Here is a 57,671-nt window from a genome sequence, read left to right as displayed (position 1 = left end):
TGCCAACACCTTCACGATCGTGATCGCCCAGCGGACCCGCGAGATGGCGTTGCTGCGCTGCGTCGGGGCGTCCCGCAAGCAGGTGTTCTCGTCCGTGCTCGCCGAGGCGACTGTGGTCGGGGTGGTCGCGTCGACGATCGGTGTGGTGTTCGGCGTCGCGCTGTCCGCGCTCGGTCTGGCACTGTCCCGCGAGTTCGACTGGGGCATCCCGCCGCTACCGCTGCACCTGGACCTGCTGTCGATCTTCGCCCCGCTGCTGCTCGGCGCGGTGGCCACGATCGTCGCCGCGATCGTCCCCGCCCGCCGCGCGACGAAGGTCGCGCCGCTGGCCGCGCTACGCCCGGAGGTCGCTCCGGCGGCCGCATCCAAGGCCGGGGTACTGCGGTTGGTCCTCGGCTTCCTGCTCCTCGCGGGTGGCGGGCTGCTGCTCGCGGCCGGCGCGTCCTCGCACCAGGTGATCCTGGGTGTCGCGGGCGGGGCGGTGTCGTTCCTCGGCATCCTCGCGGTCGGGTCCCTCCTGGTACCGGCGCTGATCCGGGTGATCGGTGCACTACCGGCCCGCAATGGCGGAGTACCCGCCCGGATCGCCGTCGCGAACGCGGTCCGGAACCCAAAGCGGACCGCCGCCACCACGTCGGCGCTGCTGATCGGCGTCACGCTGATCAGCCTGACCTGCGTCGGCATCGCCTCGGTCCGGAAGACGTTCGACGTCTCGATGGACGGCCAGTACCCGGTCGACCTGATGGTCACGGCGTACAACGAGAAGATGCCGGCCAGCGCTGAGCAGCAGTTACGCGACATCAAGGGCATCACCCAGGTCGTCCCCGTCAGCAAGGTGAACGTGAAGGCGGGCGGTCAGGAGATCCCGGTGACGGGAGTCAACCAGAGCGACGCCGGCAAGGTCATCCACAACTCCGAGCTGGCCGGCAAGCTCCAGCCGGGTACGGCGCTGCTCGACTACCAGACGCTGCAGATGCTCAACGTGAAGGACGGCGCTCCGCTGACGATCGTGTCCGGCGGGCACAAGCTGGTGCTCACCGCCAAGCTGGTGGTGGGGCTCGACCCGATCACGGTCACGTCGACCGACCTTGCCAAGCTGGCGCCGAACGCGGCGCTGAGCGGGTTCTGGCTGGCGTCCGACCCGAAGGCGGACGGTTCGGACGTGATCGACGCGGTCGAGCAGTCGATCCCGTCGGTCAAGGAGCTGGCGGTGACGGGCGGGCTGGCCGAGCGGACCAGCTACACGAAGGTCTTCGACGTGCTGCTGATCGTCGGCGTCGGCCTGCTCGGGGTCTCGGTCTTGATTGCGCTGGTCGGGGTCGGCAACACGCTCAGCCTGTCGGTCCTGGAACGCACCCGGGAGAACGCATTGCTGCGCGCGATGGGGCTGTCCCGCCGCCAGCTGCGCCGGATGCTCGCGGTCGAGTCGTTGCTGATGGCGCTGGTCGCGGCCGGCCTCGGCATCGTCCTCGGCCTGATCTACGGCTGGACGGGCACCAGCGCCCTGATGGGCGGCCAGACGGTCGACGGCGGCGTGGAGTACGCCGTACCCGTGAAGCTGCTGGTGGTGATCACCGCCGTGGCCGCAGTCGCCGGCCTGCTCGCCTCGGTCCTCCCGGCCCGCCGGGCCGCCAAGGTCGCGCCCGCCGGCGCCCTGGCGACCGAATGAACCAGCGGCTCGCCCGGGTTGAGGGGCCCGGGCGAGCCGCCGCTCAGACGACCTCCACGCGATTCCCATGGCCGTCGGTCGTATGGAAGCGGCGGCGGCCCGGGATGGTGTCGTTGTCCCAGGTGACCGGGTAGCCGAGATCGGCAAGGCGCGCCGCCAAGCCATCGAGGTCGTCGACCGCCAAAGCAGGGTGCGCTTTCTTCGCCGGGGTGAACCCCTCCTCCACACCGACGTGGATCTCCGCGTCGCCCGCCTTGAACCAGCACCCGCCGCGCGCCTTCAGCAGCGCCGGCTTCTCCACCTCGGACATCCCCAGCGCCTCGGCGTAGAACGCCCGCGCCACGTCCTCGCCACCCGGCGGGCACGACACCTGCACATGATCGAGCCTCATCGTCATCCCTTCCGTGCCACCGCGAAGATCCGCCGGAACGGCAGCAGCGTCCCGTAGTCCCGCTGCGGGTAAGCCTCCGCGAGCCGCGCGCCGTACTCCGCCTCGAACCGCACACGCAGGTCGTCCGGCAGTGACTGCAGCACCGGCCGCGCGCCCGTCCCCTTCACCCACTCCAGTACGGCGTTGTCGCCCTGGAGCACGTGGAAGTACGTCGTCTCCCACGCGTCCACCGCGCACCCGAGAGCCGCGAGCGCGTCGACGTACTCCGCAGGCCCCGGAACGTCCGGCCGGAGCGACGCGTCCTTCGCGTACTCGGCGTACGGCTCGGTCTCGGCGAGCTCGCGCAGGATCGCGTGCGACGGCGCGTTGCCGTTGCCCGGGATCTGGATCGCGAGCCAGCCGCCCGGCCGCAGCGCCGCGACGAAGCCGGGCAGGAGGTCGAGCTGTTCGGGGACCCACTGCAGTGTCGCGTTGGTGACGATCACGTCGAGGTCGGCGCCGGTCCACTCCCGGACGTCACCGAGCTCGAAGGTCAGGTGGTCGTCGGCGTACTCCGCGGCTGCGTCGAGCATCTGCTGCGAACTGTCGATGCCGCGGATCGTCGCGTCCGGCCAGACCTGCCGCAGCGACGCGGTCAGCGCGCCGGGTCCGCAGCCGAGGTCGACGACGGTCCGCACGTCGTCGGCGCGCACCCGCTCGACCAGGTCGCGGAACGGGCGAGCCCGCTCGTCGGCGAACGTTCCGTACTGCTCGGGACTCCAGACCGGGGACGTACGCACCGGGCACCTCCATCACGACGATTTATCTTGACATCGAGATACTCTAGCTCCGCGAGGTGTCTTGATGTCAAGAGTCTTGATCGGTAATCTCGACCCCATGGAGGACGAGGTCGACCGGTTGCTCGAGGCCTGGCGCCGCGAGCGCCCCGATCTTGACGTAGCCCCGATGGAGGTGCTGTCCCGGGTCAGCCGGCTGGCGCGGCACCTGGACCGCGCCCGGAGCCAGGCTTTCTCGACGCACGGGCTCGAGTCGTGGGAGTTCGACGTACTCGCGGCGCTGCGGCGCGCGGGAGCGCCGTACCAACTCTCCCCTGGCCGGCTGCTCAAGGAGACGCTGGTGACGTCGGGCACGATGACGAACCGGGTCGACCGGCTGACAGCCCGCGGCCTGGTCGAGCGATTACCCGACCCGGCCGACCGGCGCGGGGTGCTGGTGCAGCTGACCAGCGCCGGACGGGACGCGGTCGACGCCGCGATGGCCGACCTGCTCACTCACGAGCGCGACCTGCTGAGCACGATCAGCGAGCGGGACCAGCAGAAGATCGCCCGGGTACTGCGCGACCTGGTCCGGCCGTTCGACCTGGAAAAGAACTGACCGGCTGGCTTTGTATACGGTTTTTCCGGGCCGCCGGGAATTGCGCCGGAATTATCCGAAAAGACTACCCGTCACTTCGTACCGGTTCCGATCGTTGCTAGTTGCAACGAGATCGAGAGGCTGTTGTAGCCGATCACTGTCGACACCAGGTGAGCGGCCCTACTAGGGTCATTACCGTCGGTGGTTAGGCGACTACACAACGTACGGAAACGCTGGCTTCGGCGGCAAGAGGTGGTCCGCCGAAACTGGTCGCGCGGTGTCCGGGGCTCGGGGCCCGAACAACGCCGGCCGGCCGGGCCCGCTCACCCGCGACCCGCGGTGCGCCCTCCGGATCAACAGGGGACCGGAGGGTGCACCGCGGCTCAGAACCTCGAGTGGTTAACCCCTCGAGTTGAGTCTTATCCCCTTGTGTACCAAGGGAGAACCCTCCAGCCGAGGGGCTATCCCCTCGTGTGGGGACGGGGGCTGCCAGAGGGGTTCTCTGGTGGCGTGGGGGGCGGGTTATTCGGCGCGTTCGGCGGCTTCGAACCAGGCGGTTTCCAGCTCGCCGCGTTCGTCGGTGAGCTTGCGGAGCTCGGTGTCCAGCTCGGCCAGCCGTTCGTAGTCGCTGGCGTGGGTGGCGATCTGGTCGTGCAGCTTCGCCTCGGCCTCGGTGAGCTTGGCGAGCTGGCGCTCGATCCGGTTCAGTTCTTTCTTCGCGGCGCGGGCCGCTGCCGCGTCAACCACCGCGTTGTTTTCCGCCGCCGAATCGATCGGCCCCGGCGCGGCCGGTGACAACGCATTTGCCGTGGTGCGCCGCGGAATTCCGGACTCGAGTTCGTCGAGATACTGCTCGACGCCGCGCGGCAGGTGCCGGACGTGGGCGTCACCCATGATCGCGTAGACCATGTCGCTGACGCGTTCCAGGAAGTACCGGTCGTGGGTGACGGTGACGACCACGCCCGGCCAGCTGTCCAGGAAGTCCTCGAGCACGGTCAGCGTCTCGACGTCCAGGTCGTTCGTCGGCTCGTCCAGGATCAGCACGTTCGGCTCGTCGAGCAGGACGCGGAGCAGCTGCAGCCGGCGGCGTTCGCCACCGGAGAGGTCCGAGATCCGGGTGGTCAGCTTGTCGCCGGTGAACCCGAACCGCTCGAGCAGCTGCGACGACGTCAGCTCACCACCGCGCCCGGCGAGTGCCGCCGTACGCCGGATCGCGGTGATGTGGTCCAGCACCGTCACCGAACCGTCGATCTCCTCGAGGGTCTGGGACAGGTTGGCGATCCGGACCGTCTTGCCCTGCTTGACCACACCGCGGTCCGGGGGCAGCTGCCCGGTGAGGACCTTGAGGAACGTCGTCTTGCCGGCGCCGTTCGGACCGAGCAGGCCGATCCGGTCGGCCGGGCCAAGGCGGAACGTGACGTGGTCGAGCATCTTCCGCTCGCCGAAGCTCAGGCTGACATCCTCGACGTCGAACACGTCCTTGCCGAGACGCGAGGTCGCGAGCTGGGACAGCGCGAGCTTGTCGCGCGGGGGCGGCTCGTTCTCGATCAGGGCGTTCGCGGCGTCGATGCGGAACTTGGGCTTGCTGGTCCGGGCAGGGGCGCCGCGGCGCAGCCACGCCAGCTCCTTGCGCAGCAGGTTCTGGCGCTTCTCCTCGCTGACCTGCGCGGAGCGGGTCCGCTCGGCCTTGGCCAGCACGTAGGCGGCGTACCCACCGTCGTACGACGTGACGCTGCCGCCTTGGACCTCCCACGTCTCCGTGCAGACCGCGTCGAGGAACCAGCGGTCGTGAGTGACCACGATGAGCGCACCGGCCCGGTCGACCACGTGCGCGGCCAGCCAGCTGACCGCCTCGATGTCGAGGTGGTTGGTGGGCTCGTCGAGGATGAGCAGGTCGACCTCGATGAGCAGCAGCCGGGCCAGCGAAGCGCGGCGGCGTTCACCACCGCTCAGGCTGCCGACGAGCGCCTGGTGGTCGACCTCGCCGAGCAAGTGCTCCATCACGGAGCGCGCTCGGGGGTCAGCCGCCCAGGTGTACGTCTCGACGTCGCCGAGGACCGCGTGCAGGACGGTCTGGTCTGGATCCAGATCGTCGCTCTGCCCGAGGTAGCCGAGCCGCAGGTCGCGGTTGTGGGTGATCCGCCCGCTGTCCGGCTCGGCCTGACGAGCCAGGAGCTGCAGGAGGGTGGATTTGCCGTCGCCGTTGCGTCCGACCACACCGACCCGCTCGCCGCGCCCGATACCGAGGCTGACCGAGTCGAGAAGGACGCGTGTGCCGAAGCCTTTGGAAACGGCCTCTAGATTGACCAAGTTAGCTGCCGCCATAACGCGCCCCAGGGTATCCGACCGCACCCGTGTGCCAAGATCGTCCGCGTGCTGGATCCTTCCTGGCTGACCGGCCTCGCGCTCGGTGACCCCATCGCGGCCAATCCGTTGGACGGCGGGTACGCGAGCAAGACCTACCGCGTCCGTACGACGCTGGGACGCAGCGTGGTCGTGAAGACACAGGACTCGCTGCCTCCAGACCTGTACTACCTGGAGGCCGACGGCCTGAACGCGCTCCGGTCCACCGGCGGGTTCGCCGTACCCGAGGTGCTGCGGATGACGCCGTCGTTCATCGTCCTGTCGGACCTGGGTACGTCGGAACCGTCGCCGACGTACTGGGAGGACGCCGGGCGGGCGCTCGCGGCGCAGCATGGGCAGACCGCGGCCGAGTTCGGGTATCACCAGGACAACTACCTGGGTCTCCTCCCGCAGCGAAACCCGTGGACTGCCGACGGCCACGCCTTCTACGCCGAGCATCGTCTGCTCCGCTTCCTGGAGCTGCCGACCTGCCACGACCAGTTGCCTCCAGAAGACCGTCGCCGGCTCGAACGCGTCGCGGGCAGGCTCACGGACCTCATCCCGGACCAGCCGCCGTCGCTGCTGCACGGTGACCTCTGGCACGGCAACCTCCTGCCGAGCCCGACCGGCTCCCCGGCAGTGATCGACCCAGCCGTGTACTACGGCTGGCCGGAGGCTGACCTGGCCACGCTGCTCATCTACGGCCAGCTCTCCGACTCCTTCTTCGAGGCCTACGAGGAGGTCCATCCGCTGACCCCGGGCTGGCGGGACCGGCTCCCGCTCCTGCATCTCCGCGAGCTCCTGAGCATCACCGCACAGACTCCGGAGGCCGCGGAGACGGTCGGCGAGATCCACACCATCCTCAAGAACTTCGATTGAGGTGCATCAGGTACTGCTTCTGGTTGAGCGGGTTGCCGTCGGTGCGGGTGCGGGTCGGCGGTGGGCCGGCGACCGGTTGATGGGTGCGGAAACTGGTGGTGAGGAGCGCCTCGCCGCGAGTGAGGGTCGGCAGGTAAGACTCGAAGGGGTGGGTGGTGGCGGCCGGGATGGTGCCTTCGAGGTGGGCCTGGGTCTCGGAGAGCGTGGTGGCCGTCACCAGGCCGCGGTGTTCGGCGATGTGGGCGAGGACGCGGGAGAGCGTCTCGGAGGGGACGTCCAGCTCGAACTCGTTCACCGGTTCCATCACCGTCGTACCTGCCGCAGCGACAGCCTCCAGCAGGACGAGCGGGACGAGCCGGCGGAAGTCGCCGGCGGTCGTGACCGGGCTGAAGTACGCCGTGTAGGTGAGGTCGATCCGGCAGTTCGGGACCTCCCAGCCGTACAGGCCTTGATGCAGCGTGAGCCGGACGGTCTCCTCGATGGCGGTGTGGAAGGCGCGCGGCAGGCCGCCGAGCTCCACCTCGAGGTGATAATCGATGCCCTCGGCAACCGGTGAGACCCGGAAGCCGACGCCGGCCGGCCACGGGCCGGTGCCGATCTCGCGGAACGCGGTGCCGACGCCGTCGACCCGCTCGACGTAGATCGGTGTGGTTTCGCTGAAGGCGACGTCCACGCCGTACTCCGTCTCGAGCAGTGAGGCGATCACCTCCTTCTGCACCTCGCCGTACAGGCTGACGGTGATCTCGTCACCCTTTCGCACCCGGATGAGCGGATCCTGCTCGGCGAGCTGGGTCAACGCCTGGAACAGCTTCACCCGGTCGCGCGCTCCGACGACCGTTTCCAGCGTCGGTCGCGCAAACAGCCGATCCACTGCCGCCGTTGGTACGCCGAGCTGATCGCCGATCTGGATCGCCTTCAGCCCTTTGAGCGCGACGATCTGACCCGCTTCGGCTCGCTCCACCACCTGCCGTCCGCCGTTGGCAAACACCTCCACCGCACTGGGCCGAACCTGATACGCAACACCGTCTGTTGGCAATACATCCAGGGGAGTCCGGGGCGTGATCGTACCCGTGAGGATTCGTGCCGACGCCACCTTCTGCCCCGCCGCACCACGCTCCACCTTGAACACCCTTGCCCGCAGCTCGTCCGTCGGCGATCCGGTTGCTCGTGGCAACCAGGTGCGGATGCCTTCGATCACCTCGGGGATGCCGACTCCGGTCATCGCGGAGCCGAAGTACACGGGATGCACCCTCGTCTGCGCGATCTGGTGGCGGAGCTCGTCGGCGTAGTCGAGCTCCGCGCCGTCAAGGTACGACGCGAGGAACGAATCGTTGTACTCGGCAAGAATCTCCGCGATGTCCCTGGACTGCACCGCAAGAGGTGTCACTCCGGCCGTGCGGGTTCCCAGGTCGGTGACTGTTTGGAGGGGGATGGCGGCGGGGGTGAGGAGGCGGTGGAGGTCGGCGAGGAGGTCGTCGTACCTCGCGCCGACCCGGTCGATCTTGTTGACGAAGAGCAGGGTGGGGATGCGGAGGCGGGTCAGGGTGCGCATCAGTAGGCGGGTCTGGGGCTGGACGCCTTCGACGGCCGAGATGACCAGGACGGCGCCGTCCAGGACGGAGAGGGCGCGCTCGACCTCGGCGATGAAGTCGGAGTGGCCGGGGGTGTCGATCAGGTTGACCGGGAGGTCGCCCAGCTCGAAGGAGACCACGGCGGAGCGGATCGTGATCCCGCGCTTCCGCTCGAGGTCCATCGAGTCGGTCTGGGTGTTCCCGTCGTCGACCCGGCCGACCCGGTCGATCACACCGGCGGCGTACAGCAGCCGCTCGGTCAGGCTGGTCTTACCGGCATCGACATGCGCCACGATGCCCATCGTCAGAGAGTTCAAGAGTCCTCGCGGATGCGTAGAAGCGATCAGTACCCATGGGGTGGATCGTTCCTCGGCGCATCCCAGTTCTCCTGCCTGTCTGCGGTGGCTCTCAGTTTCGGACGGTAACATCTTCGCCCCGGGGCGACGACCTATTTTCGGGTGAGGACGGCATGGCGCACACCTTCGCGGACCTGCTGACGACGTACCGCCGCGCAGCCGGCCTGACCCAGGAGCAGCTGGCCGACCGCGCCTACCTGAGCCTGGCCGCCGTCAGCGCCCTCGAACGCGGAGTACGCCGGCGGCCGCACCACAACACCGTCACAGCCCTCGCCAAGGCACTCGCACTGACGGCAGAACAGCAGGCGACCTTCACCACGGCCTCCCGGGCTCACGTCAAGCAAGACGGCCCCGCAGCACAAGTGGACGGGCGGGTCGACGTCATTGTGCCGCGGCAGCTGCCGGCGGTTCCCGGCGACTTCACCGGGCGGGAGGTGGAGCTTGCTGCGCTGGATGGCGTGCTGAGCGGGGCCGCGGTGGTTGCCATTACTGGGATGGCCGGCGCCGGGAAGACGACGCTCGCGCTTCAGGCGGCGCATGCCGCGGACTACCCCGACGGACAGATCTACCTGGATCTGCGGGGGTTCGGGGACACCGAGCCGGTCAGACCGCTCGATGCCCTGACCACGATCCTGGGCGCGTTCGGCGTCGCCGACGTACCGCTCGAGACCGACCAGGCCTCGGCTCAGCTTCGGACCGTCCTGGCCGGGCGACGAGCGCTCCTGCTGCTCGACAATGCGCGGGACGCCCAGCAGGTGGAGCCGCTGCTGCCTGGCGTGGGTTCGTCGGCGGCGATCGTGACCAGTCGGGGTGACCTGTCGATGTTGCCTACGACCTACGTCGTCCGGCTCGGGCTGTGGAGTGAGCAGGACGGGCTCGACTACCTCCGCAAGACCGTCGGCGACCGCGTCACCCAGGACCCGCGAGCCGCCCGCGACGTGGTCAAAGCCTGCGGGTTCCTCCCCCTCGCCGTCCGCATCGCGGCGGCTCGGCTCAACAGCCGACCAACCTGGACCGTCGCCCATCTCCACGATCTGCTCCACGACGAGCGCCTCGACCAGCTGCAGAGTCAGGACCTCGGCGTCCGCGCGAGCTTCGCCGTCTCGCTCAGTCAGCTCGACCCGAAGGCCCTCGAAGCCTTCCAACGGATCGGCCTTTTCGTAGGCCCCGATCTGACCCTCGATGTAGCGGCCTGCCTCTTCGACTGGTCCGAGCAGGACACCAGACGCGCGCTGGAAGAACTCTGCGACCTCCATCTCGCCGAGTCCCCCGCTCCCGGCCGCTACCGCCTCCACGACCTCCTCCGCTCCTACGCTCGCGAGCTCGCTCCCACCGCCGAACGCACCGAAGCCCTGACCAGAGTCACCGACCTGTACGCCGCCGTCGCATGGCGTGCGATCGAGGCCAACACCCCGAACGCGACCCGCCTCCCCTGGTACACGGCACAGACCGCCGACGTCGACAACCCCCTGACCTGGCTCGACGGTCAGCGTCCATACCTCGTCGCACTGATGACAGAGCCGGTGCGGCCGCAATCCCTGATCAGGCTCGCGGTCGGCCTGCACAGCTTCTATGTCACCCGCGGCTACTGGCTGGACTGGCAGCGCGTCCTCACCACTGCCTTGGAGCTGCCCAACGACGACCCCGCCGCCGAGGGCTTCCTCCGCAACGATCTCGGCCTCGTCATCTACGACCTGGTCCTCGCCGGCGCCCAGGACACCGGAGACGCAGTTCGCCAGCTCCGGCTGAGTCTCGAAGCGTTCGAGAAGCTGGGGGAGGACGCTCCGACCGCGATGAGCCTGACCAACCTCAGTCACGTCTTCTCGCACTCCGGCCGGCACGCGGACGCCGTCGAGACCGCGCTCCGGGCGGTCGAGCTCTACCGGCGGATCGACGACGCCCACGGCGAGGCGCTCGCCCAGATCAACCTTGCCCAGTCGTACGGCGGACTCGGCCGCCCCGACGACCAACGCCAGAGCTACAACCGCAGCATCGGGCTCGCGACCGCCGACGGCGACGACCGCGTCCTCGCGGAGGCGCTCCTCGGCTCGGGTACGGCGTACCGTCAAGCAGGCGACCTCGAGCTCGCGATCGACGAGCTGACCAGGTCGGCCGAGGTCAATCGCGTCGTCGACGACCAGGTCCAACTCGCGCAGGCGCTCGACGAGCTCGGCGTCGCGCTACGCCAAGCCGGCCGGCGCACCGAAGCGATCGCCCGGCACGAGGAGGCCCTGCAGATCGCCGAGCAGTTCCACGACGGCTTCCGCCAGGACCTCATCCGCGCGCACCTGGCCGACGCCCGCGACTGAACTCAAACGACCGCTTGCCACGCCGGTCCGAGAAACCCTTGTTTTCAAGGGTTTTCAGGCTGGTGAGGTGCCGGTCGGCGGAGTAACGTCGCGGACTGCGACCGCTCGAGTGAGGAGGGTCGCCGTCTTTGCCGCCCATGCGCTGGGGAGCTGCCGCATGTCCAGATCCGGTGTGACCGTGGTCGTCGTACCGCCCGCGACGGCCAACGGCCCGCTGCACGTGGGGCACCTCTCCGGGCCTTACCTGGCCGCGGACCTCGCGGCCCGGGCGGCACGGGCGCGCGGTGAACGGGTGGTGGCGACCGCCGGCTTCGACGTCCATCAGAACTGGGTGCTGACCCGCGCCGAGTCCGAGGGCGTCCCGGTCGAGAAGCTGGCCGCCGCGTTCCGGGACGAGATCATCGGCGCACTGGATGCCGCCAGAATCCGGTACGACGTGTTCCTCGACCCGCAGAGCGCGGCGTACCGGCGCGGCGTCACCACTCTCGCCGCCGACCTCACCGAGGCCGGCCGGTTCCCGATGCGCAAGATCACCCTGCTGGCCTGCGAGGACTGTGAGCGGACGCTGCACCAGTCGTACGTCGTCGGCACGTGCAGCTGGTGCGGATCCGGCGCGGCCGGCGGCGGGTGCGAGGGCTGTGGCGGGTACACCGCGGCCGACAACCTGACCGACGCCGTCTGCAACCGCTGCGGCGGCAGGCCGAGGCCGTTCCAGGCGACCGTGCCGGTGCTGTCGCTGGAGGACTACCGCCAGGAGCTGATCGAGGTCTGGCTGCGCGCCGAGCTCAACGACCGGGCCCGGCAGATCGTCACCCACTACCTCGAGCGGCGGCTGCCCGACATCCCGCTCGCGTACCCGACCAACTGGGGTCTCGAAGGCACCGGTCCGCACGAGGGCCTCCGGCTCGAGGTGTACGCCGAGGTCGGCCTCTCGACCGTGTACGGCGTCGCGCAGGGCGTGCAGCCCGGTGCGGTCGGGCTCGAGGCGACGTCGCGGGCGATGGCGGAGGTCGGGTCCTGGTGGCACTTCAACGGGATCGACAACGGGTTCTACTTCACGATGTTCTGGCCCGCGCTCTACGTGGCGTGCGGCGTACCGGTCGACGCGATCGGCGGGGCGCAGGTGAACGAGTTCTACACCCTCGACGGCGCGAAGTTCTCGACCAGCCGGAACCACGCGATCTGGGCGAACGACTTCCTCGCCGACGAGGACGTCGACATCGTCCGGCTCTACCTGGCCTGGGACCGCCCGGACCGGTACGCCAGCGACTTCACCGAGTCGTCGTACCGCGAGTTCGAGGCCTGGGTCCGGCCGCTGCTCGACGGCGCGGTCCGGGTCCCGGCGCTGCCGGCCGCCCTGGCCGAGGCCGACGTCCAACGCGGTACGGCGGCCCTCCGGCTGCGTGGTTTCGACCCCGCGCTGGCGGCCCGCTCGGTCCTGAACGGCCTCGCCGCGGGCGCGCCAGGCGCCCGGGAGCTCCTCGCGATCCTGACCGGACGGTGACCCGATGGACGTGCCCAACTACGACGGCCGCATCTTCCGGCCGCTCGGTAACCCACCCAACTCCCCCACCGGCCGCTACCACCAGAACGGCAACCTGATCTGGGCCGACTTCGGCGGTGGCCGCCTGCACTTCGGCCGCCTGGTCGGCACCTGCGACGCCAACGGCGTCATCACCGCCACCTACTGCCAACTGGCGACCGACGGCACCGTCACCGCCGGCCAGGTCACCAGCACCCCCCACTGGACCCCCGAAGGCACCCTGACCCTCTCCGAGTCCTACCACCGCCTCGACGGCGCCCAGGGCATCTCCATCATCGAAGAGGTAGACAAATCCCTGGCCCCACCAACCCCAGAGTCAATCAGGCCTTGACCGTCTGGACGTCGTAGCGCTGGACGAACCGATCTCTGGTGACCAGGGCCAGATCTTCGACCAGTGCCTGGGCGACCAGCATGCGATCGAACGGGTCTCGATGGATGGCCGGCAACCGACCGGCCACCGGCCCGTGTACACGGCGGACCGGCAACTCGATCAGGCCGCTGTGCTCGAGCGCCTCGGCAAAGTCGCCCGGCACCTCCAGCTTGCCCGCGGCCTCCTTGATCGACAGCTCCCAGACGCTCGCCGCACTGAAGCAGACCACAAGCTCCGTGTCGATCCGCTCCTTCAACTCAGCGGACAGGTCATCGGCGTCGGAGAGCCACCACAGCAGCACGTGACTGTCCAGCAGCAATCCCGTATCGGCCGACTCGGTCACGGCATTCCGAACAGATCGGCGATCTCCTGGTTGACCTCCGGTGAGTCCCAGTCCTCGCTGTAACTGATCCGGCCGGCCAGCGAGCCTCGGCCGCTGCGCCGACGGACCTCGGTCAGCGGCACCACTTTCGCGACCGGACGCCCGGCCCGGCTGATGATCACGGTCTCGCCGTGCTCCACCCGTTCGACGATGCGCGACAGCTGCGTCTTCGCCTCATGGATGTTGTACATGAGCTCGCTCATCGAAGACCTCCTTAGTCCACTTAGCTAAGGCTACTACCTACTCACGATGGCCGGGAGGATGCGCGCCCCGGGGACGGGGGCTTCGGCTTGGCGGACCATGCGGCAGAGGCCGGATTCGGCCAGTTCTACGGCCAGGTCGACGGCGCTGCGGCTGTCGGCGGCGAGGAAGAGGCAGGTGGGGCCGGAGCCGGAGATCTGGGCGGCCAGGGCGCCTTGTTCGAGGCCGAAGCGCAGAGTGTCGCTGAGCTCGGGGCGGAGCGAGAGTGCGGCGTCCTGGAGGTCGTTGCTGAGGGCAACCGCGAGCGCGCCGGGCTGGCCGGACAGCAGCGCGGAGAGCAGCTCGGCGCGGACCTTCGGCGCCTCGACCCGGCGGAGCGGGCGCATCCGGTCCAGCTCGCGGTACACGTCCGGCGTCGGCAGCCCGCCGTCGGCGATCGCGAACACCCAGTGGAACGTGCCGCGCGACATCACCTCGGTGACCTGCTCGCCACGGCCCTGCCCGAGCGCGGTGTGGCCGACCAGGCAGAACGGTACGTCGCTGCCGAGCTCCGCTGCGTGGTGCTGCAGCTCGCTCTGCGACAACTGCAGGCCCCACAACCGATTGCACGCCACCAGGGTCGCGGCCGCGTCGGTGGATCCGCCGGCCATCCCGCCGGCCACCGGAATCGTCTTCCGGATGGTCAGGTCGACGCCCTCGTCCACGTCGTACTCCGCCTGCAGCAGCCGCGCCGCCTTCACCGCGAGGTTCGTCTCGCCGGTCGGTACGTCGTTCGCGAAGTCGCCGACCACCTCGACCGAGACGTCACCGTCATCGTCCCGCAGTACCGCCGTGACATCGTCGTACAGGGCAACGGCTTGGTAGACGGTCGCGACCGGGTGGAAGCCGTCCGGGCGCGGCGGACCGACCGACAGACCCAGGTTGATCTTGGCCGGCGCTCGCACCGTGACCTCAGCGGAAGGTGGCACGTCGCACAGGCTAGTGCCTTACACCTCTCGTGCTGCACCGGCGAGGGCGGCGAAGTCTGTGATCCCGAGCATCTCGCCCCGGAGCCGGGAGTCGATGCCGGTGGCCCGGAAGACCTCGTCGAGGCGGTCGCGGTCCGGCATCCAGCGGGCCAGCGCGGACCGGATCGTCTTCCGGCGTTGCGAGAACGCGGCCTCGATCACCGCGAACACCTCCTCGCGGCTCGCGGTCGTCTCCGGCGGTTCGCGGCGTGCGAAGGCGACCAGCCCGGAGTCGACGTTGGGCGCCGGCCAGAACACGTTCCGGCCGATCGGCCCGGCGCGTCGCACGTCGGCGTACCAGGCTGCCTTGGCCGACGGTACGCCGTACGTCCGCGAACCCGGACCGGCCGCGAGCCGGTCGGCGACCTCGGACTGCACCATCACCAGCCCGTGCCGCATGGTCGGCGACACCTGCAGGAGATGGAGCAGCACGGGTACGGCGACGTTGTACGGCAGGTTCGCCACGCAGGCAGTCGGCGAACCGATCTCATCCGGACCGACGTCCATCGCGTCCGCCTCGACCACGGTCAGCCGGTCGGCCTGCTCCGGCGCGTACGTCGCGATCGTCGACGGCAGCGCCTGCGCGAGCAGCGGATCGATCTCGACCGCGGTGACCCGGTGTCCCGCCGCGAGCAGCGCCAGCGTCAGCGACCCCAGCCCGGGCCCGACCTCGAGAACCGTCTCGGCCTCGTCGAGTTCGGCGGCGCGGACGATCCGGCGGACCGTGTTCGGGTCGATGACGAAGTTCTGGCCGCGCTGCTTCGTCGGCCGCACCCCGAGGGCGGCGGCCAGCGAACGCACGTCCGCCGGACCGAGAAGTCTCGGTCCGGCGGACGTGGAGGAATCTGACGAGCTCACCCCGTCAGTCTGGCAGGCCGCTCAGGCCTTCTTGCCGCAGACCGGCCAGGCGCCGTAACCACCGCGGTCGGCCTTGACCTTCTCCGCGATCGCGATCTGCTGCGCCTTGGACGCGCCGTTGGCGTTGTTGGCGTACGCCGTCCCGCCGTAGGCCGCCCAGGTGCCGTGGTCGAACTGGAGACCGCCGTAGTACCCGTTGCCGGTGTTCGCGGCCCAGTTGCCACCGGACTCGCACGCGGCGATCCGGTCCCAGGCACCCGAACCACCGGTCGACGGCGGCGTGCTCGTCTGGTCGGTCGTCGGCACGTCCGGCTTCGGCTTGGTGCCGACCGTGACCAGTTCGTCGACCGGCGCGGTGACGACCTTCGACCCAACCACCTTGCTGGCCGACAGCTTGCCGTCCAGGTAGGTGTACAGGTACGTGACCGTCTTCGAGCCGTCGGTGCCCTTGGTCGTGGTCTTCTTGGTGCCCTCGAGCAGCGTCGCCGACTTGGTCTCGTCGGTGCCGTGCGCGATCGCGACGGTCTTGGTGACCTGCTTCTGCACGACCTGCACGAAGCTGATCGTGTTCGCACCGAGCTTCAGCGGGGTCGCGGCGGCCGGGGTGATCCGGTCGTCGGAGTCCCAGCGGACCTTCGCCTCGGTCAGGGCCTCGCCGACGGTGCCGGCCAGCGACTTGATCGTCACGGTCTTGCCCTGGTGCACGATCTGCACGGTCTTCGGCGTCTTCACGATCAGCTCCAGGCCCTGCCGCCCGAGGGGCGCGCTCCGGCTGGTGGAGAGGATCGCGCCGTCGTAGCGCAGACCGAGGTCGGCGAGCGCCTCGTTCACGCTGTCGGCCGTGGTCCAGTAGGACTTCTTGGTGCCGTCGGCGTTGACGGTGAGCTGCCGACCGTACTGCACCGAGATCTCCTGGCCGTCCTTCAGCTTCGAGTCCGCGCTCGGCGCGACCAGGTCGTGGTCACCGAACTGAACCTTCTCGGCCTTCAGGGCGTCTGCCACGGTGGAGCCGAAGGTGTGCACCTTCCGCACCTGGCCGTCGACGGAGACACTCACGGTCTTGCTCTTGGCCGCATAGGCCACCGAGCCGCCAGCGACGGCGAACGCGGCCGCCGCACCGACGGCCACGATGATGGACTTACGCACTAACGCTCCCAGGTAGGGCTACCCGGGCACGAGGTCGGGCAGCACTGGCACCGGCCGCGGACTCCAGGCTGATCGCCTGGCACCCATGGTCGACGCCGAGGGGCGTGCTGCCCGGAATCTTCCCCGATCCCGGCCAATATCACGGGACCATAACGAAGAAGTCGCGGAAGCGCCAATCCTCTGGTCGGCGAGTCGTAAAAAGGTGTAACGGGCCATTTACGCCCAGTGATTGCCCCAGTGGCCGCGATGCACCACTTCGGCGGTCGTCCGGCGCCCTCTTTTCAGCGACGGCGACCGCTTGTCGGGCGCCCGGTACCCGACCGACAGCAACCCGATCAGGTCGTACCCCTCGGGCACGCCGAACTCCTTCAGCAGCCGGCCCACTTTCTCCGCGGGAGGCCCGAAAAAGCAGGCTCCCAGGCCTTCGTCGACGACTGTCTGGAGCATCAGCAGGACGGCCATCCCGGTGTCGACGTACCAGTACGGCGCGGTCCAGTGGCCCTCGTCGCGGTCGGTCCAACCCTTGTCCGGCTCGGTGTACCGATCGAGGTACGCGTCCTTGTGCGCGAAGGCGAGAATCAGCAGCGGCGCCCGCCGGAGGCCTGTGAGCCATTCCACATACTTCTCGTCCGGGTTCTCGGCCGCGATCCGCCAGTAGCGCTCGCGGTCGTCGCCCTCCAGGGTCAGGAACGCCCAGCCCTGCGTGAAACCCCCGGACGGAGCCCGGAGACCGTTCTCCAGGATGCGTTCGCGGAGCTCGGCGGGGACGGGGCGGTCCGGGTCGTAGTTCCGGACCATGCGGCGTCGGCGTACGACGTCACTGAACTCCATCTGCACTCTCCAGAAGTCGCGCCAGCAGGAAGGCCTCGGTACCCGCCAGCCCGACCGAGCAGAACACGACCGTCTGCCTCGCCGGCGGGTTGTCGAGCACCTCGCCAAGGCTGACCATCCGATCATGCTGAGGGGTACCGGCGAGGACGTACGGCGGGTCGTACGCATGCGTCTGTTGCAACGAGTCCGTCACGACGAGGTCCGCCCGATCAATCAACTCCGGCCCGAACTCGGCGCGGCCGACCTGCTTCGGTCCGAGCGTGGTCACAAACGCCCCGTCAGCAATCCACCCCGGGTCGATCACCGGCCGTGCACTGTTGGTCGCAAGCACCACCACCTCAGCCCCCTCGACGGCGGCTCGAGCAGAGTCCACCGCCGTTACGGACAGCCCTAGGTCCTCAAAAGCTCTTGTCACAAAGGCGATTCGTCCCTCGTGATGCCGGCTGTAGACACGAATGTCTGACAGTTGCCGGACTGCCGCGATCGCCCAGAGCTGAGTGAAGGCCTGCGTGCCGGAGCCGATGATGCCGAGGGTCCGAGCGGTGGGTTGGGTGAGGGTTTCTACTGCCAGCCCGCCGATGGCACCGACCCGCCGCGGACCGAGTTCGTTGCCGAGGGCAATGCCTCGGACCTCGCCCGAATGCCAGTCGTGGATGATGACCACTTGCTGGCCCGGGACTGTGTTGAAGGAGTCGTACGACCGGTAGCCGTACCACTCCCCCTCCAACGCGCCGGTGGTGAAGATCAGCCTGCCCGCGCCGAGGTCCGTGGACGCCCTGGGTGGGGTCCGCAGCTGCCCGGTGTGGGCCGCACGGACCGCCTCTCGCATCCAGGCGACCGCGTCCGCAGGGCTCAGTTGGGACCGGATGTCGGCGTCGGTGAGGACGGTTACCACGGGCCACCGAAGGCGCGGTTCGCGTTGTCGTTCAGGGCCGCGCAGAGCTCGGCGACCGAGATGTTCAGGACGTCCGCCATCTTCCGGACCGTGTGCGGGATCAGGTACGACGCGTTCGGTTTCCCGCGGTACGGCGACGGCGTCAGGTACGGCGCGTCCGTCTCGACCAGGATCCGGTCCATCGGCGTCACCGCGAGCGCGTCCCGCAGCGACTGCGCGTTCTTGAACGTCACCACGCCGGCGAAGCTCAGGAACGCACCGCGGTTCACGCACTCGCGGGCGAACTCGGTGTCGCCGGAGAAGCAGTGCATGACGAGCCTGTCCGGCACGCCCTCGCGGTCCAGGATCCGCAGGATGTCCTCGTGCGCGTCCCGGTCGTGGATCATCAGCGTCTTGTCCAGCCGCTTCGCGAGCTCGATGTGCGCCGCGAACGACTCGTGCTGGGCGGCCCGCCCGTCCGCACCGGTCCGGAAGTAGTCCAGCCCGGTCTCCCCGATCACCCGGACCTTCGCATTACCGGCCGCGAGCCGCTCGATCTCGGCCAGCGCGCTGTCGAGCTCGCCGGCTTCCTTCAGCCGTGGCGCCTCGTTCGGGTGCAGGGCGACGCCGGCGATCAGGTTCGGGTACTGCGTGGCCGCCTCGACCGCCCACACCGCGCCGGGCAGGTCGCAGCCGACCTGGACGATCCGGGTCACGCCGACCGAGCCGGCCAGCTTGATCGCTTCGGCCGGGCTCAGCCACGCGCCGTCCTCGCCGTCGGCGATGTCGAGGTGGCAGTGCGCGTCGACCACGCTCATTGGCAACGGGTCCGGGACCGCAGGCCGGCTCCGGTCCCGGGACCGCCCGTCCTCCCCCACCGCGGCCCGCTCGCGCGTCGGGCGATCCACCTCCACACCATCAGCCATACGGCTCAGATTACTGAGTTGTCGACCTTCCCCGCGCCTCCGCCCTCGTCTAGCCCTCGGCGGCCGCTTTCACCTTGGCCACGAGCATCTCCCACATCTCCTGGGAGTGCTTGGCCTCGTCCTCACTGCCGTTGTTGTCCTGCGACAGCTTCAGGTGCGTGCTGCCGGTCAGCTCGTAGGTGAGCTTGTGGTAGTTCTCCGGTACGTCGGGCTGCCCGGTCAGCGGGCTGTAGTGGGTGAGCTCGAGCAACCGCTCCGGCTCGACCGCCAGGATCTCGCCCTTGTCCTGGTACGGCTTGCCCTCCCACTCACCAGTCCAGGTGATCGGGCTCCCGACCTGCCAGTCCGTCGCCACCTCGGCGCCGAACCACAGCTCCTTCAGCTGCTCCGGGTCGGTCAGCACCTGCCACACCTGCGCCGGAGTCGCCTCGATATCCGTCTCCGCTGTTGCCACGTAACCAGTCATGGTTCGACCGTACGACCGCTCTCACCCTTCGCGCTTGTACAAACGCGCCAGTTCCTCCTCGACCACCTCGGGCCCGAGCTTGGCGAACACCGGCGTCGGCGGCGGCACCGGCGTACCCGCCACCACCGGCACCGACTCCCACCGCGGTTGCACTGCGTAATCTCCGGTGATGATCGGGTACGCCGGCCCACCGTCGAGATCCTGCACCTCACGGATCTCCGGCTGCGGGAGCAACTCACCGGTCCCACCGAGGGCCTCGTGCACTCGCTGGGCACCGTGGGGCAGCACAGGGCTCAGCAGGCAGTTGCTGTCAGCCACCACCTGCGCCGCGACATGCAGAATCGTGCCCTTCCGCCGGAGGTCCGTCTCCTTCCACGGCGCCTGCTGCGAGAGGTACTGGTTCGCCTCGGCCGCATTCCGCATCGCCGCACTCACCGCGGCGCGCAGCCGATGATGCCGCAGATGCTCGCCGACCGTGGTGAAGGCTTCCTTGCTACCGGCAAGCAGCTGATGATCGGCGGACGTCAGCTCCCCGGCGGCAGGAATCGCCCCGAAGGACTTGGCGATCATCGACGCGGTCCGGTTGACCAGGTTGCCCCAGGTGCCGACCAGCTCGTCGTTGTTCCGGCGGACGAACTCGGACCAGGTGAAGTCGGTGTCCTGCGTCTCCGGTCCGGCGACCGAGAGGAAGTACCGCAGCGCGTCCGGTCCGTACCGCTCAAGCACGTCCCGGACGTAGATCACGACTGACCTAGACGACGAAAACTTCTTGCCCTCCTGGGTCAGGAACTCGCTGCTGACCACCTCGGTCGGCAGGTTGAGTACGCCGTACTCCCCGGGCGACCGGTTGTACGCGAGTAGCTCGGCCGGCCAGATCTGGGCGTGGAAGGTGATGTTGTCCTTGCCCATGAAGTAGTACGACTCCGCGGACGGATCGGTCCACCACTTCCGCCAGGCGTCCGGGTCGCCGGTCCGGCGGGCCCACTCGATGCTCGCGGACAGGTAGCCGATGACCGCGTCGAACCAGACGTAGAGCCGCTTGTTCGGGTTCTCCGCCCAGCCCGGGAGCGGGACCGGGATCCCCCAGTCGAGGTCGCGGGTCATCGCCCGCGGGCGGACGTCGCCGAGCAGGTTGAGGGCGAACTTCAGCACGTTCGGCCGCCAGCCGGTGCGGGTCTGCAGCCAGCCTCCGAGCTGGTCGGCCAGCGCGGGCAGGTCGAGGAAGAAGTGCTCGGTCGGCACGAACACCGGCTGCTCGCCGTTGATCCGGCTGTGCGGGTTGATCAGGTCGACCGCGTCCAGCTGGTTCCCGCAGTGGTCGCACTGGTCGCCGCGCGCGCCGTCGTACCCACAGATCGGGCAGGTGCCTTCGATGTAGCGGTCCGGCAGCGTCCGTCCGGTGGACGGCGAGATCGCGCCCTGACTGGTCTTGGTGATCAGGAACCCGTTGCGGTGCACGGTTTTGAAGAGTTCCTGCGCGACGGCGTAGTGGTTGCGGGTCGTGCTCCGGGTGAACAGGTCGTACGACAGGCCGAGGCTGTGCAGATCCTCGACGATGACCCGGTTGTACCGGTCCGCGAGCTCGCGCGGCGAGACGCCTTCCTGCTCGGCCTGCACGAGGATCGGCGTACCGTGCTCGTCCGTCCCGGAGACCATCAGCACGTCGTGACCAGCCATCCGCAGGTACCGGCTGAAAACATCGGAGGGCACACCGAAGCCGGACACATGGCCGATATGCCTGGGCCCGTTCGCATACGGCCAGGCAACAGCACTGAGGACATTGGTCATGCGGCCGACTGTAAGACCAGCCGACCGCACCACCAACGGGTTTACGGCGTCAGGACGAGTTTGCCTTGGGGGTGGCCGCCTTCGCTCAGTTCTTGGGCTTTGGCGGCGTCGGGGAGGGGGAAGGTTTCGGCGACGCGGATCGTCAGTTTGCCGTCGGCAACCGCCTGGAGCTGGGCGGCGAGGGTACTGCGGACCTCGTCGGGGGTTGCCGTGCCGACCGCGGAGACCTCGATCCCGAGCTCGGCCGCGGCAAAGTCGGCGATCGTGACGATCCGGTCGGTGCCGCCCCGCAGCTCGATCGACTCCTGCAGACCGCCCTGCCCGGCGGTGTCGAAGACCGCGTCCACACCCTGCGGCGCAGCCTCGCGGACCCGCTCGACCAGCCCATCGCCGTACTCCACCGGGATCGCACCGAGGCCGCGGAGGAACTCGTGGTTCTTCGGCGACGCCGTACCGACCACCGTCAGCCCCGCGAGCTTGGCGAGCTGGGTCGCGACCGAGCCGACCGCGCCGGCGGCGCCGTGGATCAGGATCGTCTCGCCGGACTTCACCTTCAACAGATCCAGCACGCGCTGGGCCGTCGCGCCGGCGACCGGTACGCCGACCGCCTGCGCCCAGCTCACGCCCGCCGGCTTGCGAGCCACGTCGCCGGCGATCGCGTACTCGGCGTACGAACCGCCGTCGGACCAGCCGACCACCTCGTCGCCGACCGCGAAGCCGGCGCCCTCGCCGGCCTCGTCGACCACACCGGCCACCTCCAGCCCCGGGATGGCCGGGAACACCGGGTCGATGAAGCCCTTGGTGTAACCGCGGCGCACCTTGAAGTCGATCGGGTTCACCCCGGCCGCGTGCACCTTGATGCGGACCTGGCCGGGCCCGGCGTGCGGCTCCGGCACCTCCTGGACCGTCAGCACCTCAGGACCGCCGAACTCCTCGAAGACCACCGCTTGCATTCCGTCCGCCTCCATGAATTGGTTGTTGCTACAATCAAATGCTGCCCGGCGGCTCGGTGTTCCCGACTGGCCGATCGGACAGTTGTCCACCGTCCGAAAGGCGGGCCGGGTCCCGCGGGCACCCACGTACGCTCAGAGCCATGCAGGAGGTGCGGATGGAAGCCGAGCTGTTGGCGTCGGCGGTGCAGGTCATCGACGGGCCACCGGAGGAGCTTCTGGTCCGGCTCTCGGCTGCGACGGCCGAGCTGGTCCCGCACCGCGCGGTCGCTCAACTCGCGTCGCAGTGCGCGTCGACCCCGGTCACCGCGCACGGTGATCCGGCCTTGGCGTCGGCCGTCACCGGCGCCGACCTGGCCGCTTTGCTGGCGACTGTGACGGCCGGCCATGCCTGGCAGGGAGAGACGAGTATCGCCGGGTCCACGCACCCGGTGCTCGCGATCGCCAGCGACCGGGCCCCGCGCGGCTCGGTCGTCGTCTTCATCCTCACCGACGCCGACCAGGTGCTCCCCGTCGCGGCACTGCAGGCGTTGTGGGATGTCATCACCGCGCACATGTACCGACTGACCCTCGAGCGGGAGCCCGGTGCGATCGCTCAGAACCGGGCCGTCGCGGCCGCCCGCGTCGACCTCGCGGCCGAGCTCGGGGAGGCGCACACCGCGGCCCTCGCGACTCTGCTCGGGGTACTGCGCAACCAGCGGATCGACGACGCGTCCGCCCGGACGATGGCGGTCGAGCTGGCCTTGAACGGGCTGGCGGAGCTCCGGAGCGACACCCAGCTGGACCGCGTCTGCAGCGGCGAGGAACCCGTCGGCAAGGCGTTCGACCGCCTCGCGGACTCGCTCCGCGCGCTGCTCCGGCGCGGCCCGGTGGAGCTCGAGCTCGATGCCCCCGGCAACGATCGGCTGATCCCCGGCGGTGTCGCACACGCCGGCCGGGTCGCCGTACGCGCCGTCGTGCTCGCGATGCTCACCCAGGATCGCCTGACCAGGATCCGGGTCGGCTGGCAGTGGACCGGCGTCGAGCTGCAGGCGACCGTCCGCGACGACGGCCCGGGCCTGATGGCGAACGTGCTCGACCTGGGTCAGCTGTCCGAGCGGCTCCGTCTGCACGAGGGCGACCTCGACCTGGACGCCGTCCCCGGCTGGGGCATCACCGCGCGGGTCACGATCCGGGCCGAGTCAGGCCCGCAGACCATCACCTCGGATCCGTTGGCCGCCCTCGGTGCTCGTGAGCTCGAGGTGCTCGAGCGGCTGGCCGAGGGCGGGCGCAACCGGTCCATCGCCGACGACCTGCACATCAGCGAGTCGACGGTGAAGTTCCACGTGGCCAACATCCTGACGAAACTGGACGTGGCCACGCGGACCCAGGCCGCCGCGCTGTACCACGCGACGGCGGCGGTTTAGGACTCTTCGAGCCGCGGGAACAGCGCGTCGCCCTTGGTGAGGGTGGCGCCGGGCGGGAGCTGGCCCCACGTGCCGGCGTCCTGGACGCGCTGGTCGCTCAGCGCGCCCAGCTTCTCCTCGGCGCCGAGGAGCGTCCAGAGCTTCGCGGACGACTTCGGCATCGTCGGGTTGTGCAGCACGGCGACCGCGCGCAGTACCTCGGCGGCGGAGTACAGGATCGTGGCGAGACGGTCCCGCTGGAAGTCGTCCTTCGCCACCTTCCACGGCTCCTGCTCGGTGACGTAGCCGTTGACCGCACCGACCAGCTCGTTGATCGCGGTCAGCGCGTCCTGGAAGGCGAGCGTGTCGATCGCCTTGTCCGCGGCCGCGACCGTCTGCGCGAGCTTGTCGGCGAGCGCCTGCTCGGCCGGTCCGTGGTCGGTCGGCTCCGGCAGCGCGCCGTCGAAGTACTTGCCGACCATCGCCGCGATCCGGCTGGCCAGGTTGCCCAGGCCGTTGGCGAGCTCGGAGGTGTAGACCGCGCTCAGGTGCTCCCAGGAGAACGAGCCGTCCGATCCGAACTGGATCGTGCGGAGGAAGTAGTACCGGAAGGCGTCCGAGCCGAAGTGGTCGGTGATCTCGTGCGGCGCGATCGCGGTCAGCTTCGACTTGCTCATCTTCTCGCCGCCGACCAGCAGCCAGCCGTGCGCGAACACCTGCTTCGGGACCGGTACGCCGGCTGCGATCAGCATCGCCGGCCAGATCACCGCGTGGAAGCGGAGGATGTCCTTGCCGACCAGGTGCACGTCGGCCGGCCACAGGCTCGCGAACCGCTCCGGGTCGGCGCCGTACCCGGCGGCGGTGGCGTAGTTGAGCAGGGCGTCGACCCAGACGTAGAGGACGTGGTCCTTGTCCCACGGGACCGGGATACCCCAGTCGAACGTCGAGCGGGTGATCGACAGGTCCTGCAAGCCCTGCTTGACGAACGCGATCACCTCGTTGCGGGCGCTGCTCGGGGCGACGAACTCCGGGTGCGACTCGTACAGCTCGAGGAGCTTGTCGGCGTACGCCGAGAGCCGGAAGAAGTAGTTGGTCTCGGAGACCGTCTCCAGCGCCGTGCCGTGGATCATGCACAGCTGGGTGCCGTCCTCGCCGGTGCGGATGTCGGCGGGGAGCTTGAACTCCTCGCAGCCGACGCAGTACAGGCCCTCGTACTCGCCCTGGTAGACGTCGCCCTGGTCGTAGAGCGCCTGGACGAACTCCTGGACCCGCTCGGTGTGCCGCGGCTCGGTGGTGCGGATGAAGTCGTCGTACGCGATGTCGACGTCGACCCAGGCCGGCTTCCAGGCCTCCTCGACCAGCTTGTCGGTCCAGTCCTGCGGCGACATGCCCTGGGCCTGCGCGCTGCGCAGCACCTTCTCGCCGTGCTCGTCGGTACCCGTCAGGTACCACTTGCGCTCGCCGCGCTGGGCGTGCCAGCGGGTCAGGACGTCCCCGGCCACGGTGGTGTACGCGCTGCCGATGTGCGGCGCGGCCGTGACGTAGTAGATCGGGGTGGTGGCGTAATAGGCCTTCTCGGACATGCCTAAAGGGTAGTGCCGGACTCCAGTCTCAGTTACCAGGGTCTCGGGCGGCCAGTACGGCGTCGTACACGGTCCGTTTCGGCACGTTGTAGCGCTTGGCGACGTCGGCGATCGCCTGCTTGCGCGGCGTACCGGCCGCTTCGTCGGTCGCGACCTCGGCGGCCAGCTGCTCCGGAGTCATCGTGCGGTCGGGATCGGCGCCGGCGACCACGACCGTGATCTCCCCTCGTACGCCGTCCTTCGACCAGGTCACGAGCTCGTCGAGCGGTCCTCGCTTCACCTCTTCGTACGTCTTGGTCAACTCCCGGCACACCGCCGCCCGCCGATCCGCGCCGAACGCGTCACCCATCGCTTCCAGCGAGGCGGTCAACCGGTGTGGCGCCTCGAAGAACACCATCGTCCGCGGCTCCTCGGCCAGCTCACCGAGCCGCCGGCCCCGCTCGCCACCCTTCCGCGGCAGGAACCCCTCGAACGTGAACCGGTCCACCGGCAACCCGCTCAACGCCAACGCCGTCAGCACCGCCGACGGCCCCGGCACTGCGGTCACCTCAACCCCCGCCTCGATCGCCGCGGCCACCAACCGATACCCCGGATCCGACACACTCGGCATCCCCGCGTCGGTCACCACCACCACGGTCAACCCGTCAACCAGCGCTTGCAGCAACTCCGGAGTCCGCTCCCGCTCATTCCCCTCGAAGTAACTGACCACACGCCCCCGCGTCGAGATCCCCAACTCCCCCGTCAGCCTCCGCAACCGCCGCGTATCCTCCGCCGCAACCACATCCGCCGCCCCCAAAACCCGCCCCAACCGCCCCGAAGCATCCGAAACATCCCCAATAGGCGTCCCCGCCAACACCAGTCGCCCGGTCATGGGAGGAGGACGAACGAGTCGACGTGTCGCGGCCGCACAACACTGAAATGCCGCCGATCCAGCGTCGCCACCTCCCGGGCCCCCAAGGCCTCTGCAACGGCGACCACTGACGCGTCCGCAACCCCCAGCGGCATGTCGGCGTACCTGTGCATCAAGTCAGCGATCCGCTCGAGCTCGGACTCACATTCGGCGACCGCGAAGTCTCCGGCCGCCAGCGATGCCACGAAATCGGCCTCGATCTTCGCACCCAACTCACGCTGAATGAGGTAGCAGACCTCGGTGATCACCAGGCTCGGTACGACCAACTGCTCGCGGTTGAGGTGGGCCGCCGCGAACAGATCGACGCAGGCTCGATGGTCATCGTCGTTGTACAGCACCGCCGCGACGAGGGGGCCGGTGTCGACGACGATCACTCGGGCCGGCCGAGCTCGTCCCGCAGGATCTCTTCACTCCGCCGGGCGGTGTCAGGGCGGCTGCCGGCACCGGCGCCGAACCACGACGGAGGCCACGGCCGCGGCTCGGTTGCCCGGCGGCGACGCATCTCCAGGCGATGCTTGAGGATCTCCCGCATGTCCGGCACGAGCTCCGCCGCGGCTTCGTCGGGCAGTTCGTCGATCAGGGCGTGGAGTTCGTCGCGGGGCGTGCTCATGTGACTGATTGTAGGAGGTTCGGGGCGGGCGGTTCCGGTTTTCCACAGGCGGGGGGAGACGGTGGTACCGGGGCGTCCGTACGATGGCTCGCGTGGCTGCTGTGATCGAGGACGGGACTGCTCGGCGGGACGACGCCGGCGACGGGCTGGAGACGCTCGGGCGGGACGTGCTCGGGAGACGGTTGCCGCCGCTCAAGGAGCGGTTGTACCCGGCGATGCCGAAGGACGCCGACGGTGGGTGGATCGCGACGCTGGTGATCACGATCGTGGCCGGGATCCTCCGGTTCTGGCACCTCAGCACCCCGGTGAAGTTCGTCTTCGACGAGACGTACTACGCCAAGGACGCCTACAGCCTGCTCAAGTTCGGTTACGCGCGGCAGTTCATCGACCAGCCCGAGGGAGCCGCCGACAAGGCGATCCTGAGCGGCAACCTGGACGTGTTCAAGCCGACCCCGAGCCTGACCGTGCACCCCGAGGTCGGCAAGTGGATGATCGCGGCCGGCGAGAAGCTGTTCGGGATGGACACGTTCGGCTGGCGGTTCATGCCGGCCCTGTTCGGCACCCTGACCGTGCTGCTGCTGATCCGGACCGTCCGCCGGATGACCCGCTCGACGTTGATCGGCTCGATCGCCGGCCTGCTGCTCGCCGTCGACGGCCTGCACTTCGTGATGTCCCGGGTCGCGCTGCTCGACATCTTCCTCGCGTTCTGGCTGGTCGCCGCGGTCTCCTGCCTGGTCGCCGACCGGGACTGGACCCGCCGTCGGCTCGCGGACTCTCTCGACCAGGCGACCGAGCCCGGCCGGATGGGCCGCTGGCTGCTCATCCGCCCGTGGCGGATCGCGGCCGGCATCTGCTTCGGCCTCGCACTCGGCACCAAGTGGTCGGCGGTCTGGACGCTCGCCGCGTTCGGCGTCCTCGCCTTCGCGTGGGACTACGGCGCCCGGCGCTCGCTCGGTGTCCGGTTCGCATTCGTGAAGTCCGCGATCGTCGACGGCATACCGGCCTTCCTCAGCCTGATCCTGGTCGCCGGCATCACGTACGTCGCCACCTGGACCGGCTGGCTGCTGCACGACAACGCGTACGACCACAACTGGGCGGCCAGCAACCCCGCGCACGGCGTGATGAAGGTCGTGCCCGACGACTTCCGGTCGCTCATCCACTACCACCAGGAAGTCCTGGCGTTCCACACCGGCGACTACATCAAGCACGCCACCCACCCGTACCAGTCGAACCCGGCGGGCTGGCCGATCATCGCCCGCCCGATCGGCTTCGACGCGGTCAACGACATCAAACCGGGGACGCCGGGCTGCAACCCGCCCGCCGGTACCAACTGCCTGCAGGTGATCTCTGCCCTCGGCACGCCGATCCTCTGGTGGGGCGGTGCGCTCGCGCTGATCGCCGCCCTGGTCCTGTGGATAGGCAGCCGCGACTGGCGGTACGGCGTACCCCTCGTCGGGTTCGTCACCTGCTGGGTGCCGTGGTTCGGCTTCGACACCAGACCGATCTTCTTCTTCTACGCCGTGACGATGATCCCGTTCACGGTGATGGCGGTCGCGCTCGTCCTCGGCAAGATCCTCGGCCCGGCGCGCGCGGCCCTCGGTACGGCGTCTCCACGCCGGCTGATCGGCAGCGCGGTGGTCGGCGCGTTCGTCGTCCTCGTGGTGCTGAACTTCGCCTACATCTGGCCGATCCTCACCGACAAGGTGCTTCCCCACCCGGACTGGCTCAGCCGGATGTGGTTCAAGACCTGGATCTGAGCGCCCGCCAACCAGCGCCAAGACCGCCGGCAGTCACCTCAGTGGAGCTCGTGGTGGCCCTTGCCCTTGTGCCTGCGCCCGTGGCGTTTCGCGGAGGACTGACCGCCGACGCCGCCGAACAGCGCGAGCCCCTTCACCACGACCACCGGCGCGTCCGGGTGCGGGTCGTCGCTGCCACGGGCGCCGAAGCCCCCGAAGATGCCGACGCCCTCGTTCCGAACCGTGACCCCCTCCGGCACGGTGATGTCGATCCCGCCGAACACCGCGAACGCGTAGATCGTCACCTCGCGGCCCTCGAACACCGCGTCGGTCATGTCCAGGTCGTGCCCGCCGAACACCGCGAAGGCGTTGGTACGGCGCTTCACCCGCCAGCGGCCCTTGCGCTCGCCGCCGCCGAAGATCGCCACCATCGTGTCGAAGCTGTTCTCCGGGTTGACCGGCTCCTCGATCGGCACCGGGCCGTTCGACACCGGCCGCGCGAGCTGGGTCGACGGCTGCGACGCCGGCGGCTGCGTGCCGGGGACGATCAGGTCCCGCGTGATCGGCTCGAGCTCGCCCAGCGTCTTCGCCTGCAGCGTCTGCTCCAGCCGCTCGGAGTGCTCCTCCTGCGACAACCGGCCCGACATCAGCGCATCCCGCAGTACGTCGACGACCTGGTCGCGGTCGATGTCGGACGCCCGCAGATGGGCGTGCGGGTGCGGGCGGTCGGGCAGGTTCTCCATGAAACGGAACGATATATCGAAAGGGGTGTTAGGTAGCACCCTGAAAATCCCCGATCCGCCCCCTACCGCGATCCCTTACCGACGTCCGGAGCCACCAGGTCGAGGACTGCCCAGACAGCCCGCGAGTATCCCTGATCCGGTTGCTGTGTCTGCGGATCCAGGTGCGAGGTCGTCTCCACCCCGACCCATCCGTGAAACCTCCCGTCGTCGTCGACCACCGGCAGCATCGACTGGACGTGATCGAGGGTTCGACCACAGGCCGCCACATCCTGGCACCCGACCGGTAGGCGCGAGACCGAACCTCCCAGGGCAGTCACGAAAGTGCCGGTGTACTGCGTCCCGTCAGCCGGCCGAGCGCCCACGCTCTTCGGGTCGATCGGCGCGTTGCTGCCGTAGCCGATGCCGACGGTGGCGGAGTAGTTGGAGAAGGTGTTCGGGGCGGCGAGCGGGACAGGCCCGGCCGGCCCGTCGAAGGTTCTGCTGCTGACTCGGGCGAGCTTGCCGTCGGGCTCGAACACGTCCCAGTGCTCGGTCAGCGTCGCGCGCGGGGCGCCGGCCGCGTCGCGGGTCCAGTTCACGGTCAGTTCGCCGTTCGCGTCGTACTCATAGTCTCCCGTGAAACCGCCACTGGGTGCCGCCTGGAAAGCGGCGGCGACCTGTGCAGGCCCCGGTCGGTCGCGCATACTCCAGCTCCACCAGGTCGCTTTCACCGTGCCGTCCGTGGCGAACACGTAGGAGCCGAGGCGAACCCAGTTGGAGTACCGGTTGATCGCAGCGGTCTGCAGACCGCCGACGGCGACCACCCAGTTGGCCTTCCCACCTGGGAGGGCGACCTTGGGGTCGGCGGCGCCCGGCCGCACCACCGGTACCGCGAGGATCGCGACGATGAACGGGATCGCGACGACAAGCGCGATCAGGAGCCGTTTCACCGCTTCCTCCGGATCGTACGAAGGAACTACCTATGACCGGCGCAGCCTACTGTGCCCGCGGTGCACTCGAAGGGCGCAGAGAACCGCCACAGCGGTGATCGTGCTGAAGGTGAGCGCGACGCCTGGATAACCGCCGAGAGCCAGCCCCACGCCGCCGATCGCGGCACCCAAGAAGGTGCCGAGGGACATGCCGGCAGCGTTCAGGCTGAGGGCCGAGCCGCGGAGGTCGCCGCTGCGGCGGACCAGCAGAGTGGTGACGCAGGCGGCGACGGTGGCGTGGCTGGCGCCCATGACGGCGGTCAGGCCCAAGGTCAGCGGGAGTGACGGCGAGAAGTAGAACGCCGCGATGGCGAGGAGGGCCGTGGTGAGGCCGGTGAGCAGGAGTTTCTGCGGAATGATCCGCGCGTGCTCGACGGCCAGGAAGCGGCCGGATACCAGGTTGCCGACGAAGAACGAGGCTCCGCTGAGCGACCAAACCAGCGCGAACCACCCGGGAGCCAGGTCGAACTTCTCGTCGTAGAAGGCGGCGAGGTAGGCGAGGTAGCCCATGAACGCGGCGGTCCGGAGCATCGCGACAGCGAGCAGCGGCAGCGCCGCGGGGACACGGGCGAGCTCGCGGTACGTCGCCAGGTAGCTGACGCGGGTGGTGTTGGTCCCGGTCCTACCTCGCCCCCGGTAGAAGAACGCTGCCGACAGCGTCAGGGAGATCGCGGACGCCGCGAGCAGGTTGCCACGCCAGCCCCAGAGCAGGCCCGGTACGGCGAGCACCGGCGCCGCGAGCATCGCCATCGCGGAGGTCGTTGCCGACACCAACGTTGCCGCCCGGCCGGCGGCAGCGGGCGTAGTGAAGCGGTCCGCCGCAGCGGCACCGATCGACGGCGCGAGGATCGAGGTCGAGGCGCCGATCAGCAGGCAGAAGGTCGCGATCGCAAATACGTTGCCCAGGGCACCCAAAGCGGCGGACAACCCCAGCAGCGCGAGGCCACCGGCCGCGACGAGCTCCCGCGCGACCCGGTCGACCAGCGGTGCGACGAGTACGCCGACCGCCAGCGCGGCGAGGCCGCCGAGACCGCGCAGACCGCCGATCTCGGCGACGCTGCCGCCGGCCGCGTCGGCGATCGGGACCAGGTACATCCCGAACACCGTGAACGGGATCAGACTCACGGTCGAGGCGAGCAGGAACGGCCACAACCGCCGCGCCATCCGCAGGTCGCCGGGAACCTCCGTGACTGATGCCGTCATGTCTCCGTCCGGTAGCGGTAGAGGCTGCTCGGGCGGGAGCTGAACTGGGAGAAGGGGAACGGTTCGGCGGAGAGCGCAGTGACACCGGCGCCGAGAAAGGCACGGGCGACGGCGCTGCCGGTCTGGGCATAGATCGCCAGCGGCTTTCCGCACTCCAGCAAGGTGTCGAAGGAGCCGTTCGACAGTGTCATACCAGTTGCGACCACGGCGTCCGCTTCGGCCACGACCTCGAGCAGGTCCTTGCGCACCGGGATCCCGGACGCGGTGCGCTCGAGGTTGAAGTCACAGGGCAGGCAGACCCCGCCGCGGGCGGTGATCGCGTCAACGAGCGGGTTCACCACTCCGATCAACGCAACTTTGGTGCCGTTAGCAACGTTGATGAGCCCGGCGACCGCTTCGTCCCGGGCTCGCGCGCGGACATCCGGCGGGCCCGCGGGCAGCACGACCTCTTCGGCGTCGGGTGAGCTGTGATGCGGTTCGACGGCTGCCAGGTAGGCGTCCAGTGCGGCGATCCTGATGGGCAGCGGCAGATTGGACGTCAGGAGGTCCTTAAGATTCCGGCCTGAGGTGTCGGCGCAGCACGACGGGTCCAGTTCACCCGCCTCGAACGAGCAGGCACCGAACGCCTCGCCCACCCGCACCAGCACGTAGTAGTTGCGGTAGGTCACGTCGGCCCCCGGCAACCGAGTCGTGTGATGCAACCAGAACGCACTCGTCACGTCGAAGTCTGCAGGCGATGGGAAGCCACTGAGTACGGAGGCGGTCAGCTCGGCAACTATCATGGCATCCTCACAGGGACCAGGTTAATGCGACGGAGTCGCAGATGGAATCGCGGCGCGCCGATCCAGCGCCGAGGTACGGCGGTCCCAGGACATCGCCGACCACGGGACCGCGAGCTCGTCCAGGGAGCCGATCTCCTGTGGGCGCATCGACGCCATCGGCCGGGCCTCGGCGTGGCGGGTGAAGGCGGAGTCGACGTACCGCGTGCCGGTGTCCGCGGCGAGGAAGACGTGTCGCCGGTCGCGGTCGCAGCTGTGTTCCCACAGCGCCGAGAGGTACGCCGCCCCGGCGGAGAGTCCGGCGAAGACGCCAGAGGTCCGGAGTAGGTCGACCGCCGCGGACATCGCGTAGTCGAACGAGATCCAGTGCAGCCGGTCGTACAGCTCGTGCCGGACGTTGCGGAACTCGATCGAGCTGCCGATCCCGGCGATGATCATGTCCGGGTCCTGCGTATGCCCGGCCCCGAAGGTCACGCTCCCGAACGGCTGGACGCCGACGAGGTTCACGTCCCGCCCGCGGTCCCGCAGGTACTCCGCGATCGCGCCGGTCGACGCCCCGGTCCCGACCCCGCCGACCAGGCACAGCGGTCCTACCGGCACGAGTTCCGCGACCAGATCGGCCACCGCGGCGTACCCGAGGTAGTGGATCTCGTCGTGGTACTGCTGCATCCAGTGGTACGACGGGTTGTCACGGAGGATCTCGCCGATCCGCCGGACCCGGAGGTTCTGGTCGAGCTGGAGGTTGTTCGACGACGGCACCTGCTCGACCGTCGCGCCGAGGATCTCGAGCTGGATCCTCAGCGTCCGGTCGACGGTCATCGAGCCGACGATGTAGCACTTCATCCCGTACCGGTGGCAGGCCAGCGCAAGCGCGTGCGCGTAGATCCCGCTCGAGCTGTCGATCAGCGTGTCACCAGGGCGGACCGTCCCGGTCTCCAGCAGGTGGCGTACGGCGCCGAGCGCGGAGTACACCTTCATGGTCTCGAACCGCAGGCAGATCAGGTCGTCGCCGGCCTCGGACCGGACCCGGATCGGGTCCGGGTCCTTGATCGCCTCCGCCAGGTGGTCGTGCAGTCGCGTCATCGGCGCGGTTCGCTCCTTGTGTCGATGGATACCACGGGCGGAGAGTGGGGGGTTGCGGCCGCGACCAGGGCTTGGGTGAGCGGGTGCCGCGGGTCGGTGGTGAGGGTGGCGGGCGGGCCCTGCTCGACGACGCGGCCGGCGTCGAGCACGAGCACCTCGTCTGCGACGGACGCGACCAGGCCGAGGTCGTGGCCGATCCAGATCAGCGCGGTGCCGCGGTCCTTCAGCTCAGCCAGCAGGTCGACGACGAGCGCCGTACCGTGGTCGTCGAGAGCGGTAGTGATCTCGTCGGCGATCAGTACGTCGGGGTGCGCGAGGACGGCCCGGGCGAGGGCCGCGCGCTGCAGCTCGCCACCGGAGAGGCGACTCGGCGGTCGGGCGGCGGTCACCGCGGCGACGCCCAGACGGGCGAGGGTGGCTTGTGCTTCTTCGTGAGCTTGTGCGGGCGGGAGGCCGCGGAGACGTTGCGCGGTACGGGCGACTTGCTCGTCGACCGGACGGCGTTCGTCGAAGGAGCCGCGGACTTCCTGCCAGACGTACTGCACGCGACGGTTCTGCTCGCGGGCCCTTCGTCTCAGGACCGGGAGCGGTACGTCGTCCAGGAGGAGACGGCCGGTGTGGCGCTCGTGGAGGCCGGCGAGGCAGCGGGCCAGGGTGGTCTTGCCGCTGCCGGACCGGCCCACGATGCCGAGGCAGGTACCGGCGCGCACGCTGAGGTCGACGTTTTCGAGCACGACGTCCCGGCCGCGCGGCCGCAGCGAGGCAGAGAGGCTCATTGCCTCTAGCAACGGACGTCCGGCGGTAGTGGTTCCCCGGTCTGGCATTTCCGGCGCCGCCGGGAGTACGTCGACACCGCCGGACGCGACCACCCGCCCCGCATCGAGGATCACGACGCGCCCAGCGAGCGCGCGCACCAACCCGAGATCGTGACTCAGCAACAAAATCCCAAGTCCAGTCGCTGCCAGCGCACGCAGCTCGTGGATCAGTTGCAGGCGGGTGATCGAGTCCAACCCGGTACTGGGTTCGTCCAGCACCAGAACATTCGGCCGGCACGTCAACGCCTGCGCCAACGCGACCCGCTGCCGCTGCCCACCCGAAAACTGATGCGGAAACCGCCTTAGTGTGGTGCGAGGTAGTTGTGCAGCCCGGACCGCCTCGTCGACATCGCCGCGATGGAGCTTCTCCAGCTCGCGCAACGTCGTACCGATCCTGCGCGCCGGGTTGAGCGCGCTGCCCGGGTGCTGCGGCATGTACGCGACCACCCGCCCACGCACGTCCGCCGTCGTCGGTCCGTTGCCATCGACAACCAGCTGACCGGCGACCTCGACCCGTCCGGTCAGCGTCACTCCGTCGCCGGCTTGTCCGAGGAGTGCCAGCGCGGATGTCGTCTTCCCCGACCCGGACGCGCCGACGAGCGCCGTCACCTCCCCGGCGTACACCTCGAACGACACGCCGTCGACGAGGATTGTGTGACCCGCCGTGGCTCCGAGGTCCGCGACTGTTGCGAGTGGGTTCATCGCGTCTTCGCCACCAGCCTGTCGGCCAGCAGGTTGAACCCGAGCGTGAAGGACACCAGCAGCAACGCGGGCGCCAGTACTGACCATGGCTGGAGGAGCAGACCTTCGCGGTTCCGCGACACGGTCACCGCCCAGTCGGCCGCCGTCGGGCTCAGTCCCAGGCCGAGAAAGTTGACTGAGGCAACGAGGAACACGGCGAGGGTGATCCGGGTACCAAGGTCCGCCGCGACCGGGCCGAGGACCGAGCGCCCGACGTACCCCAGCTGGATCGCGAACCACGACTCGCGCTGCATCCGCAGCGCTTCGACCACGGGACTGCTGGCCGCAGTCAACGCGGCGGCGCGGACCAGCCGGGCGACCGTCGGCACGTTGACCATCGCCACGGCGAGCGTGATGGCGAGGGCCGATGCTCGCCAGCCGACGGCGACGACGCTGATCACCAGTAGGGACGGGAGCGGCAGCAATACGTCCAGCGGCCGGATCAACCCTTCGTCCAACCAACGATGTCTCGTCGACGCCGCCACCAAGCCGATGGACCCACCCACGAGATAGGCGATCGCGACCGCTCCTAGTGCCATCCCCAATGCCGTCCGCCCGCCCACCAACGCCAGGGAGAGCACGTCCCGCCCCAACCCATCGGTTCCCAGCACGCCGTCTCCGGAGTACGGCAACCCCGGCTTGATGGGCCGCTCGACCAACGGACCCACGACCGCGACGAGCAGCGGTACGGCCACGAGCACCGCTGCTGAGCCCACCGGCAGCCTGCGCCCAACCGTAGCGAGCCAGTCCTTTCGCCTCATCGCAGGAGTTCCGTCCGCGGGACCAGGCGGTTGCACACCAGGTCAGCCGTCAGGTTGATCAGCAGCGCCGCCACCGCAAGCACCAACGTCAACGCCTGCACGACCGGCACGTCGCGCGTCTCCACTCCGTCGATCAGCGCCGTCGCAAAGCCCGGGATCGCGAAGATCGCCTCCACCACGAGCACCCCGCCGAGGAGCGTGTCGCCGGTCCGCGCGAGCTCCTGGACACCCGGGACGGCCGCATTCGGGAGCACATGCCGCAGCAGCAGTTGCCGACGCGGTACGCCGAGCCGCCGCGCCTGGACGACGTACTCCGCATGCAACGCCGCGACTGTCCCCGCCCGGACCTGCCGTGAGAGCAGACAGACCGTCCGACCGAGCAGTACCGCGACCGGCAGCACCAGCAATGCGGGTGATGCCAACAGACTGCCGCCGATCCACGTCGCCGGCAGCCAGCCGAGCTTGAGCGAAAACACCGCCACCAGGACGACCGCGATCACGAAGTCCGGGATCGCCGACAGCGCGAGCGTGATCGAGGTGATCGCGCGATCGATCCGCCCGTTCTCGCGCGTCCCCATGATGATGCCGAGGGCAACGGCCGACGGTACGACGACCACCAGCGTCGCCAGGGTCAGCACGAGTGTCGCCCCCACCGAGCTCTTGACGATGTCGGCCACCGGTCCGCCGCTGATCAACGACGTACCGAGGTCGCCCGTCAGCACGTTGCCCAGCCAGTGACCGAACCGTTCCACCGCCGGCTGGTCCAGGCCGAGCTGTTGCCTCAATCGTGCGACCTGCTCGGGCGTCAGGGTCTCGGTGAACCGCAGGTCCGCGGCGTCACCGGGCAGCAACGACGTGAGGACAAACACCAGGACCGAGAGCACGACGAGTTGTACGACCGCGAGCAGCGCCCGCTGGACGGCGTACCTCCGCATTCAGGCCAGCCACACCTTGTCGAACCGGCCCGAGTCCAGCGTGTTCGGCGGCACCGCCTGCACACCCTGTAGCGTCGACGCGACCGCGACCAGGTAGTCCGGCAGGCCCCACGCGAGGATGCCGCCCTCGTCCCGGAGCGACTTCTGGAGTAGGCCGTACCGCTTCGACCGGTCAGCCTCGTCCGTCACCGCCCGCGCCGCCGCGAACCCGGCATCGAACTCCGGGCGCCGCCAGTGCGTGACGTTGAACGGCGAAGTCGTGAGGAGCCTGTCGGTGACGTACTGCGGAATTGGCATCGCGCCGGAGCGGTGGTTGCCGATGACACCTTTCGTGAGCAGGTCCTTGGCGTAGGTCTGCGGGCTTCCCGTCGTCACCTTGAGCCGGACGCCCGCCTCGACCGCTTGCTCCGCGAACAACGTCGCCGCCTCGACGAACCCGGCCGACGCATCGGCCGTGAACAGCTCGATCTCCTTGCCGTACAGACCGGCCTTGGTCAGCAGTGCCTTCGCCTGGTCGACATCGCGTTCCCGCTGCGGGAGATCGGCCGGGTAGTACTGGTACCCCTTGCCGAACAGGTCGTTGCCCACCTCCCCTTTTCCGGCGAGCACCACGTCCACCAGTCGTTGCCGATCGGCGAGCAGCTTGAACGCGAGCCGTACGTCGGGATTGTCGAACGGCGGCTGATCCACCTTCATCACGAACGCCTGCATCGTGCTCGCCTTCGCGGCAACGATCCGGACCGCCTTGCCGGCCTCCGCCGTACGGGCGAACGTCGCGGTCATGTCGTTGGCGTACTCCGCTTGCCCTCCTTGGACCGCATTCGCCCGGGCCTCGGAGTCGGCGGAGAGGATGTGCAGCTCCTCGATCCGCGCGGGCTCGTCCCAGTACTCGCCGTACCGGGTCGCGACCATTGACCTGCCTGGCTCGAAGGACTGGAACTTGAAAGCGCCGGTGCCGATTGGTTTGGCCGGATCCTTGAATCCGTTCTTGACGATCTGCGTACCGATGCCGGCCAGCAGGGCAGGGAACTCGGCATTAGGTGCCGTCAGCACCAACTCGACCGTCCGCGCATCAATCGCCCGCGACCTCTTGAGATCCAGCGTCGCGAGACCGGCCTGCGCCACCCGCTCCGGCGCCGCAGGGTCGACGATCCGGGCCAAGCTGTAGAGCACGTCATCGGTAGTGAGCCTGGACCCGTCGTGAAAGGTCGCGTCCCTCAGCTTGAACCGCCAGCTCGTGGCAGTGCTGTCGTGCTCCCACGCCGAAGCCAACCGCCCCACCGGCGTCAGATCCGGCCCCAACTCCACCAGCTTCTCGTACACCGCCTTGTGCCGGGCAATATCCACGAACAAGCTCTGCACATGCGGATCCAGCACCTCCTTGGCGCCGCCCCCCGCATAAACCGCCCGCAACCGCCCACCCTGCACCGGCCGCCCCACCGCACCCCCGTCCACCCCACACCCGGCGGCCACGGCCAGCCCCATCCCACCAGCCATCCCAAGAAACCCACGCCGACTCACCCCATCGCCCACGCGCCACATCCTCACCTTAGTGAAAACGATTGTCAACTCCAGCGCGCATCCGGAGGCGATCTTCATTCTCTCCACGCCACCGACCGACTGCGCTCCGTAACGGCGTGTCCCACCACCAACCACCCAACGCGGTGCTACGCCCGACTCCTCCTCCGCCGCCCCAACGCAGTGCTACGCGCCGCTCCTTCGTCGCCGTGCTCCGCGCCGCTCCCACCTCCCCCGGCTTAGCGCCGGCATGTTGCGAGCTGGCGCTCGCGGGTGACTACCGCGGGCTCACGCACTACCTGGTCTGACTGCTGGTGCGTGGTCCTGCTGGTAGTCCCATCGCGGTGCTACACGCCGCCCCACCCACCCGTCTGTTCGGGGCGAGTGCCCCGGGTGCTTCCGGTTGGCGCCGGGTTCTGCTCGCTACGCTCGCGGGTTGTTCGCTTCGCTCGCGGGTTGCGCGCTACCGCTCGCGGGTTCGCGGCTGCCGCCGCGGGGTTGCCCGCTGACGCTCGCAGGTGACAGCCGCGGGCCGGCCGGCTACCTGAACATCTGCCCCGGCCGGCGCAGCTCGATCAACCGTTCGCGCCGCCGGGTCCACCGTTCCTCCTGCCGAGGACCTCAGATCTCCGGAACATAAATGCCACCTGGTGACACTTATGTTCCGCAGATCGGGTGCCCTCACACTTCAGTGGCGGCGTCTCCTGTAGACCGCTGAAGAACCCCACCAACCACCTCGCCTCCCGCCCCAGCTCTGGTCTGCCGAATCCGTCGTCCACACCCGTCATCACCTGGTCGCATACGAAGGACACCGCCCGAGGCAGTCACCGCGAGCGGCAGCGAGCAACTCCACGGCGCCAGCCGCGAACCCCGGCGCCAGCCGGAAGTCCGCGAGCGCAGCGAGCGAGCCCCGGGCACTCGCCGGATGCACCGGGGCGGCAGCCCCGAGAAACAGGGTGGGTGGGGCGGCGCGTAGTGCGGCGACGAAGGAGCCGTGCGTAGCACCGCGATGGGACTACCACCAGCACCACTCACCACGAGTACGACAAGTAGTGCGCCCGCCCGGGGTAGTCACCCGCGAGCGGCAGCGAGCAGCCCGCGGCGCCAGCCGCGAATATGCGGGCGGCGGCCCGCAACAAGGCAGCGGCAGCTGGCAGCACGCCGGCGCTAGCCCGGCAGGAAGCCGGCGTTAAGCCGGAGGGTGGGTGGGAGCGCGCGTAGCGGCCGCGGCGGAGGAGCGCAGCGACGACAGAGCGACCGCGGAGCACGCGTGGGGCACGTGGGGGCACGCGTGGGGTGGTTATTCGTCGCAGTCCGACGTGGTGCAGGTGGTCGGGAGGTGGGTGGTTATGCGGGTCAGGAGGGTGGTGAGTTGGTCTACCTCGGCCGGGGTGAGATGGTCGAAGAAGAAGGTGCGGACGGCCGTCACGTGATCAGGCGCCGCGGCTTCGATGGCTTTGCGGCCTAGGGGGGTGATGCGGACCATGGAGCCGCGGGCGTCTGAGGGGCAGTCTTCTCGGGTTACCAGGCCGCGTTTTTCCATGCGGCTGACCTGGTGGGAGAGGCGGCTGCGTTCCCAGCCGACGGAGCGGCCCAGGTCGCGGGTGCGGAGTACGCCGTCTTCGGCCACGGACAGGGGATGCAGGAGCGCGTAGTCGGCGCCGGACAGGCCTGAGTTGGTGATCAGGCGCGACTCGAGCGCGCGCATCAGCTCGCGGTACGTCTCGCGGTACGACTCCCAGAGTCCCGCCTCACGCTCGTCGAGCCATTGCGTCTCCGTCACCACCTCAGTGTACGGATATCTGTTGACATGTCACCAACTCGTTTTACGGTGTGCGCGACAGGGCAACGGCGAGGCCGATCGTGCCGGCCATCAGCAGGAGCTCGACGGCGGCGAGGCGGCGGAAGGCGGCCGGGTTGCCGGTGGCGAGTTCGGGGAGGGTCGTACGGCGGTGCCACCAGCCGACCGCGACCAGCGCCGCGAACGCGATCGTCTTCGCGAACACGAGAGCGCCGTACGGGGTCGTCACCCACTGCGTGATCAGGCCCCAGCCTTCGTCCCGCCCACCCAGGTGGATCTCCGCGGTCAGGAGCCCGGTGACCCCCATCGCCACCGCGCATCCGAGCGCCAGCGTGCTGAATACCTCAACAGCCGCACGCGAACGGGCATACCGCAGTACTGCGCCCAGCCCGCCGACCCAGGCGGTTGCGGCGACGACGTGTACGACGAGGGAGGTGGTCGCGAGGACCGACCAGAAGCTGGTCCGGTCGATCGCGCCGTGGCCGGTGAGCAGGGGGCCGGTCAGCGCAGCCACGGTCAGCGCCGCGGCCCACCGCGCGCCTCGGAGGGTGCGTACGCCGCTCAGCACAACAGCCAGTACTGCGGTCAGTACGACGGCAGCCGCCAGCGCGCGCACTTGCGTGAGCTGACCGGCCGGTGCCGCGTGTTCGGCCAGATGTGAGAGCGGGATGCCGAGGATGACGGTCGCAGTTGCGATCAGCCCGCCGATACTCGCCACCGCCCACACCCCGGCGGCCAACGCAGCGTCCTGACAAGCCCGGAGCGCTTTGGCACCTAGCTTCCCGTCCTTGGCGGGCAGGAAAAGCACCACTGCCACCAATGCGCCGCCCGTCACGACGGCAGCTCCGTCAGCGAGGATCCGCAGCACCGGAAGCGCCCACGAGATGCCGAGCCCCGCGCCGAGCAACCCGTCCGAAGCCCGCTTCGGCGCACCCCCACCCGCGAGCAATGCAACCACCATCACCACAAGCCCAGAGGCAACAATCCCAAGCCGAACCAGCCCACGGAACCGCCCACCGGACCCAATCCCCTCCCCCGACGGACCGGCGTCCACCGCCGACCGCTCCACTGACGCCGCGGCAACGGGCTCGCCGGGGTGGCCGGCGGGTGTGGAGTGGTTGGGTTTGTTGGTCATCGGGCGGCGGGGCGGCGGCGGACTATGACGATGGCGAGGGCTACGACCACGAGCATGACCAGGCACATCGCCACGATGGTGACGACGTTGGAGTCGTCCGACGTTGCTTGGGGTGTCGTGCCGGCGGGGGCGTTGGCAGGGTGGCCGGCGTGGGTCACCGTGAAGGATCCGGAGATGGTGATCGGGTGGCCGTCCGCGGAGACCACGCGGGCCTCGACCTGGTACCGGCCGGCCTCGATCATCGCGCCGACCGGCTGGGTGACCGTGTTGTCGACGACCTGGACGTTGCCGCTGGCCACGTTCACCCCACTGGGTGACTTCACCTGGACCTGCGTCCCGTTGCTGCCGATCGGTTCGTTGAAGGTCAGGATCACCTTCGACGGCGGGGCCGCCATCGACGAACCGTCCGCCGGCGTCATCGACTCGAGCTTGGCGTGCGCCGCCGCCACGCCGGTGGAGACCACCAGCGCGAGCAGCGACGCCACCAGAACCGCAATCAACCTGCGCACAACTACTTCCCCGACCCCGAACCAACCGGCTCGGAAGCGTCCGGCTCGGAAGCAACCTGCGCGGCAGCTGCCTTACGAGGCCGCAGCCCAAAGGCGAGCCCGAGCAGCCCAACCAGCAACCCACCCCCACCAAGCCACCGCGCCACCGAGTCCGAAGACGACACCGACGTGGTAGCCGCCGCCGGCGTCACAGCCGCGGCCAGCTTCAACGTAGGCGCCGGATGCTCCGGCTCCTCAGCACCGGCCGTTGCGACCTCTTCCCACTTCACCACCGACCCGTCGCTGTACGTCTGATCGGCCGGGAAGCTCAAGGCATCGACCCCCTCGGGCAACTTCCCCACCGACAACGAGAACTCGTCGAAGTCGTTCGGCGGAATCCCGCCGGCGACAGCCGTCCACGTCACCGTGGTGATCGCCTTCGTCAGCGTCACGTCGCCGACCTTGACCGGCGCCGCCAGCTTCTCTTCCTTCTTCTCGACCTTCCACCCGTCCTTCACCTGCGCACCCACGTGCGCGAACGGATGGTCCTTGGGCAACGAGACGACCAGCTTCGTAGTACTGGTGTTGTCGGACTCGGTCGGCACGCGGAACACCAGCTTCGCGTACCCACCCGGCTTGGCGTCCGGCGACGACACCGTGACATGGGCCGACGCGGCGCCGGCCGCGCCGATCAGGACAAGTGCGGACGCGGCAACGATCGCGCCCGCCCGCAGGACAAATCTCTTGGGCATAGAGAACCTTCCACAGGCATACGAGTAGTCCGGCAAACCGCGCCGGTTCAGACAGCTGCGACCACTCGTACGCCGGGAGGCCCACGCCCCGACACGCTCGACCCGAGCCGAGCCCCACGCAGTACGCAAGGCTCGGAGAACCCCACCGCGACCGGCCCATGCACCAGCACCGGCCGCAACCAGGGCAGCCGCGGAAGGAACCGAGCCAGCAACCGCACCACCCGGCCGACCCACCGATGAGCCTGACCGACCGCCAATACCCCAGCCAGTAAGACCGAAAGGTGCGCAGCGGTCATCACCAAACTGCCACCGATCCCCAGCGACATCCCCATCGAGTCGTGCATCGCCGGATGCACCGCATCCAAGGAAACGTGCACGAACAGCTGGATGCACCCCAGCACGAACACCATCAGCAGCCGCTCACCGGCCAGGTACTCCCCCAGCAGCCAGCACACCGCAGCGAGCGCGAGCAAAGGAGAGACGGCCCACCACGGGACCGCGCCGCCCGCGAGCGCATGACCAACTACCGCCATCACGACGCTCAGCGCCGCGACCGCGGAGGTGGCCCTGCTCTCGGTCGGCATCTCGATCCCCTCGCTCAGTCACTCTACGGACAAGCGCAGCTCAGTGTTCCGCCACAAACCGCAGTACTGCGTCCCGGAAGGCCTCCGGCTCCTCGACGTGCCCGAAATGACCGCTCTCCGGCAGCACCACGAGCGAAGCACCCGGAATCCCGTCGGCCAGCTCGCGCGCCGAGTTCTCCGGGCAGATGAAGTCCGCCGTCCCGACGATCACCAGCGTGGGTACGCCGATCTCCCCGAGCCGCGGCCGGATGTCCCACAACGCCGGCTGCCGGTTCGGGTCGACCGTGATGTCCACGGTCTTCATCCACTCCTGCAACCGAGGTGCGACCGCCTCGAAGTCCTTGAAGTACACCGGAAGCAGGCGCTGGAGCATCTCCAGCTCCTCCTCACGACCCGACGGCTCGGACTTCCACGCCGCCAGCACCTGCGCCGCGAGCGGGTCGCCGGCCGGCCGCGCGGCGACGTACGCCTCGATGTTCTTGAACGCCTGCTCGCCGAGCTCCGGCCCATTGAAGGCCATCGAGTCGTAGACGATCACGCCGCGCAGCAGGTCCGCATGGTCCAACGAGGTCTGGAGCGCGACAAACCCGCCGTGCGAGTGGCCGAGCAGGAAGACCCGCTCTTCGCCCAGGTGCCGGATCAGCGCTGCGACGTAGGCAGCGTAGTTCTCCATCGAGTAGTCGCCATCGGGCCGCAGGTCCGAGGCACCGGTCCCGACCGGCTCGAGGTAGACCATCGTCAACTGCTGCTCGAGCTCCGGCATCCGCAGGTACGGCCAGTGCACGCCGGGTCCACCAGGGTGCGCCAGGCAGACCGGACCGCTGCCGTGCACGTGATAGCTGACCCTGACGTCGTCGACGATGAATTCAGGCACGAAAAAAAGTCTCCCCCATCGTGCAACCAAACGCTTCACCGACCACGTTTCCCACGAGACCCCTGGGAGGAGCGCGGGTGAAACCGGACACGGAGCGCGACTACGTGGACTTCGTGACCCACCACGCTAACGCTCTGTGCCGGACCGCCTACCTGCTGTGCGGTGACTGGCGCCGGGCCGAGGACTCGACGCAGGAGGCGCTGATCCGGCTGTACCGGATCTGGGGCCGGATCCAGCGCAAGGGTTCGGTCGCGGCGTACGCGCGGAAGGTGGTGGTCTCCACCACGCTCGACGGCCTGCGCCGCAAGTCCGCGCACGAGGTCGTCAGCGCCGAGGAGCACTTCACCGGCGAGGCGGATTCGTCCGACCCGCTGGCCGTCCTGGAGAACCGCATCGTGATCACCCAGGCGCTCGCCGAGCTCCCGCCCCGGATGCGCGCCTGCGTCGTCCTGCGGTACTTCGACGAGCTCTCCGTCGACGAGACCGCCGCCGTCCTCGAGTGCCGCCCGGGCACGGTCAAGAGCCAGACCCTCCGCGCGCTCGAGAAGCTCCGCAACCACCCCGCGCTGGCCGCGCTGACCGTCGGGGAGCTGGCATGACCAACGAGCTGAAGAACCTGATGGACCGCGCCAGCACCCGGCCCGACGTCTTCGTCCCCGACGCCGCGTCCCTGGTCGCCACCGCGCGGGTCCGGCAGCGCCGGCGCCGGATCACCGGCGCGCTGATGACTGTGGCCGTCGTTCTCGGTACCGCGGCCGGTGGCCTGACCGCGGTCAAGCTATCTGGCGCCGGCGACGTCTCGGTGGCCGGCAGGCCGTCGGACTACCGGCTCTGCACGGTGTCGACCGGCCGGGCGATCAAGGGCGCCTGGTCATGGGAGGTGCTGGCAGAGGTCAAGGACAAGTACGGCAGCGCCAGCGTCCGGCGCTCCGGCGGGCAGTACGCGTTCTGCGTCTCGCAGCCGTCCTCCGCGCCGTACGCCCCACTCGGCAACCGCGGCGGCATCCTGCTCCGCAAGAGTCCGATCAACGACACCAGCAGCATGACGACGGTGTTCGGTCCGGCGCCCAGCAGCGACGTGACGGTGACGGTGCAGACCGGCCTCGAGCAAGCCGGCAACGCCGAGGTGAAGAACGGCTTCTACATCTACCGGCACGTCGACCCGGTCCGGTGGCCGGGAGCCACGCCGACGGCCACGGTCGAGATCCGCACCCAGTCGGGAATGCTCATCGGCCACGGCACCTGGTGACCGGTAGTGGATGATGGGCGGATGCATGTGCCGGTACTGGAGGTCGGGGGCAGCCACGTGACGGCGGCGCTGGTTGCGCCCGGCGAGTGGGAAGTGTCCGTCGTGGAGCGCGCCGAGCTGGAGTCGCAGCTCGCGGCGGAGGCGGTCGTCGAGCAGCTCGCGGCCGCGGCCCGGAAGTTGCCGTTGGCAACCGGCCTGGCGATCGCGCTGCCCGGTCCGTTCGATTTCGCCACCGGGGTGGCCTGGTACCGCGGGCAGGGCAAGTTCGACCAGCTGTACGGGTTCAATCTCGGCCAGGCGCTGAGCGACGAGCTCGGCATCGAACGGCTCGTGTTCGTGAACGACGCGGAGGCGTTCGCGGTCGGCGAGTGGACCGCGGGCGAGGTCCGCGGCGTCGAACGCTGCCTCGGCGTCACGATCGGCACCGGCATCGGTACGGCGTTCCTCGCCGACGGCCGCGTGGTCCGCGAGGGTGACACCGTCCCGCCGGGCGGCGAGCTCTACAAGACGACGTACGCCGGAAAGCCGCTCGAGGACTCGATCTCCGCCCGCGCCATCCTCCGCGCGTACGCCGAAGCCACCGGCGCGGAAGCCCCGGGCGTCAAGGAGATCGCCGACGCAGCCCGCACCGGCGACACCACCGCCCGCACGGTCCTCCTGACCGCGTTCACCAACCTGGCTGACGCCCTCCGGCCCTGGGTGGACGCTTTTGGTGTCACCAAAACAGTCCTGGGTGGCTCGATCTCGGGAGCCTTCGATCTGGTGGATTCGTGCTTCCACACCCCGGTCGCCGCCACCAAGGACACCGAGAAGTCAGCCCTCATCGGCGCCGCGGCCCACTACCTCCGCTCATGAAGATCGCCGCACCGCGCCTGCGGTCGACCCTGGACACCGCGACCCCGGACGACTTCGAGGACGAAGAACGCCTCCTCGACCTCGCGATGGACGACGCGGATCTGAGCGACGTGGAAGCCGAGCATGTCGAGATCAGTGGCTGCCGCCTGACCCGCTGCAAGCTCGCCGGCACCGACCTGGACAAGCTCATCCTCGTCGACACCGAGCTGAACCAGTGCGACGTAGCAAACGCCCGCTGGTCCGACGCCGCGGTCACCCGGCTGGCGATCACCTCGTCCCGGCTGACCGGGTTCGCCGGCCCCGGCATGAGCATCCAGCACGGGACGATCCGCGACAGCGTCCTCGACTTCGCCAGCTTCCGGTTCGCGAAGTTCCAGAAGGTCGAGCTCGCCGACTGCCGCCTGCAGAACGCCGACTTCGTCTCCGCGGACCTGTCCGGCACGGTGTTCCGCCGCTGCGACCTGTCCGGCGCCGAGTTCTCCCAGGTCAAGGCGTCGAAAGCGGTCTTCATCGACTGCACCTGGGACAGCGCCAAGGGCCTGGCCTCGCTGGCCGGCGCGACCGTGGCGTCGGCGAGCCCGATCGACACCCTCACCTTCGCCAGTGCGGTGACCACCGCCACCGGAATCACGCTCGCGCACCCGGACGACCTCGACGGAGCGTGACCCTGCCCACGCGGGACCGGACCGGGCCGGGACGCCCATTAGGGTGGGGCTTGTGACTGACTCGACGATCATCTACACCCACACCGACGAGGCTCCGGCGCTCGCCACGTACTCGTTCCTGCCTGTCGTCCAGGCGTACGCCGGGCAGGCCGGTGTCGGCGTGGAGACCCGGGACATCTCACTGGCCGGCCGGATCCTCGCGCTCTTCCCGGAGTACCTGAAGGACGACCAGCGGATCGCCGACGCGCTCAGCGAGCTGGGCGAGCTGGCCAAGACGCCGGCCGCGAACATCATCAAGCTGCCGAACATCTCCGCCTCGATCCCGCAGCTGAAGGCCGCGGTCGCCGAGCTGCAGTCCCAGGGTTACGCGCTGCCGGAGTACCCGGACGAGCCGAAGACCGACGAGGAGCGGGAGATCCAGGCCCGCTACGACAAGGTCAAGGGCTCCGCGGTGAACCCGGTCCTGCGCGAGGGCAACTCGGACCGCCGCGCGCCCGCCTCGGTGAAGAACTACGCGAAGACCCACCCGCACCGGATGGGCGCGTGGAGCGCCGACTCGAAGACCAACGTCGCCACGATGACCGAGAGCGACTTCCGGTCCACCGAGAAGTCGACCGTGATCGCGGCCTCCGACACGCTGCGGATCGAGCTCGTCGGCGACGACGGCACCACGACCGTGCTGCGCGAGTCGATCCCGGTGCTGGCCGGTGAGGTCGTCGACGCGTCGGTGATGCACGTCGCCGCGCTGCGCGAGTTCCTGGCCGCGCAGGTCGCCCGCGCGAAGGCCGAGGACGTGCTGTTCTCGGTCCACCTGAAGGCGACGATGATGAAGGTCTCCGACCCGATCATCTTCGGCCACGTCGTCCGGACCTTCTTCCCGAAGACCTTCGCGCAGTACGGCGAGGTGCTGGCGAAGGCCGGCCTCAGCCCGAACGACGGGCTCGGTGGCATCCTGACCGGGATCGCCGGACTGCCCGAGGGCGCGGAGATCAAGGCATCGTTCGACGCCGAGCTGGCCGACGGCCCGAAGCTCGCGATGGTCGACTCCGACCGCGGGATCACCAACCTGCACGTCCCGTCCGACGTGATCGTCGACGCGTCGATGCCGGCGATGATCCGGACCTCGGGTCACATGTGGGGCCCGGACGGCGCCGAGGCCGACACCCTCGCCGTACTCCCGGACCACAGCTACGCGGGGATCTACCAGGTCGTTCTCGACGACTGCCGCGCGAACGGCGCGTTCGACCCGGCCACGATGGGCTCGGTGCCGAACGTCGGCCTGATGGCGCAGAAGGCCGAGGAGTACGGCTCGCACGACAAGACGTTCGAGATCCAGACCACCGGCACCGTCCGGCTGGTGAACCAGGCCGGCGAGGCTGTCCTCGAGCAGGCCGTCCAGGCCGGCGACATCTTCCGCGCCTGCCAGACCAAGGACGACCCGATCCGCGACTGGGTGAAGCTGGCCGTCACCCGGGCCCGCGCGACCGGCGACCCGGCGGTGTTCTGGCTGGACGAGACCCGGGCGCACGATGCGCAGATCATCGCGAAGGTCACCAAGTACCTGGCCGACCACGACACCGACGGGCTGGACCTGCGGATCCTGGCGCCGGAGGACGCGATCAAGTTCTCGCTGGAGCGGATCCGGCGCGGGGAGAACACGATCTCGGTGACCGGCAACGTGCTGCGCGACTACCTGACCGACCTGTTCCCGATCCTCGAGCTCGGCACCAGCGCGAAGATGCTCTCGGTCGTCCCGCTGATGGCCGGCGGCGGTCTGTTCGAGACCGGCGCGGGTGGTTCGGCGCCGAAGCACGTGCAGCAGCTGATCAAGGAGAACTACCTGCGCTGGGACAGCCTGGGCGAGTTCTTCGCGCTCGCCGCGAGCTTCGAGCACCTGGCGCAGGCGACCGGCAACGCCCGGGCGCAGATCCTGGCCGACACGCTCGACCGCGCGACCGCCACGTTCCTGAACGAGGACAAGTCCCCGACCCGTCGCGTCGGCGGCATCGACAACCGCGGCAGCCACCTCTACCTGTCCCTGTACTGGGCGCAGGAGCTGGCCAAGCAGACCGACGACGCGGAGCTGGCGAAGGTGTTCGCCCCGCTGGCGGAGACACTCGCGGCGAACGAGCAGACGATCGTCGACGAGCTGATCGCAGTCCAGGGCAGCCCTGCCGACCTCGGCGGCTACTACCAGCCCGACCCGGCTAAGGCCGCCGCGGTGATGCGTCCGTCCAAGACCTGGAACGACGCTCTCGCTTCGCTCTGACGGCTTGTGTGAAAGGCGCCCGGTGCCGGCACCGGGCGCCGTTCGCTGTCAGGACGTGAACGGGACGCGGGTCCAGCTCAGGACTGCGGGGTTGCGGGAGTCGATCGTGACGCGGAGGTAGTCGTCGTCACCGGTCGACCCGTCCACGGTGATGCGGGACAGGTTCTCGACCGGCGTACTCACGCCGTAGAACTTGGTCCACGCCGACGCGGCCGAGAGCGGCTTGTCGCTGTTGTAGACGTGGCTGTCACCGTTGAAGAGGTACACCGGCCCGCGGAAGGTCGCGGACTCGCGGGCGATCTCCTGCACGATCGGCTGAAACGCGTAGTAGTCCGCGAACGACGGGTTGGCCACGGTCGGGTCGAACATGTCGGCCTGCGTGAGCAGTACGACGGCCTGGTTGTGGTCGCTCCGAGCCTGGGCGAACGTGTCGCGGATGCTCTGCATGACAGCCGCCGTCCGGTTCAGCACCTCGGCGGTCTGCTCCGGGGTCGGTGCGGTCTTGCCCGTCCAGGGCACCATGCTGTTGTTGCTGCCAACGATGTGCAGCGCGGCGAAGGCGACGTTGCCGCGGGTGAACCGGACGTCCTCCGGAATGCCCTGCGCCACTTGGCTCTCGACCTTCACCGAATGCCGGCCGAGCGTCCGGCCGGGCTGCGGGAAGAACACCTGACGCACCTTCGCGAGGCGCTCGAGCGGGTTGTACGCGCCGTTGTTCACGCGGTGGCAGTCGGTCCACTCGTTGTCGCCGACGGTGTAGACCAGCGGGTCGGCGAACCGGTCGAACTGCGTCTTCACCTGCCCGAAGTACTCGTCGCTGCACACCGACGAGCCGTCCTTGATGTCGCCGAGGTGCGTGACCAGCTTGACCGGCCGGTCCGCGTTGATCTGGTCGACCACCTTCGGGAACCGGGCGATCTGCGCCGGTCCGTACGGGATGTCGCCGATCACGGCGAAGGAGAACGTGTCCGGACCCCGGTCCGCGGCGGCGGACGGGATACCGACCGCCAGTCCGACCAGGGCCAAGCACACCGAGACCACAGGCACACGACGAACTCTCACGACTTCCTCCAGTTCCGAACGGATACAGGCCAACTTTTCGGTCGGCCGGTGAACTGCGGCGCACCACCGGATGAACTTCCCGGGCCTGAGATTCCGCTGAGCGATCCGCCGGCGGCGGCTGTACGGCGAGGAAATGCTTGGCCGCAACCGGATTCTCGTTCCTACACTGCGACCATGACAACGACCAGCTCCGTGCTTGCCGCGCAGGCGACGGACTTTCCCCGGTGGTACCAGGACGTGATTGCCAAAGCCGAGCTCGCCGAGAACGGGCCGGTCCGGGGGACCATGGTCGTGCGACCGTACGGGTACGGGATCTGGGAACTGCTGCAGGGCGCAATGGACCGCCGGATCAAGGCGGCCGGTGCCGCCAATGCCTATTTCCCGTTGCTGATCCCGGAGAACTACCTGCGCCGCGAGGCCGAGCACGTCGAAGGTTTCAGCCCTGAGCTGGCCGTCGTGACGGTTGCTGGAGGCAAGGAGCTGGAAGAGCCGCTGGTGGTCCGGCCCACGTCGGAGACGATCATCGGTGAGTATCTGGCGAAGTGGGTGCAGAGCTACCGCGACCTTCCGTTGCTGCTCAACCAGTGGGCCAACGTGGTGCGCTGGGAGCTGCGGCCGCGGTTGTTCCTGCGGACGACGGAGTTCCTGTGGCAGGAGGGTCACACCGCCCATGCGACTGCCGCCGACGCTCGTGCGTATGCGACCAAGATCCTGTACGACGTGTACCGCGACGTGATGGTGAACGTGCTGGCGATTCCGGTCGTCGCCGGTCGCAAGACGCGGCGCGAACGCTTCGCGGGAGCGGTGAACACGATGACGCTCGAGGCGATGACGGGCGACGGGAAGGCGTTGCAGATGGGCACGTCCCACGAGCTCGGCCAGAACTTCGCGCGCGCGTTCGACATCGGCTACCTGTCCAGCGCCGGGCAGCGCGAGCTGGCGTGGACGACGTCGTGGGGCAGCAGCACGCGGATGCTCGGCGGCCTGATCATGGTCCACGGCGACGACGCCGGCCTCCGGGTCCCGCCCGCGGTCGCGCCAGTCCAGGTCGTCGTACTCGCGGTCAAGGACACGGTCCTCGAGGCTGCCCAACGGATCGCCGACGAGCTGATCGCTGCTGGAGTCCGGGTAGTTGTCGACAACCGCACCGACCAGCCCTTCGGCCGGCGGGCAGTCAACTGGGAGCTCAAGGGCGTCCCGATCCGCGTCGAGCTCGGTCCCCGGGACCTGGCCGGCGAGGTCGCGACCGTCGTACGCCGCGTCCACAACACCAAGTCGCCGGTCGCGTTGTCGGACCTGACCACAACCATCACGTCAGCTCTAACCGCCGACCAATCACACCTCCTGACGAGTGCCACCACCAGCCAGCACGCCCGTATCTCCGCGGTCACCACAGTGGCGGAGGCAATCGAAGCCGCCGCCGACGGCTGGGCAGCGGTCCCGTACGACGCTGTGGGTGAGTCCGGGGAGGATCAGTTGGCGGAGTCGGGTATCACCATCCGCTGCCTGCAACGCGAAGACGGCACCCTGCCAACAGAAGACAACGAACCCGGCCTCACAGCCTTCGTTGCCCGCAGCTACTAACCCTATCCCGCCCGGCCCTGACGGGCCGGGCGGGATGGGTGGTGGAGCGGGCCGCCCTGGCGCGCGGTGGTGGGGTGGGCCCGGGGGGCCGGGGGCGGAGCGGGTTGCGGGCTAGTTGTTGTAGGGGTCGGCTGTTAGGTGGAGGTCGGTGGTGGGGGTTGGGGTGGTGATGGTGACTGGGCGGGTTTTCCGGGGAGTAGCCAGAAGTAGTTGTCGGAGTAGGTTGCCGGGAGCACTCGTTCGCCGGACCGGTCCCGTAGTGACAGGCGGATCAGCGCCGCTACCGACGTACCGGTGTTGCGGATGGTTGCGGTCAGCTTCCCGCGGGCGACGGTCGATCGGACCTGCAGCCGTGCCGTCGGTAGTTCGTTGAGGTGTTGCATGTCCGTTGGGGTTCGGTAGCGCCAGTAGGTGTTCTCCGACAGCACCGAGCCGTTGACCAGCCGTAGTCTCAGCAGGTGCAGGGCCGGCAGGTCGTCGCCGAAGGGCACCTTGAAGCTGTCCGTCTTGTTGCTGGCAGCAACCGACACCGGCGCGGTGTTCGTGGCCAGCAGCTTGCCGGTCAGGTCGTAGATCTCCGCCACCACCGACCCACTGACAGCTGACGTGGTGTGGTTGACCACCACTGTCGTCCAGTCGGTCGGGTTCGCCTGGACGTGGATCGGCTCGCACCCGGCGCGGGCTCCGTAGTAACTGCCGTTCACATCGAGGTCGTAGTCGTAGGTCTGCCAAACAGTCGAGTGCCACGCCGGATGCGACATCCACAGCAGCAGCGCCGACGCGTCCGCCCACAGGTGCGCGTTCCACGCCTCGAACATCGCCCGCATGTTCTCGTAGTTCACGAACTGCGCCTTACGCGTGAACTCTTCCAGCCCACTCGACGACCCAAGCCGCTCGTCCACCGCACCGAGGTACGTGTCCGGCCGCTGGTTCCCGTGCAGAGACCAGTCGTGGTGGTACCACGGCGTACCGATCGGCCACCCCGGATCGTCGTCCCCGACCAGGTGCCGCATGCTCTCCACGACCGGGATCGTCGGCATCCCGATCTCGGTGTGGAAGCCGAAGTTGGCCGTGTCGTAGGTGTTCGCGTCGAAGTACTTCACCGGATCGACCCAGTAGTACGGCCCGTGCCCGGAGACGAACCCGGCCGCCGAGTTCGGCAGGTACAGGATCTCGTCGTCCTCCGCGCGGACGGCGGCGGTGATCACGGCGTCGATCGCGGCCGGCGGATTCTCCTCGTTCGCCCCGCACCAGATCACGATGCACGGGTGCGTCCGGTAGCGGACGATGGTGTCGCGCGCGATCTCGGCGTACCCGGGCAGGTTGTCCGTGAACGGACCGGCCTCCCAGAAGTCGTTCCAGACCAGGATCCCGTTCTCGTCGCAGGCCTGGTAGAACTCCTCCCGCGTGCTGGAGCCGATCCAGTTCCGGATCATGGTGAAGTTCATGTCCCGGTGCATGCCGATCACGGCCCGCAGCCGCTCTGCGGGCATCCGGCGGAGCAGCTCGTCCCAGCCCCAGTTGCCGCCGCGGCAGAACACCCGCACGCCGTTCACGCTGATCTTCAACGGCACCGGCGCGTTGCTGACCTCCTCCACATCGGTCCAGTGCTGACCGTCCTGGGAAACCTGGATCGTGAACAGGAGCGCGTACGCCGTCTCCCACAACAACTCAACCCGGTCGAAGGCCTTCGGAGCCCCCAGATCAACCTGAATCCATTCGTCATCGTCGTACTGCGAGGACCACCGGCTGCGATCGTTCCCGTCGATCGCCTGCGCCGCCGGGCTCCCGTCATCGGACGAGGCCGTCGCCGTACCACCCCGGGCCAGATCGACCGACGGATCGGCGCTGTCCTTGATCGCCAACGTCCACAGCGAATACCCCCAGCCGGTCGCGCGCCGCCGGCCCTGGATCCGGACGTACTGCGCGGTCTGCTGTGCGAACGTGACCGTCTGGGCAGCGCTGTTCGTCGCGGGATCGATCACGATCGGCAGGTCGTAGTCGTACCCGAACTCCCGGATCCCAAAGGTGGTCGTCCTGCTGTCACTCACCTGACCGCCAATACTGGCCGTCACGCTCAACTCGTGCAGCGTCGGCTCGCCGTATCCGTTCGGCCACCACAGTTCAGGGTCATCGAAGGTTTCCGGATCGAAGACCACGTCCGTGATGGCCCTGGACTGCAGGGTGATGGTTCTGGTCGCAGTACGGCCGTAGAACTGGGCCTTCACCGTGACCGTGCGGGCGGAGCCAGCCGCGTTGCGGATCGGGACCGTGACGGCGACAGTTGCCTTGTCGACCGAAGGAACCTTTGTCACCACGCGGGTGTCGCCAACGATCACGTCTCCGGTGAAGCGCAGCCGGACGTGGTTCCAGATGCCGGCGGCGCGGTCGCGGACGGCCGGCATCCAGTCCCAACCGGAAGCTGCCAGCAGCGTCGGCGAGTCCAAGTAGAGCGTCGCCGCCTGCACGAACGACTGGCCCGCATCGCCCTTGTCACCAGCCGATCCCGGATGCGGCATCGGAGTGATCCGAACCGCCAGCGCATTCTTCGCCTGCAGCGCCGCCGTCACGTCGAACGCCGCCCGAGCGAACGGATGCTGCAATGACCCGACCTGCTGCCCGTTCAGCCACACCTCGGCCAGGTGGTTGATCCCGTCGAACTCGAGCCACGCCCGGGTCCCGCTCGCAACGGGCCGGTCGAACTTCCGGTGGTACCACCACGCGTGCCGGCTCAGCGCTTCCGGGATCTCGAGGTTGTTCATCCCCTCGACCGGATCCGGGAAGCGCCCCTGCTCCACCAGCGACCCGAGCACGGTACCCGGTACGACGGCCGGCAACCACGTCGACGTGTCCACACCGGGCTGCCCGAGTACGGCGCCATCCGCCGTACCAGCGAAGTCGTCCATCGTCAGCGTCCACCCGGACTCGATCGGGTAGGTCCCGTCGGCCGCGACCTGCAGCGCCGGCGGCTTGTCCGTGTGCCGGCCCCAGTCGGTCCAGCCGCTCGCCGGTGGACGGGACCCGGTCGCGGTGCCGTAGACCTGGAAGCCGTTCAGACCAAGGGTGTTCGAGTTCGCCTGCCGGGTGCCGGTGAGCCGGACGTACTGCGCGGTGGCCGGGGCGCTGAGCTTGATGTCGACCGTGCCGCCCGGGCTGTTCGTCGCCTGGTGCGCGGTGTGCCAGGACACGCCATCGGTCGACGTTTCGACGCGGAAGTCCAACGGCGAACTGGAGAGCAGTTCCTGACCGGTCGTGTTGCCGTAGGGGTTGCCACCGGAGAAGTCGAACGCCGGATCCTGCGCGGTCGCCTCGAACGTCAGCCGCACCGACTCCACCCGGCACTGGGCCTGCAGGTCGACCATGATCCACTGCGGGTCGGTCCCACCGGCCCGCCACCCGGATCCGCGCACCCCCGGCACGCTCAACCCGTCAACGGCGAACTCCGGCGGCGTCGCGGCGTACGCGCTGGACGATGCACGCACCGGGCGATACCGCGCCAGGTCTGTCGGCGGGGCAGCGGGAGCGGCGACGGACTGTCCGGCGGGGAGGCTCAGACTGGCGAGCAACCCGCCACTCGCGGCCAGAAACGTCCGGCGGGACACAGGATCGAGCGGCACAGGAGCCTCCCAGGGCGGCGGGATAATTCGGAATTAACCACCCCGGAAATTACTTCATACCCTCAAGTATGTCGAGAGGTCAGCGCGCCAGGTACTTCCGGACGTCGTCCGCGACCTGCGCCCGGTTCGCCATCCCGTACTTGCGCAGGATCGCGCTCAGGTGTGTCTTCACCGTGTTCAGGCTGATCCCGAGCTCGGCCGCGAGCTGGTCGTTGTCGAACCCGTCGACCAGCAGCACGGCGACCCCCTGCTGGGCCTTCGTCAGCGTGCCGAACCGCTGCTCCGGAGCCTCGTCGGTGTTCATCATCATCTCGATGAGCTCGGTCTGGATGTGCTCGGTGGCCTCGATGAGGCGGGACAGGTGACCGTGCACGCCGACCGAGACGTCCGGCTCGTCCAGCGCCTCGGCGGCGATCTCGCGGAGCGACGCGATCCGGTGGGTGAGGTACTCCATCACGTGGTCCGACGTCAGCAGGTTCGGGCCGCTGTCCCCGGCCGGCAGCCGGCGCAACGCGTCCCGGTCCTCACCTTCGCGGGTCAGCACCCGCTCGACCACGCCACACAACCATTCGAACGCACGGACCGTGTTGTCGTCGTACGACCTGGGCTCGTAGCTCTGCATCGAGAGCATCCCGAAGAGTTGGTCCGGACCGTCCTTCGACGGCCGGAAGATCGGCACCGTCACGGCGTCCTGGGACCACCGGCCGACGTCACCGATCGGTACGCCGGCATGCAGCGCGGCCCCGTTGTCGTAGGCGAACCGGTACGTCTGCCGGTTCTTCAGCAGCCACGCGGTCTGACCCTTCGGGCCGAAGATGTGCGTATCGGGGTCGATGTAGTGGCCATCGTCGTACCCGTAGGGATAGCGCACTCGCGTCGTGCCCTGCAAGAAGCCCACGTAGAACGTGTCGACGCGCGCGATCTTGCCGGCCACCACCCGTACGTAGTCGTACAGACCGTAGTGGTCGGCGCGGTACAGCGCCTCGATCTTGTGGTACGCCTCCCGGAGGATGATCGCGGTCTCCGCGTCGATCCTCAGCGGAAAGCCTCTGTCTCCCTCCACAACGCCGGCTCCCCACACACCCTTGCCGTATCGATCACTCGATACTGCCGCTGGGCGCGCCGATTGCCAAGCGCAGGCGTGGCGAGCTGGGGGTGAATCTTCGCCGAACACCCCGGCGTACTCGCTGTTTGTAGTCGCGGGCGGTGGGCCCGAGTTCCCGAGTCGCCCTCCCAAGCCTCGGCCGAACTCCCCGTCCACCGCCCGCAACCACGTACCGGACCCCGAAACAGTCAGCCCCCGTGTCGATCGATCTCAACACCCCCTGCGAGATCGGGCGACTCCCCCCCTGGGTTTTCGGTGTCCTCCCCTCCACCCCGTTGACTACACGGTGCCACCGATCGCCGACCGTGACTATCGCCCGGGGCATGATCTTGTTGTGCCCTCAACCTCACCCCGGGGATGAGACGCGGTGTAGTCGTTTACGCACCGGTTCTGCTGCGGAATTCGTCGTCCGGGGGCATTACCAGCTCGTGTCGAGCGGTTTGCCCTCGGCGTACCCGGCCGCGGTCTGCAGGCCGACCACGGCCCGCTCGGAGAACTCGGCCAGCGTGCCGGCCCCGACGTACGTGCAGGAACTCCGGACGCCGGCCACGATCGAGTCGATCAGGTCCTCGACGCTCGGCGCCTCCGGGTCGAGGTACATCCGTGCGGTCGAGATGCCTTCCTCGAAGATGCCCTTGCGGGCCCGCTGGAACGGCGAGTCCTCGGCCGTCCGGGACCGCACCGCCCGCGCGGACGCCATCCCGAAGCTCTCCTTGTAGATCCGGCCCTGGCTGTCCCGGTGCGGATCGCCCGGCGACTCGTACGTCCCGGCGAACCAGGAGCCGATCATCACGCTCGACGCACCGGCGGCCAGCGCGAGCGCGACGTCCCGCGGATGCCGTACGCCGCCGTCCGCCCAGACGTGCTTGCCGAGCTCCCGGGCCCGCGTCGCGCACTCCAGCACCGCGGAGAACTGCGGACGGCCGACGGCCGTCTGCATCCGCGTCGTACACATCGCGCCCGGACCGACACCGACCTTGATGATGTCCGCGCCGGCCTCGACCAGATCGGTGACGCCCTCGGCGGTCACCACGTTGCCGGCCACGATCGGCACGGTCGGTCCCAGCGCACGGACCTGCTCGACCACCTCGAGCATCCGCTCCTGGTGACCGTGCGCGGTGTCGATCACGAGTACGTCGACGCCCACGTCGAGCAGGGCCTTCGCCTTGTGCGGCGCGTCCCCGTTGATCCCGATCGCGGCGGCGATCCGCAACTTGCCTCCTGCGTCCAGCGCCGGCTCGTACAGCGTCGCCCGCAACGCGCGCTGCCGGCTGAGGATGCCGACGATCTCCCCCTGCTCGTCGACGACGGGCGCCAGCCGGTGCCGACCGTCGTGCAACTGGTTGAACGCGGTCTCGGGATCCACACCGGCCCGCAACGTCAGCAGCTCACGCGACATGATCCCGTCCACCTGCGTGAATCGGTCCACTCCAGCGCAGTCCGCCTCGGTGACAACACCCACCGGCTTCCCATGGTCGACCACGACCACAGCCCCATGGTTGCGCTTGGGCAGCAGGTTGAGCACCTCGCCCACAGTCCCCGTCGGCGGCAACGTCAACGCCGTGTCGTGCACCGGATCCCGCTGCTTGATCCAGGCAACCACATCCGCCACCACATCCACCGGAATGTCCTGCGGGATGACCGCCAG

General features: G+C 68.9%; 52 protein-coding genes (2 of these 52 only partly in view). 14 read left to right on the top strand and 38 right to left on the bottom strand.

Annotated elements, in window-relative coordinates:
• Positions 1–1,669, top strand: partial view of an ABC transporter permease gene (locus AB0E69_RS06155; protein WP_360140306.1) — the 3' portion only. Its footprint begins 794 nt before the window's first position; only the last 1,669 of its 2,463 coding nucleotides appear in the window; its start codon lies off the left edge, out of view; it ends in the stop codon at positions 1,667–1,669.
• Between the two features lie 43 nt (positions 1,670–1,712).
• On the opposite strand, the gene AB0E69_RS06150 is transcribed toward AB0E69_RS06155, so the two are convergent.
• Together AB0E69_RS06150 and AB0E69_RS06145 are read right to left on the bottom strand one after the other, a co-directional pair.
• Entirely contained in the window at positions 1,713–2,060 is a 348-nt protein-coding gene (locus AB0E69_RS06150) for a VOC family protein (RefSeq protein ID WP_360140303.1), read from the bottom strand.
• A 2-nt stretch (positions 2,061–2,062) separates the two neighbouring features.
• Positions 2,063–2,839, bottom strand: a complete 777-nt coding sequence (locus AB0E69_RS06145; protein ID WP_360140300.1) for a methyltransferase domain-containing protein — start codon at positions 2,837–2,839, stop codon at positions 2,063–2,065.
• Positions 2,840–2,903: 64 nt separating this feature from the next.
• Here AB0E69_RS06145 and AB0E69_RS06140 point away from each other — a divergent pair, with 64 nt between their 5' ends.
• A complete protein-coding gene (locus tag AB0E69_RS06140) occupies positions 2,904–3,434 on the top strand; it encodes a MarR family transcriptional regulator (RefSeq protein ID WP_360140297.1) in 531 nt (176 codons plus the stop codon).
• 501 nt (positions 3,435–3,935) lie between these two features.
• On the opposite strand, the gene AB0E69_RS06135 is transcribed toward AB0E69_RS06140, so the two are convergent.
• The gene (locus tag AB0E69_RS06135; RefSeq protein ID WP_360140294.1) at positions 3,936–5,723 is read right to left on the bottom strand and encodes an ABC-F family ATP-binding cassette domain-containing protein; all 1,788 of its coding nucleotides are present in this window, start codon (positions 5,721–5,723) and stop codon (positions 3,936–3,938) included.
• A 63-nt stretch (positions 5,724–5,786) separates the two neighbouring features.
• Between AB0E69_RS06135 and AB0E69_RS06130 the strand changes: the two genes are divergently transcribed.
• A complete protein-coding gene (locus AB0E69_RS06130; RefSeq protein ID WP_360140291.1) occupies positions 5,787–6,635 on the top strand; it encodes a fructosamine kinase family protein in 849 nt (282 codons plus the stop codon).
• On the opposite strand, the gene AB0E69_RS06125 is transcribed toward AB0E69_RS06130, so the two are convergent.
• Positions 6,619–8,508: a translation factor GTPase family protein gene (locus AB0E69_RS06125; RefSeq protein ID WP_360140288.1), complete on the bottom strand. Its 1,890-nt coding sequence runs from the start codon at positions 8,506–8,508 to the stop codon at positions 6,619–6,621. The two genes, AB0E69_RS06130 and AB0E69_RS06125, sit on opposite strands and share 17 nt — an antisense overlap.
• A gap of 167 nt (positions 8,509–8,675) precedes the next feature.
• Between AB0E69_RS06125 and AB0E69_RS06120 the strand changes: the two genes are divergently transcribed.
• The 3 genes from AB0E69_RS06120 (at position 8,676) to AB0E69_RS06110 (ending at position 12,745) form a co-directional block, all read left to right on the top strand.
• Entirely contained in the window at positions 8,676–10,871 is a 2,196-nt protein-coding gene (locus AB0E69_RS06120; protein ID WP_360140285.1) for a tetratricopeptide repeat protein, read from the top strand.
• Positions 10,872–11,028: 157 nt separating this feature from the next.
• On the top strand, positions 11,029–12,375 hold the full coding sequence (locus tag AB0E69_RS06115) for a class I tRNA ligase family protein (protein ID WP_360140282.1): 1,347 nt from the start codon (positions 11,029–11,031) through the stop codon (positions 12,373–12,375).
• Between the two features lie 4 nt (positions 12,376–12,379).
• The gene (locus AB0E69_RS06110) at positions 12,380–12,745 is read left to right on the top strand and encodes a hypothetical protein (RefSeq protein WP_360140279.1); all 366 of its coding nucleotides are present in this window, start codon (positions 12,380–12,382) and stop codon (positions 12,743–12,745) included.
• On the opposite strand, the gene AB0E69_RS06105 is transcribed toward AB0E69_RS06110, so the two are convergent.
• The 11 genes from AB0E69_RS06105 to AB0E69_RS06055 form a co-directional block, all read right to left on the bottom strand.
• Positions 12,735–13,127 carry a type II toxin-antitoxin system VapC family toxin gene (locus tag AB0E69_RS06105; protein WP_360140276.1) on the bottom strand — a complete coding sequence of 131 codons (393 nt, stop codon included), beginning with the start codon at positions 13,125–13,127 and terminating at the stop codon, positions 12,735–12,737. The two genes, AB0E69_RS06110 and AB0E69_RS06105, sit on opposite strands and share 11 nt — an antisense overlap.
• Complete coding sequence (locus AB0E69_RS06100) at positions 13,124–13,369, bottom strand: type II toxin-antitoxin system prevent-host-death family antitoxin (RefSeq protein ID WP_360140273.1); 246 nt, start codon at positions 13,367–13,369, stop codon at positions 13,124–13,126. The genes AB0E69_RS06105 and AB0E69_RS06100 overlap by 4 nt, the downstream gene beginning before the upstream one ends.
• Positions 13,370–13,402: 33 nt before the next feature.
• Entirely contained in the window at positions 13,403–14,335 is a 933-nt protein-coding gene (locus tag AB0E69_RS06095; RefSeq protein ID WP_360140270.1) for a 4-(cytidine 5'-diphospho)-2-C-methyl-D-erythritol kinase, read from the bottom strand.
• Positions 14,336–14,353: 18 nt separating this feature from the next.
• Entirely contained in the window at positions 14,354–15,232 is an 879-nt protein-coding gene (gene rsmA / locus AB0E69_RS06090) for a 16S rRNA (adenine(1518)-N(6)/adenine(1519)-N(6))-dimethyltransferase RsmA (RefSeq protein WP_360140267.1), read from the bottom strand.
• A gap of 21 nt (positions 15,233–15,253) precedes the next feature.
• Complete coding sequence (locus AB0E69_RS06085) at positions 15,254–16,378, bottom strand: ubiquitin-like domain-containing protein (RefSeq protein WP_360140264.1); 1,125 nt, start codon at positions 16,376–16,378, stop codon at positions 15,254–15,256.
• A gap of 216 nt (positions 16,379–16,594) precedes the next feature.
• Positions 16,595–17,209, bottom strand: a complete 615-nt coding sequence (locus tag AB0E69_RS06080) for a nitroreductase family protein (protein WP_360140261.1) — start codon at positions 17,207–17,209, stop codon at positions 16,595–16,597.
• Positions 17,196–18,104, bottom strand: a complete 909-nt coding sequence (locus tag AB0E69_RS06075; RefSeq protein ID WP_360140257.1) for a hypothetical protein — start codon at positions 18,102–18,104, stop codon at positions 17,196–17,198. Before AB0E69_RS06075 ends, AB0E69_RS06080 begins: the two co-directional genes overlap by 14 nt.
• On the bottom strand, positions 18,098–19,009 hold the full coding sequence (locus AB0E69_RS06070; protein WP_360140254.1) for a TatD family hydrolase: 912 nt from the start codon (positions 19,007–19,009) through the stop codon (positions 18,098–18,100). The genes AB0E69_RS06075 and AB0E69_RS06070 overlap by 7 nt, the downstream gene beginning before the upstream one ends.
• 49 nt (positions 19,010–19,058) lie before the next feature.
• A complete protein-coding gene (locus tag AB0E69_RS06065) occupies positions 19,059–19,475 on the bottom strand; it encodes an SRPBCC domain-containing protein (RefSeq protein WP_360140251.1) in 417 nt (138 codons plus the stop codon).
• Positions 19,476–19,496: 21 nt separating this feature from the next.
• Positions 19,497–21,263, bottom strand: a complete 1,767-nt coding sequence (metG, locus tag AB0E69_RS06060; RefSeq protein WP_360140248.1) for a methionine--tRNA ligase — start codon at positions 21,261–21,263, stop codon at positions 19,497–19,499.
• A gap of 41 nt (positions 21,264–21,304) precedes the next feature.
• A complete protein-coding gene (locus AB0E69_RS06055; protein ID WP_360140245.1) occupies positions 21,305–22,231 on the bottom strand; it encodes an NADP-dependent oxidoreductase in 927 nt (308 codons plus the stop codon).
• Positions 22,232–22,356: 125 nt separating this feature from the next.
• On the opposite strand from AB0E69_RS06055, the gene AB0E69_RS06050 reads away from it, so the two are divergent.
• The gene (locus AB0E69_RS06050) at positions 22,357–23,619 is read left to right on the top strand and encodes a LuxR C-terminal-related transcriptional regulator (protein WP_360140242.1); all 1,263 of its coding nucleotides are present in this window, start codon (positions 22,357–22,359) and stop codon (positions 23,617–23,619) included.
• Here AB0E69_RS06050 and metG (AB0E69_RS06045) read toward each other — a convergent pair.
• The 4 genes from metG (AB0E69_RS06045) to AB0E69_RS06030 are packed head-to-tail and all read right to left on the bottom strand — an operon-like array spanning position 23,616 to position 26,701.
• Positions 23,616–25,181 (bottom strand): methionine--tRNA ligase, encoded by a 1,566-nt coding sequence (gene metG, locus AB0E69_RS06045; RefSeq protein ID WP_360140239.1) that lies wholly within the window; start codon positions 25,179–25,181, stop codon positions 23,616–23,618. The genes AB0E69_RS06050 and metG (AB0E69_RS06045) overlap by 4 nt on opposite strands.
• A 28-nt stretch (positions 25,182–25,209) precedes the next feature.
• Positions 25,210–26,052, bottom strand: coding sequence for a 16S rRNA (cytidine(1402)-2'-O)-methyltransferase (rsmI, locus tag AB0E69_RS06040; RefSeq protein ID WP_360140236.1), 843 nt, complete (start codon positions 26,050–26,052; stop codon positions 25,210–25,212).
• On the bottom strand, positions 26,049–26,465 hold the full coding sequence (locus AB0E69_RS06035; protein ID WP_360140233.1) for a PIN domain-containing protein: 417 nt from the start codon (positions 26,463–26,465) through the stop codon (positions 26,049–26,051). Before AB0E69_RS06035 ends, rsmI begins: the two co-directional genes overlap by 4 nt.
• Positions 26,462–26,701: a hypothetical protein gene (locus tag AB0E69_RS06030; protein WP_360140230.1), complete on the bottom strand. Its 240-nt coding sequence runs from the start codon at positions 26,699–26,701 to the stop codon at positions 26,462–26,464. The genes AB0E69_RS06035 and AB0E69_RS06030 overlap by 4 nt, the downstream gene beginning before the upstream one ends.
• A gap of 215 nt (positions 26,702–26,916) precedes the next feature.
• Between AB0E69_RS06030 and AB0E69_RS06025 the strand changes: the two genes are divergently transcribed.
• Positions 26,917–28,458 (top strand): phospholipid carrier-dependent glycosyltransferase, encoded by a 1,542-nt coding sequence (locus tag AB0E69_RS06025; RefSeq protein WP_360140429.1) that lies wholly within the window; start codon positions 26,917–26,919, stop codon positions 28,456–28,458.
• 38 nt (positions 28,459–28,496) lie between these two features.
• Here AB0E69_RS06025 and AB0E69_RS06020 read toward each other — a convergent pair whose 3' ends face one another.
• The 15 genes from AB0E69_RS06020 to AB0E69_RS05950 all read right to left on the bottom strand — a co-directional run bounded on the left by AB0E69_RS06020 (position 28,497) and on the right by AB0E69_RS05950 (position 43,617).
• On the bottom strand, positions 28,497–29,180 hold the full coding sequence (locus tag AB0E69_RS06020) for a DUF1707 domain-containing protein (protein ID WP_360140227.1): 684 nt from the start codon (positions 29,178–29,180) through the stop codon (positions 28,497–28,499).
• A 62-nt stretch (positions 29,181–29,242) separates the two neighbouring features.
• Complete coding sequence (locus AB0E69_RS06015; protein ID WP_360140224.1) at positions 29,243–30,109, bottom strand: hypothetical protein; 867 nt, start codon at positions 30,107–30,109, stop codon at positions 29,243–29,245.
• A gap of 30 nt (positions 30,110–30,139) precedes the next feature.
• Positions 30,140–31,351 (bottom strand): MFS transporter, encoded by a 1,212-nt coding sequence (locus AB0E69_RS06010; RefSeq protein ID WP_360140221.1) that lies wholly within the window; start codon positions 31,349–31,351, stop codon positions 30,140–30,142.
• Complete coding sequence (locus tag AB0E69_RS06005) at positions 31,348–32,133, bottom strand: DUF364 domain-containing protein (protein WP_360140218.1); 786 nt, start codon at positions 32,131–32,133, stop codon at positions 31,348–31,350. The genes AB0E69_RS06010 and AB0E69_RS06005 overlap by 4 nt, the downstream gene beginning before the upstream one ends.
• A gap of 21 nt (positions 32,134–32,154) precedes the next feature.
• Complete coding sequence (locus AB0E69_RS06000) at positions 32,155–33,213, bottom strand: pyridoxal-phosphate dependent enzyme (RefSeq protein ID WP_360140215.1); 1,059 nt, start codon at positions 33,211–33,213, stop codon at positions 32,155–32,157.
• Positions 33,210–34,730, bottom strand: a complete 1,521-nt coding sequence (locus AB0E69_RS05995; RefSeq protein WP_360140212.1) for an ATP-binding cassette domain-containing protein — start codon at positions 34,728–34,730, stop codon at positions 33,210–33,212. Before AB0E69_RS05995 ends, AB0E69_RS06000 begins: the two co-directional genes overlap by 4 nt.
• On the bottom strand, positions 34,727–35,485 hold the full coding sequence (locus tag AB0E69_RS05990) for an ABC transporter permease subunit (RefSeq protein ID WP_360140209.1): 759 nt from the start codon (positions 35,483–35,485) through the stop codon (positions 34,727–34,729). The genes AB0E69_RS05995 and AB0E69_RS05990 overlap by 4 nt, the downstream gene beginning before the upstream one ends.
• 41 nt (positions 35,486–35,526) lie before the next feature.
• Positions 35,527–36,465 (bottom strand): ABC transporter permease, encoded by a 939-nt coding sequence (locus AB0E69_RS05985; protein ID WP_360140206.1) that lies wholly within the window; start codon positions 36,463–36,465, stop codon positions 35,527–35,529.
• On the bottom strand, positions 36,466–37,962 hold the full coding sequence (locus tag AB0E69_RS05980) for an ABC transporter substrate-binding protein (protein WP_360140203.1): 1,497 nt from the start codon (positions 37,960–37,962) through the stop codon (positions 36,466–36,468).
• Between the two features lie 1,321 nt (positions 37,963–39,283).
• Positions 39,284–39,766 (bottom strand): MarR family winged helix-turn-helix transcriptional regulator, encoded by a 483-nt coding sequence (locus AB0E69_RS05975; protein WP_360140200.1) that lies wholly within the window; start codon positions 39,764–39,766, stop codon positions 39,284–39,286.
• A 43-nt stretch (positions 39,767–39,809) separates the two neighbouring features.
• Positions 39,810–40,745, bottom strand: a complete 936-nt coding sequence (locus AB0E69_RS05970; protein ID WP_360140197.1) for a CopD family protein — start codon at positions 40,743–40,745, stop codon at positions 39,810–39,812.
• Between the two features lie 170 nt (positions 40,746–40,915).
• Complete coding sequence (locus AB0E69_RS05965; RefSeq protein WP_360140194.1) at positions 40,916–41,428, bottom strand: copper resistance CopC family protein; 513 nt, start codon at positions 41,426–41,428, stop codon at positions 40,916–40,918.
• Between the two features lie 2 nt (positions 41,429–41,430).
• Positions 41,431–42,159 (bottom strand): YcnI family protein, encoded by a 729-nt coding sequence (locus tag AB0E69_RS05960; protein ID WP_360140191.1) that lies wholly within the window; start codon positions 42,157–42,159, stop codon positions 41,431–41,433.
• A 47-nt stretch (positions 42,160–42,206) separates the two neighbouring features.
• On the bottom strand, positions 42,207–42,743 hold the full coding sequence (locus tag AB0E69_RS05955) for a hypothetical protein (protein WP_360140188.1): 537 nt from the start codon (positions 42,741–42,743) through the stop codon (positions 42,207–42,209).
• A gap of 40 nt (positions 42,744–42,783) precedes the next feature.
• A complete protein-coding gene (locus AB0E69_RS05950) occupies positions 42,784–43,617 on the bottom strand; it encodes an alpha/beta hydrolase (RefSeq protein WP_360140185.1) in 834 nt (277 codons plus the stop codon).
• A 77-nt stretch (positions 43,618–43,694) separates the two neighbouring features.
• Here AB0E69_RS05950 and AB0E69_RS05945 point away from each other — a divergent pair, with 77 nt between their 5' ends.
• The 5 genes from AB0E69_RS05945 to AB0E69_RS05925 are packed head-to-tail and all read left to right on the top strand — an operon-like array spanning position 43,695 to position 48,655.
• A complete protein-coding gene (locus tag AB0E69_RS05945; RefSeq protein WP_360140182.1) occupies positions 43,695–44,216 on the top strand; it encodes a SigE family RNA polymerase sigma factor in 522 nt (173 codons plus the stop codon).
• Positions 44,213–44,866, top strand: a complete 654-nt coding sequence (locus tag AB0E69_RS05940) for a hypothetical protein (protein ID WP_360140179.1) — start codon at positions 44,213–44,215, stop codon at positions 44,864–44,866. The genes AB0E69_RS05945 and AB0E69_RS05940 overlap by 4 nt, the downstream gene beginning before the upstream one ends.
• Positions 44,867–44,887: 21 nt before the next feature.
• Positions 44,888–45,721 carry an ROK family protein gene (locus tag AB0E69_RS05935; RefSeq protein WP_360140176.1) on the top strand — a complete coding sequence of 278 codons (834 nt, stop codon included), beginning with the start codon at positions 44,888–44,890 and terminating at the stop codon, positions 45,719–45,721.
• Complete coding sequence (locus tag AB0E69_RS05930; RefSeq protein ID WP_360140173.1) at positions 45,718–46,386, top strand: pentapeptide repeat-containing protein; 669 nt, start codon at positions 45,718–45,720, stop codon at positions 46,384–46,386. Before AB0E69_RS05935 ends, AB0E69_RS05930 begins: the two co-directional genes overlap by 4 nt.
• A gap of 52 nt (positions 46,387–46,438) precedes the next feature.
• Positions 46,439–48,655, top strand: coding sequence for an NADP-dependent isocitrate dehydrogenase (locus AB0E69_RS05925; RefSeq protein ID WP_360140170.1), 2,217 nt, complete (start codon positions 46,439–46,441; stop codon positions 48,653–48,655).
• A gap of 48 nt (positions 48,656–48,703) precedes the next feature.
• Here the strand turns inward: AB0E69_RS05925 and AB0E69_RS05920 are convergent, their stop codons facing one another.
• The gene (locus AB0E69_RS05920) at positions 48,704–49,717 is read right to left on the bottom strand and encodes a metallophosphoesterase (RefSeq protein WP_360140167.1); all 1,014 of its coding nucleotides are present in this window, start codon (positions 49,715–49,717) and stop codon (positions 48,704–48,706) included.
• 174 nt (positions 49,718–49,891) lie between these two features.
• Between AB0E69_RS05920 and proS the strand changes: the two genes are divergently transcribed.
• Positions 49,892–51,301: a proline--tRNA ligase gene (gene proS, locus AB0E69_RS05915; RefSeq protein ID WP_360140164.1), complete on the top strand. Its 1,410-nt coding sequence runs from the start codon at positions 49,892–49,894 to the stop codon at positions 51,299–51,301.
• A gap of 134 nt (positions 51,302–51,435) precedes the next feature.
• Here the strand turns inward: proS and AB0E69_RS05910 are convergent, their stop codons facing one another.
• The 3 genes from AB0E69_RS05910 to AB0E69_RS05900 form a co-directional block, all read right to left on the bottom strand.
• A complete protein-coding gene (locus AB0E69_RS05910; protein WP_360140161.1) occupies positions 51,436–54,918 on the bottom strand; it encodes a discoidin domain-containing protein in 3,483 nt (1,160 codons plus the stop codon).
• Between the two features lie 79 nt (positions 54,919–54,997).
• Complete coding sequence (locus AB0E69_RS05905; protein WP_360140158.1) at positions 54,998–55,981, bottom strand: LuxR C-terminal-related transcriptional regulator; 984 nt, start codon at positions 55,979–55,981, stop codon at positions 54,998–55,000.
• 460 nt (positions 55,982–56,441) lie between these two features.
• Positions 56,442–57,671, bottom strand: the 3' portion of a protein-coding gene (locus tag AB0E69_RS05900; protein WP_360140155.1) for a GuaB1 family IMP dehydrogenase-related protein. The gene runs 207 nt beyond the window's last position; only the last 1,230 of its 1,437 coding nucleotides appear in the window; the start codon falls outside the window, past its right edge; its stop codon occupies positions 56,442–56,444.

It is taken from the genome of Kribbella sp. NPDC026611 (assembly GCF_040638345.1).
In the GTDB taxonomy this organism is placed as follows: Bacteria; Actinomycetota; Actinomycetes; order Propionibacteriales; family Kribbellaceae; genus Kribbella.
Note: the sequence above shows the minus strand (reverse complement) of the source record. Positions and strands in the feature narration are given on the sequence as shown.

Coding starts and splice junctions, on each gene's coding strand:
- AB0E69_RS05970 (WP_360140197.1), bottom strand. CDS start 40,745: ATGGTGGTTGCATTGCTCGCGGGTGGGGGTGCGCCGAAGCGGGCTTCG.
- metG (WP_360140248.1), bottom strand. CDS start 21,263: ATGACCAATGTCCTCAGTGCTGTTGCCTGGCCGTATGCGAACGGGCCC.
- AB0E69_RS06110 (WP_360140279.1), top strand. CDS start 12,380: ATGGACGTGCCCAACTACGACGGCCGCATCTTCCGGCCGCTCGGTAAC.
- AB0E69_RS05980 (WP_360140203.1), bottom strand. CDS start 37,962: ATGGCTGGTGGGATGGGGCTGGCCGTGGCCGCCGGGTGTGGGGTGGAC.
- rsmI (WP_360140236.1), bottom strand. CDS start 26,052: ATGACCGGGCGACTGGTGTTGGCGGGGACGCCTATTGGGGATGTTTCG.
- AB0E69_RS06120 (WP_360140285.1), top strand. CDS start 8,676: ATGGCGCACACCTTCGCGGACCTGCTGACGACGTACCGCCGCGCAGCC.
- AB0E69_RS06140 (WP_360140297.1), top strand. CDS start 2,904: ATGTCAAGAGTCTTGATCGGTAATCTCGACCCCATGGAGGACGAGGTC.
- AB0E69_RS06005 (WP_360140218.1), bottom strand. CDS start 32,133: ATGATAGTTGCCGAGCTGACCGCCTCCGTACTCAGTGGCTTCCCATCG.
- AB0E69_RS06020 (WP_360140227.1), bottom strand. CDS start 29,180: ATGGAGAACCTGCCCGACCGCCCGCACCCGCACGCCCATCTGCGGGCG.
- AB0E69_RS05955 (WP_360140188.1), bottom strand. CDS start 42,743: ATGCCGACCGAGAGCAGGGCCACCTCCGCGGTCGCGGCGCTGAGCGTC.
- AB0E69_RS06010 (WP_360140221.1), bottom strand. CDS start 31,351: ATGACGGCATCAGTCACGGAGGTTCCCGGCGACCTGCGGATGGCGCGG.
- AB0E69_RS06050 (WP_360140242.1), top strand. CDS start 22,357: ATGCAGGAGGTGCGGATGGAAGCCGAGCTGTTGGCGTCGGCGGTGCAG.
- proS (WP_360140164.1), top strand. CDS start 49,892: ATGACAACGACCAGCTCCGTGCTTGCCGCGCAGGCGACGGACTTTCCC.
- metG (WP_360140239.1), bottom strand. CDS start 25,181: ATGTCCGAGAAGGCCTATTACGCCACCACCCCGATCTACTACGTCACG.
- AB0E69_RS06150 (WP_360140303.1), bottom strand. CDS start 2,060: ATGAGGCTCGATCATGTGCAGGTGTCGTGCCCGCCGGGTGGCGAGGAC.
- AB0E69_RS05930 (WP_360140173.1), top strand. CDS start 45,718: ATGAAGATCGCCGCACCGCGCCTGCGGTCGACCCTGGACACCGCGACC.
- AB0E69_RS05995 (WP_360140212.1), bottom strand. CDS start 34,730: ATGAACCCACTCGCAACAGTCGCGGACCTCGGAGCCACGGCGGGTCAC.
- AB0E69_RS06125 (WP_360140288.1), bottom strand. CDS start 8,508: ATGGGCATCGTGGCGCATGTCGATGCCGGTAAGACCAGCCTGACCGAG.
- AB0E69_RS06055 (WP_360140245.1), bottom strand. CDS start 22,231: ATGGAGGCGGACGGAATGCAAGCGGTGGTCTTCGAGGAGTTCGGCGGT.
- AB0E69_RS05960 (WP_360140191.1), bottom strand. CDS start 42,159: ATGCCCAAGAGATTTGTCCTGCGGGCGGGCGCGATCGTTGCCGCGTCC.
- AB0E69_RS06080 (WP_360140261.1), bottom strand. CDS start 17,209: ATGGAGTTCAGTGACGTCGTACGCCGACGCCGCATGGTCCGGAACTAC.
- AB0E69_RS06025 (WP_360140429.1), top strand. CDS start 26,917: ATGCCGAAGGACGCCGACGGTGGGTGGATCGCGACGCTGGTGATCACG.
- AB0E69_RS06070 (WP_360140254.1), bottom strand. CDS start 19,009: ATGGCTGATGGTGTGGAGGTGGATCGCCCGACGCGCGAGCGGGCCGCG.
- AB0E69_RS05985 (WP_360140206.1), bottom strand. CDS start 36,465: ATGCGGAGGTACGCCGTCCAGCGGGCGCTGCTCGCGGTCGTACAACTC.
- AB0E69_RS06030 (WP_360140230.1), bottom strand. CDS start 26,701: ATGAGCACGCCCCGCGACGAACTCCACGCCCTGATCGACGAACTGCCC.
- AB0E69_RS05935 (WP_360140176.1), top strand. CDS start 44,888: ATGCATGTGCCGGTACTGGAGGTCGGGGGCAGCCACGTGACGGCGGCG.
- AB0E69_RS06000 (WP_360140215.1), bottom strand. CDS start 33,213: ATGACGCGACTGCACGACCACCTGGCGGAGGCGATCAAGGACCCGGAC.
- AB0E69_RS06115 (WP_360140282.1), top strand. CDS start 11,029: ATGTCCAGATCCGGTGTGACCGTGGTCGTCGTACCGCCCGCGACGGCC.
- AB0E69_RS06065 (WP_360140251.1), bottom strand. CDS start 19,475: ATGACTGGTTACGTGGCAACAGCGGAGACGGATATCGAGGCGACTCCG.
- AB0E69_RS06100 (WP_360140273.1), bottom strand. CDS start 13,369: ATGAGCGAGCTCATGTACAACATCCATGAGGCGAAGACGCAGCTGTCG.
- AB0E69_RS05940 (WP_360140179.1), top strand. CDS start 44,213: ATGACCAACGAGCTGAAGAACCTGATGGACCGCGCCAGCACCCGGCCC.